A 57,671-nucleotide genomic window follows, 5' to 3' on the forward strand; every position below is an offset into this window, starting at 1 on the left:
GACCACAGCAGGTGGGCGCCGGTGTCCAGGAGCACGGTGTTGCCGCGCGATCCGAACAGCCGGTGCAGCAGCACCACGTCGTCGGCGCCGGGGCGGGCGAAGCGGAAGGCGGCGACCCGGTCGTCCGGCAGCAGGCCGCAGCCGGTCAGGCGGGCCTGGCCGAGCAGGCTGACCAGGGCATGCCGGGGCGCCAACGGCAGGGCGGCGACCACGGACTCGGGGAGGCGCCCGGCGACCTCGGTCACGAGCCGGGCGCCGGGCAGGTCGGTCAGGAGCACGCCGGCCCGGTCGTCGCCGGCGAACTGCAACCGCACCCAGCCGGGTCCGGCGGTCACGCGGAAGAGGTCACGCCCGGCGAAACGGTGGTGCCACGACCCGAGCCGGCGGGCCAGGAGGTCGGCGTCGTTCCAGGCCGCGCTCCCCACGATCAGAAGAGGGTGTAGCCGAAGGTGAGCTTGAAGCCCGGACTGTCGATGAGCCCGGCGCGGATCTCGGCCATGGCCCGATGGCCGCTGGCGAGGGTCCGTTCCAGCCCCAGCAGGGCGCTCAGCCCGATGTCGGTGGCGGTGTCGCCGGCGTCCGGCTTGAAGGTGTTGAAGCTGAGGCTGCCGCCGCCGTAGAGGTTCCAGGGCTGGGCCACGAACTCGGTGAAGTCGTAGGTCACGTCGCCGTTGACGGTGATGATCGTCACGCCGTCGCCGAGTCCGGCTTCGACCCCCGGCGTCAGGCGCACGTTGGGCAGGATCTCGCCCAGTTTCAGGTGGGCGCCGAAATGGATCTGGTTCACGTTCTCCCAGTGGGTGTAGCCGGCGCGGGCCCCGAAGGCGATGTTCGAGCTGACGGGAGCCTCCTGGGCGCCGGCCGGCAGGGCCGCGAGCAGCAGGGCGACGAGGACGAAGCGTCCGGCGGCGGGCGCGGGGAAGTGCGGGCGCATGGCGGAGTCCTTTCCGGTTCGCGGGGGTCGGTCGGTGGGGCGCATTCTAGGCTCATACGCGGACGGCCACAACCGGGATCCCGGATTTTTGGCGACGATCGCGGGATGACGGCCCGGCACGGGCGTGCTAGGGTGCCGTTGCCGCCCGGCCCGGGGCGGCGGGGAGGTCGGGTGCGATGACGACGCAGGGCAACGGCATCGCCGCGGTGCGCCGCGGCGCCGGCGACCGCCTGGCCGCGGTCTTCGATCGACTGGAGCACGGCTGGGAGAACCGGCGGACGGTGGCCGTCATCGGCAACGTCCTGATCGCGGTCTTCCTGCTCGAACTGGCGCTCATCTTCGCCGCCCGGCGGGGAATGCTGCCCGACATCCTCGCCCCGTACGTGCCTTCCCGCAATCCTTTCCATGCGGTCAACCTCGCCTTCACGATGCTGCTCGTCTTCGAGGTCATCGAGCTCGTCTTCTCCATGGCCCGTTCGGTGGCCACCTCCGTGGGCAAGCAGTTCGAGATCCTGTCGCTCATCCTGCTGCGGGCGTCGTTCAAGGAGTTCACCTACTTCGAACTGCCCATCGACTGGCACCACATCAGCAAGCCGCTCTACCACATCCTCAGCGATGCGGCGGGCGCGCTGCTCATCTTCCTGCTGCTGGTGCTGTACCGGCGCATGCTCGTCCACAAGCCCATCACCCGCGACGTGGAAAGCCAGGGTCGTTTCGTGGTGGCCAAGAAGGTGCTGGCCCTGATGATGCTGGCGGTCTACGCCGCGGCGGGCGGCTACGTGGCCTTCGCCTGGCTGACGACCGCGTCGGCCCCGGCCTTCTTCGAGACCTTCTACACGGTGCTGATCTTCGCCGACTTCCTGCTGATCTTCATCTCGCTGCGCTACGCCGCGTCCTACTTCATCCTGTTCCGCAACTCGGGCTTCGCCCTGGCCACGGTGGTCATCCGCATCGCCCTGACGGCGCCGCCCTACTGGAGCGCGGCCCTGGGCGTTTGCGCCATGATCTTCGCCCTCGGTGTGACGGTGGCCTACAACCTCCACACCGGGGCTCGTCTGCGGGGGGCTGAACCCGCCTGAGAAGCGCACTCGTTTTCAGTTGAATCGCCTGGGTCGGAATCTCATAACCAATTAATTTGATATGATTTGCGCGCATATTATGTTTCCCGGGTCAGCGTTCGTTGACTACTATGGAAACGGCCGATCCGGCTCGCCCGAGTCCGCAAGGAGGTCGACGTCCATGCATCCCATCGATCTGATTCCCGTGCCCGATGCCGTTCCCGTCGCCTGGGGTTGGTTCCAGGTCCTGTTGACGGTGACCTTCGTCCTGCACGTCATCTTCATGAACTTCATGCTCGGCGGTGCGGTCATCGCGCTCGTGGCGACCCTGCGCGGCGGCACGCGCCCGGACATCGCCGGCTGGCTCGGGGGCAAGCTCCCCTTCAGCGTCGCCTTCGCCGTCAACGCGGGGGTGGCGCCGCTGCTCTTCGTCCAGGTGCTGTACGGCCATTTCGTCTACTCGAGCAGCATCCTGATGGCGGCCGCCTGGTTCGCGATCATCCCGCTCTTGATCGTGGCCTACTACGCCCTGTACGCGTTCCGCGGCCGCACCGCGCCCGGCGCACGCACGCTGCTGATCGGGAGCGCCACGCTGATCCTGCTCTTCATCGGGTTCCTCTTCACCAACAACTGGACCCTGTCGGTGACGCCGGAGAAGTGGGGCGCCTACTTCACCCACGCGGGCGGCACCTTCTGGAACCTGGACGAGCCGACGCTCTGGCCGCGCTACCTGCACATGGTGGTGGGGGCCGTGGCGGTCGCGGGCCTGGGCATGGCCGCATTCGGTCGCGTCCGCGAAGGCCGGACCGGCGACGGCGGCGGTCTCGTGGGGCACGGCATGGCCTGGTTCAAGTGGGCCACGCTGGGGCAGTTGGCCCTCGGCCTGTGGTGGCTGCTGGTCCTTCGCAGCGACGTGATGAAGCTCTTCATGGGCGGCAACCCGGTGGCGACGGCGGCTTTCGGCGCCGGCTTCCTGCTGGCGGTGGGCGCCCTGCTGACGGGCTTCCTGCAGAAGGTCTGGCCGAGCGTGGGCCTGACCGCGGGCACGCTGCTGGCCATGGCCGTCATGCGCGAGTACGTGCGCTACGGCTACGTCCGGGCCCACTTCACGCCCGATCAGCTGCGGGTCGATCCGCAGGTCTCCTCCCTGGTGCTCTTCCTCGCGACATTCGCGGTGGGCATCGGCTGCATCTGGTACATGCTGCGCCTGGCGGCCCACGCCGGAAAGGAGGTCTGAGATGAACTACCCCGTCTGGGATCTCTTCGCGACCGGGGGCGGCTTCTGGATCGCCCTCGTCGCGACCGTGCACGTCTTCGTCTCGCACTTCGCCGTCGGCGGCGGCCTGTGGCTCGTGCTCACCGAGCGCAAGGCGCTGCGCGAGGGCGACGCCGACCTGCTCGGCTACGTCAAGGGCCACGCGAAGTTCTTCCTGCTGCTGACCATGGTCTTCGGTGGGCTGACGGGCGTCGGCATCTGGTGGACCATCGCCCTGCTGAGCCCGGCGGGCACGTCGGTGCTGATCCACAACTTCGTCTTCGGCTGGGCCACCGAGTGGGTGTGCTTCGTGGGCGAGATCGTCGCGCTCTTCATCTACCACTACACCTTCGGCAGGATGCGCGCCCGCGAGCACCAGATCATCGGCTGGTTCTACTTCGTCTTCGCGTGGCTGAGCCTGGTGCTGATCACCGGCATCATCGGCTTCATGCTCACGCCGGGCGCCTGGACCGCGACCGGCGACTTCTGGGACGGCTTCCTCAACCCGACCTTCCTGCCCGGCGTCGTCTTCCGCACCTTCCTGAGCCTGATGATCGCCGGCATGTTCGGCCTCGTCACGGCGGTGCACCGGCGCCAGGCCGCTTTCCGGGAGAAGGTGATCCGCTGGAGCGCCGGCTGGATCCTGGCCCCGTTCGCGCTGATGCTGGCCTCGGCCTGGTGGTACGTGCAGGCCCTGCCCGACGCGCAGGCCGCCATGATCCTGCACAAGGCCCACGAGATCGCGCCCTTCCTGCAGGCCTTCGCCGTGCTGACGCCGGTGCTGCTGGTCGGGGCGCTGGTGATGGTCATCAGGCTGCCGGGCGGCGTGAAGAAGCCCCTGGCCTACCTGGTCATGCTCATCGGCTTCTTCCACATGACGAGCTTCGAGTTCATCCGCGAGGCCGGGCGGCGCCCGTACGTCATCCACGGGCACATGTATTCGAACTCGGTGCTGGCGGCCGACGTCGACCGCATCGATGCCGAGGGCGTCCTCAAGGTCGCCAAGTGGACCGAGTTCGCCGCGATCACGCCGGAGAACGAGCTGGGCGCGGGCGAGGAGATCTTCCGGCTCGAGTGCACGTCGTGCCACAGCCGGGGCGGGGTGCTGAACGACATCCTGCCGCTCACGGCCGGGATGCCCCTGCTCGGCGTCGACGCCCAGCTCTCGGGTCAGGGCACGGTCGTCGAGTACATGCCGCCCTTCGTGGGCACGGCGCAGGAGCGGCACGCGGTGGCGCGCTACATCACCGAGGGGCTGCACGGGATGCGCGAGACGGCGCCCGTGTTCGAGGACAAGCCGCTGGCGACCGACATCCCGCCCTTCGACGTGGACCAGGACGCGTACGTGCTGCTGGCCTGGAACAACCTGGGCATGCACTGCCTCAGCGACAGCGACCCGTACTTCGTGATCCTGCCGCCGGCCAACGAGATCCAGGCCCAGCTGATCCGGCGCGGCGAGACGCCCGAGGTCGTCACCGAGGGCGTGAAGATCACCTACAAGCCCGAGGCCGGCTTCGAGGATCCCGCGGCCAACGTGCGGTTCTGGGAGTTCGACGAGCAGAACTTTGGCGTCGACCTCGCGCGGAACGTCGGCCTGAAGGGCTTCGGCATGTCCGGCGAGCTGCACCTCGAGGAGGCGCGCGGCATCTGGGAGGCGCCCATGGTGCCGATCGCGCCCTACGACGGCGAAGGCCACTACAACCCGTTCCCGCTGTTCACCATCGAGGCCGTCGACGCCGAGTCGGGCGACGTGCTGGCCATGACGAAGACCGTCGTGCCCACGGCCACGGAGATGGGCTGCCAGAACTGCCACGGCGGCGGCTGGCGGGTCGACGGCGTGGCGGGCTTCACCGACGCCACGAGCGCGGCGATCCTGGCCGTGCACGACAAGCACTCGGGCACCGAGCTGCTGAAGATGGCCGAGCGGGGCGAGCCGCGCCTGTGCGCGAGCTGCCACGAGGACCCGGCCACCGGGACCGGCCGCTACTCCGGCAACGAGGACTTCGCGCACGCCGACCTGCTGAACCTGCCGGCGGCGGTGCACGGCTGGCACGCCAACTACCTGCGGGGAGCGGGGGCCGAGGCCTGCGCCTACTGCCATCCGGCCAACCCGCAGGGCGCGACCCAGTGCCTGCGCGGCGGCCACAGCGTGAACCTCGACTGCACCAACTGCCACGGCCGCATCGAGGACCACGCCCTGGGCCTGCTCAAGGCCGAGCAGGAGAAGGGCAAGCCCGGCGCGGCGCGGCTCATGGCGAACCTCGTTTCGCCCGCGGTGGCGAGCCACGACGAGGTGGTCGGCCGGGTGCCCTGGTTGCAGGAGCCGGACTGCCTGGCCTGCCACGAGGACTTCACGCGGCCCGATCCGGCCACGGCCTCGGCGGTCTACAAGTGGGTCGAGGGGCCGAGCGGGCTGTACCGCTTCAGCAGCGACGAGTCGGGCCTGATCCCGTGCCTGTCGTGCCACGGTTCGCCGCACGCCACGTTCCCGACCCACAGCCACAAGTACGGCGCCGACCGGGACAACATCCTGCCGCTGCAGGTGCAGGGGAACCGGCGGCCCATCGGTGCCGGGGGGAACTGCAAGGTGTGCCACACGATCGACATGGAGGATTCGATCCACCACGAGAACATGGAGAATCCGTAGCTGCGGTCGGGCCTGCATCCCGATCGACACGCGGCCCCCCGTGCCCGACGCGGGGGGCCGTTCCTTGTGCGGCGGGTTCACCTTGCCCCACCCCTCCCTCTCCACTAAGATTCCCGCGACCACCTGCGACGTCCGGGCCCGTCCCGGCATCCCCTCCTGGAGGACTCCATGCTCAGCATGACCGGATTCGGCGTCGGCGAAGGCCAGGCCGGCCCCGCCACCATCACCGTCGAACTGCGTTCCGTGAACCACCGCTTCCTCGACGTCAGCCTGAAGCTGCCGGGCGGTCTCGGTTTCCTCGAGACCGACATCCGCAACTTCCTCAAGGACAACGTCGCGCGCGGGCGGGTCACGGTGGCCGTGCAGATGCAGATCAACCGGGACGCCGGGGCGGCCGGCCTCGACCCGGTGCGGCTGCAGCAGGGGCTGGACATGGTGCGCGCGGCGGCGCGGCGGCTGACGGAGGAGACGGGGGTCGAGCATCCGGTCACCCTCGATCACCTGCTGGCGGTGCCCGACCTCTTCCGCGCCGAGGAGCCAGAGCTCGAGCAGGACGACCTGCGCAAGGCCTTCATGGCCGCCATCGAGTGCGCCCACGCGGGACTGATGGCCATGAAGCAGGCCGAGGGCGACGCCCTGGTGAAGGAGATGCGCGACCGCCTCACCACCCTGTCGGCCCGGTTGGTCGAGGTCGAGAAGCTGGCGCCCCAGGCCGCCGTCGAGATCCAGAAGCGGCTCGACGAGCGCCTGGCCAAGATCCTCAACGACCAGGTCGATCCCCAGCGGCTGGCCCAGGAAGTGGCCCTGCTGGCGGACAAGGCCAACATCAACGAGGAGTGCGAGCGGCTGGGCATCCACATCACCCACTTCCACGCGGCCCTCGACGAGGGCGGCCAGGTGGCCAAGCGGCTGAACTTCCTGCTGCAGGAGATGCACCGCGAGGTGAACACCATGGGCAGCAAGACCAGCCTCATGGACATCACCCAGGCCGTCATCGCCATGAAGGACGAGGTCGAGTCCATGCGCGAGCAGATCCAGAACCTGGAGTAGTCGCATGATCCTGCTGATCACGGGGCCGTCGGGGGCGGGGAAGAGCAGCTTCATCCGGCTGCTGATGGACGGGAATCCGCGCCTCGCGTTCTCGATTTCCACCACCACGCGGCCCATCCGCGAGGGCGAGACCGACGGCATCGACTACGACTTCGTCGACCGCAGCGTCTTCGCCGAACTGGTGGCCGACGGGGCCTTCGTCGAGCACGCCGAGGTGCACGGCAACGGCTACGGCACGCGGCGCAGCCGGCTCGAGGAGATGACCCAGGCCGGCCACATCCCCGTGCTCGACATCGACGTGCAGGGCGGGGTGCAGGTGCTCGACCTCTTCGCCGAACGCATCGTCTCGGTCTTCCTGTTCCCGCCGTCGTGGGAGGAGCTCGAACGCCGCCTGCGCTCGCGCGGCACCGACAGCGACGAGGTGATCGCGACCCGCCTGCGCAACGCGCGCCACGAGGTGGGCTTCGCCCACCGCTACCGCTACTGGATCGTCAACGACGAACTGGATGCCGCGGTCCACCGCATGAACGCCGTGATCACGGCCGAGGAATGCCGGCGCGAGGCGTTCCGGCGCCCGCCCCTCGACTGAACCCGCGTCTCAGAACTCGAGCCGGATCGGCGTGCGGTTGAGGGCCGCCGCCATCTTCTGGTGCATCTCGCGCGCCACGATGGGCTTGCCCACGACGCCGTCGATGCCGGCCTCGCGGTACCGCTGCCGCTCGTCGGCCATGACGCTGGCCGTCACCGCCAGGATCGGCAGCTGCAGCGGACCGACGAGGTTGCGGATGGCGCGGGCGGCGTCCAGGCCGTCGAGCCCGGGCATGTGGATGTCCATGAGCACCAGATCGTAGGTTCCCGCCTGCACGGCGGTGACGGCGTCGCGGCCGTTCTCCACCACGTCGAACTCGCAACCCCACTTGGTGAGCAGGCGCGCCACGAGCCGCTGGTTCACCGGATTGTCCTCGGCGACGAGGATCGACAGGCCGGCCAGGGAGTAGCGTCGCGGGTCGGGCGGCGGGGCCAGGTCGGCCGGAATCGCCTCGCCGTTGCGGACGGGGGTGTCCGGCAGGACCACCGTGAAGCGGCTGCCGGCGCCGAGCTCGGATTGCACCGAGATCCGGCCGCCCATGAGCTCGGCGAGCTGCCGCGCGATGCCCAGCCCGAGACCGGTGCCCCCGTGCTCGCGGGTGGTGGAATCATCGGCCTGCTGGAAGGGCTCGAAGATCGCCACGAGCCGATCGGGCGGGATGCCGGGTCCGGTGTCGGCGACCGTGAACCGGACACCCCCTTCGGGGGCGGTGTCGACCTGCAGTTCGACGCGGCCCGCGGACGTGAACTTGATGGCGTTGCCCACGAGGTTCACGAGGATCTGGCGCAGGCGCAGGGGGTCGCAACGGAGCACGGGGGGCGCGTCCGGGGCGACCGCGACGTCCAGCGCGATGCCCCGTCGCGAAACCTGGACCTGGAAGAGGCGACCCACGGCCTTGGCCTCGCCGCGCAGGTCGACGTCCTCGGCCTGGAGCCGCACGCGCCCGGCCTCGATCTGGGAGTAGTCGAGGATGCCGTTGACGAGGCTGAGCAGCTGCTCGGCCGATTCCTCGACGATCTCGAGGTACTCGCGGGCCTCGGTCGGCAGCTGCGAGTCGAGCAGCAGCTGGGTGAAGCCGAGGATCGCGTTGAAGGGCGTGCGGATCTCGTGGCTCATGTTGGCCAGGAAGGCGCTCTTGGCCGCGTTGGCGGCGTCGGCCGCCTGTCGGGCGGTCACCAGTTCGTCCTGCAGCCGCTTCAGCTCCGTCACATCGTTCATCACGCCGACGATGCCGTGCCCTTCGCCGCTCGGGTCCGGGAAGGCCGCCTTGGCGAAGACGACGCGGTGGTCCTCGCCGTCGGCGAAGCGCACGTCCGTCTCGTAGTTCTGCTGTCCGCCCGCCCGCAGCAGGGCCTCGTCCTTGCCCTGGTAGATCCGGGCCCGGTCGGGTGAGGAGAAGTCGGCGGCGGTGCGCCCGACGATCTCGTCGCGATCGTGGCCGAGAGCCTCGGCGAAGGCGTCGTTGCAGCCCAGGTAGCGCCCCTGCGAGTCCTTGTAGAAGATGGGATTGGGAATCGCGTCGATCAGGCTGCGCAGGAGATCGAGACGCGAAGCCTTCTCCCGTTCGGCGAGCTTGAGGTGGGTGACGTCGGTGTCGGCGCCCCGGTAGCCGCGGAAGTCGCCGGCGGGCCCGAAGTAGGGCCGCCCGTTGGTGCGCAGGCACACCCGCCGCCCGTCCCGGGCGAGGTTCCAGTTCTCGAGGTCGCGGATGGGCGCCCGGTTCGCCGCCAGGGAGGCGAAAACGGTGCCGATCCGTTCGGCCTCGCCGGGCGCCATGAACTCGAAGGGGGTGCGACCGATGATCTCGTCCGGCTGGTAGCCGAGAATGGTCTCGACCTGCGGCCCGCAGTAGGTGTAGACGCCGTCGGCGTCGACTTCCCAGGTCCAGTCGGCAATGCTCGCGATGATGTCGTTCAGGCGCTCGAATTCACGGAGGTCCACACTGGGCTGCCAATTCCGGGCGATGGGTAGGGCGCGGCCGTCCGACTCGTGGGGCACCGCGCCGTTTGATTGATATCACGGTATCGTCTTGCGTGGCAAACTTATGTAATGATTTCTGGCGAAATTTTTAGATGTAGTTTGATATTGTCCTGTTTCGCGCATGCCGCCCGGGGCGGTGCGCCCGGGGCGGTCATCCGGACAGGCCGGCTCCCACCGCCGCCGATTCGTGCTATCATGGTGCCGAACCGATCCTTCCCGTTCCCGAGGTGCCCCTTGCGTCCGCATCGTCCGCTCCGCATCGCCTTGCTCCTGGGCGCCACCCTCGTCGCGATCACCGCGGCGGCTCCGCTGCGCGCCGAAGACGTCACCTTCCGCGTGCGCATGGCGCGCCAGGCGGCCTTCGGCCTCTTCACGCCGGGCGTCGACGCCGTCGACGTGGCGGGCAGCTTCAACGGCTGGGGCACGTCGCCCCTGACGGCGCTGGCCGGGCCCGATGCCGAGACGGCCTACGCCGTCACCGTGGGCGGCTTCACCGCCGGCGAGACCATCGAGTTCAAGTTCCGCCTCAACGGCCTGTGGGACGGCACCGAGGAATTCCCGGGCGTGGGCAACAACCGGGTGCTGACCGTGCCGGCGGGCGGCGTCGCGGTCGACGTCTGGTACAACGACCTCGCGCCCGGGGGCGAGCCCGTCGATCCGGCCGAGCTCTCGTGGTGGAACGACCGCGTCTTCTACGAGATCTTCGTGCGCAGCTTCCAGGACAGCGACGGCGACGGCGTCGGCGACTTCGCCGGCCTCACCGCCCGCCTCGACGAGCTGAACGACGGCGACCCCGCGACCGACACCGATCTGGGCATCACCGGCATCTGGCTGATGCCCATCAACACCGCGGCCAGCTACCACGGCTACGACGCCGTCGACTACCGCGGCGTCGATCCGGCCTACGGCACCCTGGCCGACTTCGAGGCCTTCCTCGCCGCGGCCCACGCGCGGGGCATCAAGGTCATCATGGACTTCGTCATGAACCACTGCTCGAACCAGCATCCCTGGTTCGTGCAGGCCGCGGCCGGCGATCCGGACTACGTGGACTGGTTCCGCTGGTCGGCCTTCGACCCGGGCGAGACCGGCCCCTGGGGCCAGCAGGTGTGGCACGGCACCGGCTGGGACTGGTACTACGGCCTGTTCTGGTCCGGCATGCCCGACCTGAACTACGACACCCCCGCGGTGAAGGCCGAGATGTTCGACACGGCGACCTTCTGGCTCGACACGGTGGGCGTCGACGGCTTCCGCCTCGACGCCGTGCTCTACATCGACGAGGATCCCGGCCAGCTCCAGAGCACGCCCGGCACCCTCCAGTTCTGGCACGACTACAACGCGCACGTGAAGAGCGTCGCGCCGGACATGCTCTCGGTGGGCGAGGCCTGGACGAGCACCGGCGCGGTGGTGCCCTACGTGTCCGACGACCGGCTCGACCTGTGCTTCGAGTTCGACACCGCCTACGCCATGCTCGACGCGGCGAACGGGAGCTGGGCGCCCGGCCTGGCGGCCAAGGTCTCCCAGGTGGTGGCCGCCTACCCCGACCTGCAGTTCGCCACCTTCCTGACCAACCACGACCAGGACCGCCTGCGCAACGCCCTCGGCTTCGACGAGGACCGCAACCGCGCGGCGGCGGCGCTGCTGCTCACCCTGCCGGGCGTGCCCTTCCTCTACTACGGGGAGGAGATCGGCATGCAGGGCAGCGGCGCCCACGAGAACATCCGCTCGCCCATGCAGTGGAACGAGGGGCCCTTCGCGGGCTTCTCGTCGACCACCCCGTGGCAGGCCCTCAACGCCGACTTCCCCGCGCACAACGTGACGAACATGCGGGCCGATCCGGGTTCGCTCTGGCAGTGGTACCGGCGGCTGATCGCCCTGCGCCACGACGCGCCGGCCCTGCGGCGGGGGTCGTTCGCCGCCCTGGCCGCCAGCGACGACGCCGTGCTCGCCTTCGTGCGGCGCGACGGGGCGCAGACCCTGCTCTGCCTGGTGAACACGGCCGACAGCGCGCGCACGGGCATCGAACTGGCCGGCCTGGCGGGGAGCCTGACGGCCGGCGACCACCCCGCCGTCGACCGGCTCGATCCGGCCGACGCGCCCACCCTGACGGTCACCGCCGACCTGCGCCTGCCGGGCCTGGCGCTGCCGGCCCACGGGGCGAAGGTGTACGAGATCCTCGCGCCGTCCGGGGCGCCGGCGTCCGCCGGGCCGCCGCGCCGGCTGGGGCGCAACCACCCGAATCCGTTCAATCCGGCCACGACGATCCGTTTCGAACTGGACGCAGACGCCGCCGTGCGCCTGACGGTGCTCGACCTGGCCGGTCGCGAGGTGCGCCGGCTGGTCGATGGGCAGCGAAACGCCGGCGACCACGCCGTGCGCTGGGACGGCCGTGACGGCCGGGGCGCCGAGGTGGCCAGCGGCACGTACCTGGTCCGGCTCGAGGGCCCGGGCTGGGACGAGACCCGGCGGCTGGTCCTGGTCCGCTGAGGGGCGGAACGCCGATCCCTTGCATTTTTCCGCGAAAACGCTATTGTTCCTCGGTTGCCAGAAACACGACGGACCGGTTTGCCCTCCGCCCGGGGCGAGCCGGACGCGAGCGTCGCTTCCGTCCCCAGCCTGTGAGGAAGGCCGCATGACCTACATTCCGCGTCAGAAAGTCACGAAGCTGATCCCGAACAAGTTCGAGGCCATCAAGGTCGCCGCCCTCGAGGCCCGGCGCCTGAACGACCGCGCCCGCACCTACAACGTCGCCCTGCCGGGCAAGATCACGACCCTCGCGGTCGAGCGCCTCATCAACGGCAAGATCGAGTTCTACGACGTGAAGGAGCGCGCCCGCCAGGTCCGGCTCGAGAGGGAGCAGGAAGGCGAGGAGTAGCCCATGGCCGCCCCGGGACAGGTTCGCGTGCTGCTGCTGGTCACGGGGGGGATCGCCGCCTACAAGAGTTGTTTCCTGACCCGCCTGCTCGTGCAGGCGGGTTTTTCCGTGAAGGTCGCCATGACTGCGGCCGCCACGCGCTTCGTGGCGCCCATGACGTTCCAGGTCCTGTCGGGCCATCCGGTGGCCACCGACCTCTGGGGTGACGGACAGAGCGACGCCCTCGACCACATCGAGTACGCCCGCTGGGCCGACCTGACGGTCGTGGCGCCGGCGACGGCGAACACCATGGCCAAGGCCGCCCACGGCATCGCCGACGAGATCGTCTCGACCCTGCTGCTGGCCCAGCCCGGTCCGGTGCTCATGGCGCCGGCCATGAACGACAACATGTGGCGGCATCACGCCACGCAGGCGAACCTGGCGATGCTGACCGGGCGCGGCGTGCGCACGGTCGGGCCGGGCGCCGGCTTCCTCGCCTGCGGCACCGTCGACGCAGGGCGCATGGCCGAGCCCGAGGAGATCCTCGCGGCGGTTCGCGACCTGGCGGCGGCCCACGCGGAGATTCCGGTGGCGCCGGCCGCGGCCGGTCCGTGGGCCGGACGGCGCGTGGTGATCACCGCCGGCCCGACCCACGAGGCCATCGATCCGGTGCGGTTCCTGGGCAATCGCTCGACCGGCGCCATGGGCTACGCCCTGGCGGCGGCCGCGGTGGCGCGGGGCGCGCGTGACGCTGATCAGCGGTCCGGTCGCACGGGTCGCGCCGCGGGGCCTGGCCGGCCTGGTGCCCGTCACCTCGGGCCGCGACATGGCCGACGCCGTGGGCAAAGCCCTCTCCGCCGGCGCCGACTGGCTCATCATGAGCGCCGCCGTGGCCGACTTCACGCCGGCCGCGCCGTCGGCCACCAAGGTGAAGAAGGAGACCCTCGGCGACGTTTGGCGGTTGGAACTGGCGCGCAATCCCGATATCCTCGCCGAGGTGGTGCCGCGGCACCGCACCGACGGCCTGCGGGTGGTCGGTTTCGCCCTCGAGACCGGGGACGTGGTGGCCCGCGCCCAGGCCAAGCTGCAGGCCAAGGGCCTCGACTTCATCGTGGCCAACGACCCGACCGCGGCCGGGGCGGGCTTCGGCGACACCGACCATCAGGTCCGGCTGCTGGGTCCGGAGGGTGTGCTCTGGGAGAGCCCGTCCTGCGCCAAGAGCGAACTGGCCGCCGCCCTGCTCGACGAGATCGCGCGCCGCGCGCGCCCCTGAGACGACGACCGGGAACCCCGGGGAAGACATGACGCATCACGCCGACGAGCAGCTCCGCCTCATCGCCGATCTCCGAACCTGGATCCGGCAGAACACCGACCTGGGCACCGCCTGGTACCTCGACGAGGGCGACCGCCCGGATGTGATCCCGACGGCCCTGGCGACGTCGTCGCCGCCGGCTCCTGTCGCGACGGCGGCCACGGTGGCGACGGACCCGGACCCGGCCCCGGACTCGGCCTCGGCGGTTGAGGTGCCGAGTCGCCCCCGGACCCCGGCCCCGGTCACGGGGGCGGCCGCGCCCGCAGCGGTCCAACCGGCGCCGGCCCCGACGCCCACGCCCGCACCCGCGGCGGCAGCGGCGCCCAAGGATGCCGCCTTCCAGGCCATGTGCGACGCCTTCGTCGCCGAGACCCTCGGCCTGATCGACCGCGCCGCCCACGCCGATCCCCTCCGCCTGCCCGACGAGCCCCTGCTCGCGGCCCACGGTGGCGATCCGGCGGCGGCCATGGCGGCCCTGCGGAGCGAGGTGCTGCCCTGCACCGCCTGCGATCTCGGCGCCACGCGCACCCACACCGTCTTCGGTTCGGGCCACCCGCGAGCCGACGTGGTCTTCGTGGGCGAGGCCCCGGGCCGGGACGAAGATCTCCAGGGCGAGCCCTTCGTCGGCGCCAGCGGCCAGTTGCTGACCAAGATCCTCGGCGCCATCGGCTTCGCCCGCGAGGACGTCTTCATCTGCAACATCCTCAAGTGCCGGCCGCCGAACAACCGCGATCCGCTGCCCGAAGAGGTGGCCCACTGCGAGCCGCACCTGCAGCGGCAGCTGGCGATCCTGCGCCCGCGCATCATCTGCTGCCTCGGCCGCGTCGCCGCCCAGACCCTGCTGAAGACCGATCTGAGCCTCGGCCGCCTGCGCCGCACGGTCCACTTCTACCGGGGGGTGCCCGTGATGGCCACCTTCCATCCGGCGGCGCTGCTGCGGAACCCCAAGTGGAAGCGCGACACCTGGGACGACGTCCGCAAGCTGCGGGCGCTGTGCGACGCGTTGCGGGCCCGGGAGGGGTGAGGTGGCGTCGGAGCGGCTGCTGATCGTCGACGACGACCGCGAGTTCTGCGAGGACCTGGCCATCGCGCTGGGCGGGCGCTACGAGGTGCGCACGGCCCACGGCGCGGACGAGGCCCGGGGCGTGGTGGCGGCCTTCGTGCCGCAGGTGGTGCTGCTCGACGTCGATCTCGACGGCGACGACAAGCGGGGCATCCTGCTGCTGGAGCAGCTGCTCGCGGCGGCCGACCCGCCGGCGGTGATCATGCTCTCGGGCGATGCGAAGATCAGCACCGTCGTGGCGGCCATGCAGCTCGGCGCCTTCCACTACGTGGGCAAGCCCGCCGAGCTGCCCGACCTGGTGAATCTCATCGACCGCGCCCTGGCCAGCGGCCGCAGCGCCCGCCACATCGAGGCCCAGCGCGGCGAGCTGGGGCGTCTCACTGGCAGCCTCATCTGCGCCGACGAGACCATGCAGACGGTGCTGCACCAGGCCGACACCGTGGCCGTGACCGAGGCCACCGTGCTGCTGACGGGCGAGTCGGGCACGGGCAAGGAGATGTTCGCGCGCCACATCCATGACCACAGCCCGCGGCGTGAAGGTCCGTTCGTGGGCATCAACTGCGCGGCGATCCCGCGCGACCTCATCGAGTCGGAAGTCTTCGGCACCAGCCCCACCGCCTACACCGGTGCCGAGAGCCGCATGGGCAAGCTCGAGCTCGCCTCGGGCGGCACCTTCTTCCTCGACGAGGTGGGCGAGGCGACCCTCGACCTGCAGGTGAAGCTGCTGCGGGCCCTGGGCGAGCGGGTGTTCGTGCGCCTGGGGGAGAATCGCGAGCGGGCCGTCGACTGCCGTCTCATCGCGGCCACCAGCCGCAACCTGGAGAAGGCCATCGCGGCCGGGACCTTCCGCGAGGACCTCTACTACCGCCTGAACATCTATCGCATCGAGCTGCCGCCGCTGCGACGCCGCCCGGGCGACGTGATGGCCCTGGCCGACCACTTCCTGGCCGAGCTCGCCGGCCGCAACAACCGCCGCATCTCCGGCTTCTCCGGCGCGGTCCTCGAACGCATCCGGCACGAACCCTGGCAGGGCAACGTGCGCGAACTGCGCAACTTCGTCGAGCGGGCGGTCATCAACTGCCGCGGCCCCGTGATCACCCTGGCCGACATGTTCGGGGCCGAGGCCGGGCCCGACCCCGACGCGGCCTGCGGGCTCGAGACCGGCAGCCTGACCGAGGCCGGCGACGAGGCCAAGCGCCGGCGCGAGCGGGTCTACTGCATCAACCGCCTGGTCGAGGCCGGCGGCAACGTGACGCGGGCCGCCGAACTGAGCGGCGTCCACCGCTCCGCATTCCAGCGCAAACTGCGGGACCTCGACATCGATCCGGGCGCCTACCGGACCGAGTGACCCGGCTGTGGCACCCCCCGGCGGGGTGCCGCGCGCGTGTTGCACCTGTCAAAACCCTGCCGCACAACGACATAGTTGAAAACCGACCCCGTACTACGGATTTCACGTGCCGCAATAATGTTGCACCTGTTGCCGCCCCGGTGCGGGTACCGGGGACCTCCGTCCGCGCAACTCCTTTTCCGGCAGCGGGTTGATCTTTATCGGGAAAAAACTGCCGGGTCGGCATGCGGATTGCCTTAGAGAGGACATGAACGCGCACCGGGGAGAGCAGGGTGTCGCATCGGGCCCGCAAGCGGGCCCAGCCGATGGAGTTGTGGAAGCCGGGGACGGGAAGAATGGCGCTGGGCGAGAGTCAGTCTTCTCCAACCGGCTTCCACACGACAACACCCCTGTTCATCCCTTTGTGCGACGGGAGGAGAATGGCATGCACGCGACGCAGCATGGGGCCGGGCGCCCCGCGATCACGATCCTGGCGGCGGGCGACCCCCTCGCCGGCGACGTGGCGGCGTGTCTCTCGGGACGCTACGAGGCCGAGCCCGTGCTCAATCCGGCCACGGCCGCAGCGAGCATCAGCGCCGGCGCGCGCGGCCTGATCGTCTTCGCGGACGCCGAACTGCCCGAAGAGATCGGGCGCCTGGTGCGGCTGGCGCTGGCGCGCCACTGCCGGGTCGTCATCCTGGGCCACGGGGGACTGGGCCCGGACGCGGATCTCGAGCGGGCCATCGTGCGGCTGCCCCGGCTGCCGAGTCCGCGCGACCTCTTCGACACCTTCGCCGACATCGGGCCCGACGCCCACACGGCCCACGCCTGATCCCACGAATCCGCCCGCTGCCGTCCCCCGGGATCACCCGGTGTGGATGGGCATGCCCATCAGCGGCCACACCTTCCACACGAACAGGGCGATCATGATCATCAGCAGCGCGCTGGCGGGGATGCCGTGCAGGAAGAAGTCCCGCGTGCGGAACATCTTGCTCTCGAAGGCGATGGCGTTGGGCGCGGCGCCGACCAGCAGCATGAAGGGCATGCCGGCGGCGGCGAGCGAGGCGAAGACGATGACCTCGGGGTGGACGCCGAGATAGCCCGCCATCACCAGCGCCACGGGCAGGGTGATGGCGATGGCGGCCACGTTCATGATGAAGTTCGTCATGATCATGACGAAGAACGCGACGCCCATGATGAAGAGGAACCACGGTGCCCCGTGCAGGCGGTTCAGCCAGCCGATGGCCATCCATTCGGCGGCGCCCGTCTGCCAGAGGCAGAAGCCGATGCTCATGGCCCCGCCGAAGAGCAGCACGATGTTCCAGGGCATCGACTCCAGGTCCTTCAGTTCGAGGATGCCGGAGAGGAAGAAGAGCAGCCCCGCGGCCAGGATGAGGGCGCTCTTGTCGAGGCCCGCGAGGGCGGGCACGAAGGAGCGCAGGCTGAGCACGGCCACCACGGCGATGACGATGCCGATGGTGGCCAGCTCCCGGCGGCTGAGGGGGCCCATGTTCGCGGCCATGCGCTGCGCCTTGGCGCGCAGGCCGGGCACCGTGTCGCGCTCGGGCCTGAAGGCCACGCAGATGTAGCCCCACAGCACGAGCACCATCGCGACGCCCAGGGGCGCCATGAAGCGCGAGAGCTCGAAGAAGCCGATCTCGTCGTGCCCGAGCTTGTGGTAGAAGCCGAGCGCCACGGCACCGCGCGCCGCGCCGAGCAGGGTGATGATGCTGCCCGCGCCGGCGGTCCAGGCCATGCCGATGAAGAGACCCTTGCCGAAACGGGTCGGCCGTCCCGAGGGCTCATAGAGGTTGTGGATCACGAGCAGCAGGGGGAAGACCGCCGCCGCCACCGCCGTGTGGGCCATGAAGAGGGTGAGGAAGGCCGTCATGGCGAACACGCCGAGGTAGATCACGTTCACGCGCTCGGGCAGGTGCGACATCATGCGGTAGGCCAGGCGGCGCGTGAGGCCGGTGCGCGAGAAGGCGGCCCCGATGAGCAGCGAGCCGAAGATGAACCACACGGTGGGGTCCATGAAGTCGGTCATGGCGGCGCGCGGATCGCGCATCACGAGCAGCGACTGGAAGACGGCGATGGCGATGGCCGTGACCCCCACCGGGACCACCTCGAACACCCACCAGATGCCGGCCAGCAGGAACAGGCCCAGGGCGGCCTGGCCCTCGCGGGTCAGGGTCACGACCTCGCCGGCCGGGTCGGACACCACCGGGAACGGCGGGGCCGCGGCGAAGACCGCGAAGAGCAGGGCGCCGAGCAGGAAGGGAACGAGCCGGCGGGGGTTGCGCCACATCATGGGCGGTCGCTCCGGGCGGGGCGGGCGGGGTGATCGGCGCTGCAGGTCAAGTCGGTCTCTTCGGTTCGGGTCGGCTCAGCCCCGCCGGCGGGTCACCACCAGCGGGAATTCGAATTCCTCGGACACGCCCGTCACGGGCGGATGGAACACGGGATCGACGAGGCCGGCGGCCGCGAGGGCGGCGACCAGATCGGCGTCGTGCCAGGCCTGATGCACCTGCTCGTACCGCTGGAGGTTACCCGATTCGCGGTCGATGATCCAGTGGACATGGACCTCGCTGGCGTCTTCCTCGTGCCAGGCGAACTCCTGCAGCCACAGGTGGGGCGTGTCGCAGAACACCGACGCGGTCTCGGCGCTCCAGGACGTGCTGTCCTCGCAGCAGAACAGGTCGCGCGGCTGGTACTCGAGTACGAAAAGGCCCCCGGGCCGCAGGCAGGCGGCCAGGCGGGGCAGGAAATCGCGGACCGCCGCCGGCGTGAACGAGTGGAATTCGCCGAACCAGAAGGTCACCGCGTCGACGGGCCCGACGGTCGCGGCCAGGTCGTCGGGCAGGTCGGTCAGGTCGGCATCCAGGAAGGTCGCGGCGAGGGACTCCTCGCGCGCCCGCCGCCGCGCCCAGGCCAGGGGCGCCGGGGCGTAGTCGAATCCCGTGCCCCGGTGACCCCGCCGCGCGAGGGCGTGCAGGTACAGCCCGGGGCCGCAGCCCACGTCGAGCACGTGGGCCGGTCCGCCGTGCCCGACGCCGGCCAACTGGGCCAGCAGCCAGTCCAGGTGCCGCTCGATGATCTCCGGTGCCCGGCTCGCCATGTGGGTCGTCGGGTCGAGGTGGACCCGCAGCATGCGCTCGCTGAAGTCCGGATCGTGCCAGGGCAATTGCCCCCGCCCGCTGCGGGGGCCCGGCGGGTGCGGGGCCGCCAGCAGGTGGTCCAGGAGGGTGCGGAGGGTGTCGGATGCGGCCATGGTGTCTCCGTAAGCGGCTGCGCGGGAAAGTTGTCCCCAGGGTTGTGGACAACCCGGCACGGCCAGGATGACCGGGGCCCGGGCCCCGGGACGTCGATCGGGTCGCGCCGTCCGCCGCAGTATGGGGGCGTCGCGGCGGGTTTTCCACCGCGAAGCCATGTTGTCCCCCACTTGTCCCCGGCCCGCCGGGACCCTGTCCCCGGGTTTGTCCCCCGGTTGTCCACAGGATTGTCCGCAGTCCGGCAGCGGGCATTGGCCCCCGACGGACCCGCGTGATACCATGGGGGACTCGCACGAATCCCCCGCCCTGCAGCTCTCCGGAGGAGCCGTCTTGGAAGGCCAGACCCAGCCCACCGGACCCGAGGATCCCACGCCGCCCGCTCCCGGCGCCGACCACGATCCCGGGCCCCAGGCCCCCCCGCCGGAGGACGCCGACTACGGCGACGCGGCGCCGCCCGCCCGGGCGCAGCGTTCGACCTTCGGCTACGACCGCCTGCCCCGCGACCGCCGCCTGCCCTTCAGCGAGGAGGCCGAGCAGGCGGTCCTCGGCGCGGCCATGGTCGACAAGGAGGCCGTCGGTCTCGCGGCCGAGAAGATCGGCGACGGCGACTTCTACCGCCGCGAGCACCAGCTCATCTTCCGCGCCATGGCCGTGCTGTACGAGAACGACCAGGCCATCGACCCGATCACCGTGGCGAACCTGCTCGAGCGCTCGGCCGACCAGTTCCTCGACAAGGGCGAGCAGAAGAAGCTGCAGGGGCGCAACCTGCTCGAGGTCGTCGGGGGCATGGACTACCTGATCGACCTGGCCGGCATGATGGGCACCGCGGCCAACGTCGTGCACCACGCGGGCATCGTGCGCGAGAAGGCGGTGCTGCGGAACCTGATCTCCGTCTCCAACACCATCGCCGCCGAGGCCATGGAGGGGGCCGACGAGGCCGGCGAGATCCTCGACCGTGCCCAGGGCCGCATCTACGACATCTCCGAGGAGACCCGCACCGGCGGCTTCCAGGCGGTCGAGAGCATCGTGCCCGGCACGTTCAAGTCGATCGAGGAGGCCTTCCAGAACAACGACGAGGTCACGGGCCTGCGCACCGGCTTCACCGAGATGGACCGCAAGACGGGCGGGCTGCAGAAGTCCGACCTGATCATCCTGGCGGCGCGCCCCTCCATGGGCAAGACGTCGTTCGCCCTGAACCTGGCCTACAACGTGGCGGTGCACGAGCGCGTGGGCGTGGGCATCTTCTCGCTCGAGATGTCCCGCGAGCAGCTCGTGATGCGCATGCTCGGCAGCAGCGGCTCGTTCAACCTGCACAACCTGCGCCGCGGCAAGCTGCGGGCCGAGGACTGGCCGCGCCTGACCCAGGCCTGCGAACAGCTCAGCAAGGCGCCCATCTACATCGACGACAACAGCGGCATCTCGGTGCTCGAGATGAAGAGCAAGGCCCGCCGCCTGAAGCAGCAGCACGGCCTCGGCCTGATCATCATCGACTACCTGCAGCTGATGTCGGGCGGCGGCCGGGCCGAGAACCGCCAGCAGGAGATCTCCAACATCAGCCGCAACCTCAAGGGCATGGCCAAGGACCTCGACGTGCCCGTGATCGCCCTGAGCCAGCTCTCGCGCCAGGTCGAGGCGCGCGGCGACCACAAGCCGATGCTGAGCGACCTGCGCGAGTCCGGCGCCATCGAGCAGGACGCCGACGTGGTGCTCTTCATCTTCCGCGAAGAGGTGTACAAGCCCGAGGACGAGACCCTGCACAACATGGGCACGATCATCATCGGCAAGCAGCGCAACGGCCCCATCGGGCAGTTCGACCTCCACTTCCATAAGGAGTTCACGCGGTTTGGCGACCTCGCCCGGTGAGACGGTGTACCACCTGATCGACCTCGATCAGGAACTGCCCGGCCAGCGCCGCTTCATCAGCTGCTGGGCGGGGCTCGGGCCCGACCTCGCCTTCATCGTCGACCCCGGCCCGCCGAGCACCGCCGGGCGCCTCGTGGCCGCCCTCGAGGAACTGGGGGTCGCGCGGCTCGACTTCATCCTCCTGACCCACGTCCACCTCGACCACGGCGGCTGCACGGCGCGCATCCTGGCGCGCTGGCCGGAGGCGCGCGTGGTGGCCCATCCGCGGGGGCGGCCCCATCTCGTCGATCCGGCGCGGCTGTGGGAAGGGTCGCGGCAGGTGCTCGGGCGCAAGGCCGAGGTCTACGGCGAACCGGTGCCGGTGCCGGCGTCGGCCCTGGCGGAGTACGGCGAGGCCGCGGCCCGGGGCATCGCGGTGATCGAGACCCCGGGCCACGCGCCGCACCACGTGGCCTTCGTCCACGGCGACGGCATCTTCCTCGGCGAGTGCGCCGGCACCTTCAGCACCCTCGGCCGGGGGCCGGAAACGTCCGAATGGTACCTGCGTCCGGCGACGCCGCCGCGCTTCCTGCTCGAGACGGCCGAGGCCTCCCTCGATCGCGTCCTGGCCCTGGATCCGCTGCCCCGGCGCCTCTTCTTCGCGCACCACGGCGAGTTCCGGGGCGACGGGCGCCGACTGCTGACCGAGGCGCGCGCCCAGCTGCGGCTGTGGGTCGACACCGTGCGCGGCGTCCGGGACGGCCTGGCGGCCCTGCCCCACACCGAGCAGCCCGCCGACGAGGAGGCGCTCATGGTCCTGCTGCGCGGGGCCCTGACGGCGGCCGATCCGGCCTACGCCCGCGGCGCGGCCCTGCCGGCGGACATCCGCGAGCGGGAGCGCGACTTCACGCGCCAGACCCTGCGCGGCATGCTGGGCTATCTGCGGGAGAGCTGAGTTCCGGCGTGTAGACTTCCGCGGGGAAGGGAATTATATTCGCCCAATCATGACAGGTGTTATCGAAAGTATCGGGCGCGGCGTCTTCCAGGGGCTGTCGAGCGCGGGCAGGGGCATGCTCCTGCTCCGCTCCATCCTGCTGGCCACCGGCCACGTGTGGAAGATGCGGCGGGAGATCCTCGAGCAGATGCACGTGGTGCTGGTGGGCTCCATGCCGCTGGTCATCGTGACCTCGGTCTTCGTCGGCGCCGTGACGGCCGTCCAGGCCGTCTACCAGATGCAGGCCTACGTGCCCATGAAGTTCCTGGGCACGGTCATCTCCAAGTCGGTCTTCATCGAGCTGGGACCCGTGCTCATGGCCCTGGTCGTGGGCAGCCGCCTGTGCGCCTACTACGCGGCCGAGCTGGGCACCATGAAGGTGACCGAGCAGCTCGACGCCATGAACATCATGGCCATCGATCCGGTGCAGTACCTGGCCATGCCGCGCTTCTGGGCCTCGGTGCTGATGATCCCCGTCGTGACGATCTTCTGCGACCTGATCGCCATCCTCGGCGGCTACATCGCTTCGGTGGCGACCCTCGACGTGTCGAGCGGCGTGTTCATCGAGGGCCTGCAGATGTTCTACAAGCACAGCGACCTGCTCGGCGGGCTGATCAAGAGCTTCTTCTTCGGCGCCATCATCTCGCTCAGCGGCATCTACTTCGGCTTCAACACGACCGGTGGCGCCGAGGGCGTCGGCCGCTCCACCATGACCGCCGTCGTGGGCAGCTGCCTGAGCGTGCTGGTGGCGGACTACCTGCTGGCGATCGTCCTGTTCCAGATCATCTTCGAGAAGGGCTGATGGAAGCGCGCTACGACATCCCGCCCTTGCCCGACCTGCGGACGCCCGACCCGGCGTCGTTCCGCGGCATCGTGGTCGAGGGGGTCAGCAAGAGCTTCGGCCCCAAGCGCGTGCTCGACGGCACCGACCTGCTCATCGACAAGGGTGAGACGCTGGTCATCATCGGCCGCAGCGGCGAGGGCAAGTCGGTGCTGCTGAAGCACATCGTGCGGCTGCTGGAGCCCGACGCGGGGCGCATCTGGGTCGAGGGCCAGGAGATCTCGGGGCTCGCGCGGCGCCCGCTGATGGAGCTGCGCAAGAAGTTCGGCTTCCTCTTCCAGGGGGCCGCCCTCTTCGACTCCATGACCATCTGCCAGAACGTGGGGCTCATGCTCGAGGAGCACACCAACTGGCCGGCGGACCGCATCCGGGCGCGGGCCTGCGAGTGCCTGGCCATGGTGGGGCTCGAGGGCGCCGAGGAGAAGCTGCCCAGCGAGCTCTCGGGCGGCATGAAGAAGCGGGCGGGACTCGCCCGGGCCATCGTCATGGAGCCGGAGTACATCCTGTACGACGAGCCCACGACCGGCCTGGATCCGATCACGAGCGACGCCATCAACGACCTGATCATCAAGCTGCAGGAGCAGCTGGGCGTGACCAGCATCGTCGTGACCCACGACATGCCCAGCGCCTTCAAGGTGGGCGACCGGGTAGCCATGCTGAGCCGGGGCAAGATCGTCTACACCGGGGCCATGTCCGCGGTGCGGGAGTCCGATCACCCCATGGTGCGGCAGTTCATCGAAGGCAGCTCGCAGGGACCGCTCGGCGCGTTCTAGGCGCCGCGTCCCGGGCTGCGACACAGCGGAGACGGCATGAAACGCAGATTCAGTGAATTCCAGGTCGGCGTGCTGACGATCATCGCCCTGGCGGTGCTCATCGGCGGCATGATGTGGCTGAAGAACATCGATCTGACCAAGGGCTCGCGCCTCTACCAGGTCGACTTCGCGCGGGTCGAGGGCATGCGCGTGGGCGACCGGGTGCAGGTGCGCGGCATCCGCATGGGCGAGGTGACCGGCATGCACATCATGCAGAGCGCGGTGCGGGTCGAGCTGTCCCTCGACGAGACGGTCGACCTGCGCGAGGACGCCGTGGTCACCCTGGGCGAGAAGGGCATCGTGGGCGAGGTCGTGATCGAGGTCGATCCCGGCACCGGGGCCGCGGTCAAGGAGGGCCACATCTTCCAGGGCCGCACCGCCGGCACCATCGCCTCGATGACCGACGCCGCCGGCGCCGCCCTGGCCGAGATGCGCGAGCTGACGCGGAAGGTCACCGAGCTGGTCGACCGCGTGCAGGCCGAGGGCAAGGTCACCGAGACCCTGATCCAGGCCAACGAGACCCTGGTCAAGGTCGACAGCATGGTCACCGAGAACCACGGCGACGTGGTGGTCATCCTCGAGAACCTGCGCGTCACCACCGATCGGCTGCGCGACCTGATGGAGTCAGGCCGGCTCGAGACGACCTTCGACACCATGGAGCGCACCATGACCAGCGCCGACAGCCTCATGGTCAACCTGATGGACTCGGGGCGGCGCCTGGACGCCATCCTGACCGAGGTCGAGTCGGGCGACGGCACCGCGGCCAAGCTGCTGCGTGACGACGCCCTGTACGTGCACGCCGACTCGACCCTGGTCTCGCTGAAGCGCCTGCTCGACGAGCTGCGGCGCAACCCGAAGAAGTACTTCCAGGTGAACGTGATGGACTTCTAGGGAAGTGGATGCCACAGGTCCGGTTTCGGCGCGAAACGCCCTTGCCAGCCGGGTCCGGGGTGACGAGGTTTAGGGGACCAGCCCAACCCAGGACGGCCCGCCAGGAGGAAGACGATGAACATGGATCCGAAGCAGCAGCAGATGATCAAGGTCATCAAGGACGCGGTGATGGTCGAGGTGAAGGGGCAGCAGCTCTACAGCCACGCCGCGAGCGAGGCGACCGATCCCGCCGCCAAGGCCATGTTCGAGATGCTGGCCCGGGACGAGGACGACCACGTGCGCATCCTCATGACCCAGTACAAGAGCCTGATGGAGGCCGGCAAGCTGAATCTCGACGACGTGCACCCGGCCGCCGTCGACCACGGTTCGGCCGACGTCATCACCGACGACTTCAAGAAGGCCGTCAAGCGGGGCAAGTTCGAGATGGCCGTGATCAGCATCGGCTGCGATCTCGAGAACAAGGCCATCGCCTACTACAAGGAGAACGCGGCGAAGACCGACGACCCCGACCTGAAGCAGCTCTTCACCTGGCTGGTCGAGTGGGAGGACGGTCACCTCGAGCAGCTGCTCGAACTCGAGAAGATCTACCAGGACGCCTACTGGGCGGACCAGGGCTTCGCGCCCATGTAGCACGCGGCTCCGGCCCGGCGACACGACCTCCCCGCTCCGGCGGGGAGGTTTTTTGCATCGGCCGGGGGCGTGCGGGCACGACCGAACGGCTGCGGCGTCGGGCCGGCGCGCTCCGGTACGTCCCGCTTTGCTCTTGCCCCCGCGGTCGCCTTTTCCCTACACTCATGCCAGCATCGATCCTCTCGATGCAAGGGGGACCCCACACGGCCAGTCCACATCCTCGCTCACTCTTGCCCGCAGTCCGGGCCGTGGCGTGTTCGTCCCGGCGTCCCGGCCGACGGGTCCCGCCGGGCCGGGCATGAACCCGCCGACCCGAACGGTGTGATCGCGCCCGTCGCGACGTCCGTCGCCCGAACCGGGGGACCATGGCGCCCCGGCGCCGCGATCGGCCCCTGGAACCTGAAAGGATGGTGGCACCATGAAACGTCCGCATCGCAACCTGTCGTGCGTCCCGGCGATCTGCGCGTTCGTCGCGCTCGTCGGGCTCGCGACGTCGCCGGCGCTGGCCCTGGTCGGGCAGGCCGATTCGGCGCCGTTCCCGCTGAACACCCAGCAGGCGGCGGCAGCCGGGGTTCCGCTGCTGCGGGACCACCTGGCCTCCTGCGCCCCCAATCCGTTCAACCCGCAGGCCCTGATCCGCTACGAGTTGGCCGGCCCCACGCCCGTCAAGCTGCGGGTGTACGACCTGCAGGGGCGTCTCGTGCGCACCCTGGTCGACGACGTCGCGGCGGCGGCGGGGCCCTTCGAAGCCGTCTGGGACGGTCGCGACGACCGCGGCCGCGCGGCGGCGGCCGGCGTCTACCTGTGCCGCCTGGAGACCTCGCGCCGCGTCATGGGGATGCGGATGACCCTCGTCAAGTGAGTTCGCCGCCCCGGAAAGGGGGACCGTCATGTTCAAATCGATCTCGACCTTCCTTCCCGCCGGGCCCGTGGCGGCTCTGGTGCTCCTGTGCGGCGCCGCCGCGTCGAGCGGTCCGTTCGGCGCCGCGCCGGCCCTGGCGGCGTCCGCGCCGGTGGTCAGCAACGTGACCGCCGCGCAGCGGGACAGCACGTTTCTCGTCGACATCGGCTACGACGTGGCCGACGCCGACGGCGATCCGCTCTTCATCACGATCCTGTTCTCGCCGGACGGCGGCGCCACCTGGCCGGTGATCTGCCGGTCCGTGTCCGGCGACGCGGGAGCGGGGGTGCTGCCCGGGGACGGCAAATCCGTCGTGTGGGACGCCCGCGCCGACTACCCGGGCATGATTCTCGGCGCCGGCATCGTGCGCGTGACGGCCAACGACGAACTGCCGATCCCCCGGTTGGCCCGGCTCTTCCGGTCGGCCCTCGACGGGTCCGGCGAACGGGCCCTGGCCCCCGGGGACACCATCGGCTTCGGCGAGCCCGTGCACATCGGCTGGGAGTTCGCGGCGCCGTCCCTCGCCGGTCTCGATCCGGCCTGGATCGCGGCGCAGGACTCGGTCGCGCCCTTCGACGACGGCATCCTGGGCGCGAAATGGTTCTCGAGCCTCGACGGCTGCATCCCGGCGCTCGAGGACTGCTGGCACCCGCGCCGGTTCAACGAGGCGACGGGCGACAGCGACTCGTACTTCGCGCCGGTCTGGGGCCTCGACCTGCGGAACGACGGCTCGGGAGCGGACCTGTCCGGAGCCCTGCTCCCTTCGGGGGCGTTGCAGCTGCACCTGAACGCCCTGGACATCGTCGGCCTCGAAGCCGGCGACATCACCATCGACCTGGTGGTGAACCACGATCCCCAGACCATCGTGCTCGACAACGAGACCGACTGGGCCCACCCGGCGGATCCCGAGGTGTACCCGTACTACATCCACCTCGACGACCCGGCGCAGGAGCACCACCCGTTCGGCGGCGGCGACCGCGTTCCCGACCGGACCTACGTGGTCTTCAAGGCGCTCGTCCGCGACGATCCGCGCGACCAGCGGCTCGATCCCGGCCAGTCGGCCCGCCTGACCGGGCACTTCGAGGGCGTCCGCACGAACACCTTCGGCGGCCTGTTCTCCTTCGCCTCGGACGCGAGCGAGATCGCCCCGCCGGCCTGGCCCGCGACCTGCGACACCTGCTGGGCCGCGGACACGCTCGGGTTCCTGGTCGGGCCCAGCACCGAGTTCACCATGAAGCTCCAGGCGGTCGACGAGCACGACCGGCGGGACGGGACCCCGGCGTCCCTCGCGTTCGAAGTCGGCTATCCGCCCTGCGTCCAGTGCGTGGAGCTCCTGCCGAAATCCTCGGCCACGTCGCAGTTCGGGCCCGGTCTCGAGTGCGTGGCGGATCCGGCGGCGAGCCCGTGCCTGGCCGGCACGACGGAGTTCCGGATCACCCAGTCGGGGACCGAGCCCGATGCCCTGCAGTTCTTCCAGAGCATCTTCATGCTCGTCGACAAGGACACCTACGCCGTGCGCCTGGCCGATTCGAGTGCGGGCCAGGAAGCCACCAACTACGTGGTGGACGCCCGCCTCTACCGGATGTCGGTGCTGCTGCACGGGCGGGACGACCCGCGCGACGCGTGGAACCAACCGCTGCGGCGCGTCGGCGGCTGGCGCTACCAGATCGATCACGAGTGCGACCCCTTCAACCAGCTGCGTGAAGGGGGCGGCCCGGACGACATCCTGGACGTCCTGTGGGGCGAGGACGCCGCCGGGCTGGTCGACATCAGCAACGTCGACGGTCTGTGGCGTCTGGAGGTCGACGTCGTCGTGCCGTCGATTCTCGTCACTACGGGAGCCGATATCTACCTGACGGTCCTGACCTTCGCCCAGGCCGGCGGCGATCCCGCGGTGGCGCAGAACATCTTCGACGCGACGACGAAGCAGTTGGGTGCGGGCGTGGTGCAGGCCGTCGCCCTCGACCAGACCCGGTGCGACGCCTCGCCCGCGCGGCCCGCGCGGTTCCACTATTTCCGGGGTGTGCGGCCGAGCGGCCCGCTGCCGGTCGGCCTGACGTGGCGGGACTGCTACCTGCCCCTGCCGGGCCTGAAGGGCAGCCTCGAATTGAGCAACGGCGCCATGCAGAGCGGCATGGGCCTGCCGGTCACCAAGGAGTTCCGGATCGTGGTGGCCACGCCGGCGGGCGACTACGTCTGCTCCGGGCCCTGACGGGACGATCCCGGAAGAACGACGAAGGCTCCGGCATGGCCGGGGCCTTCGTCCTGCTCCACGGTGACGGCCGCGGTGCTGCCGGTCTGCTTCATCAAACGCTGAGCGAGCGCCCGTTGTGCGACCGGTCCAGGCCCAGGATGAGGTCGGCGGCGCGGGGGGCCCACGCGTCGGGCCTGGGATAGGCCCCGGCCGCACCGGCCCAGCACGAGCGCAGCATGTCCGTGTCGATGACGCCGGGATTCAGGGCCACGGCCGCCAGCGGCGCCGGCAGTTCGGCGGCGAGGCTGCCGGTGAGCCCCTCGACGGCGTACTTGCTCGCGCAGTAGGGTCCCACCTCGGGCGAGGTCGAGCGCCCCCAGCCGCTGCTCAGGTTCACGACCACGCCGCGACCGGCGGTGATCATGGCCGGCACGAAGGCCCGGACCACATGCACCGTCCCGTTCACGTTCACGTCCATCAGGCGGGCGAACTCGTCGGCCGGCACCTCCCACAGGGGGGCGGGGGTGTTCATCAGGGCGGCGTTGTTGATCACCAGATCGGGTGCGGGGCCCGCCGCGGCGAGACGCGCCGCCCAGGCGGCGACGGCCTCGGCGGCGGCCACGTCCACGGCGGCGAAGTCGTGGGGCGCCCCGTGGAACGCCGCCAGTTCGGCGCAGGCCGCGGCGTCGCGCCCGCAGCCGAGCACCGTGTGGCCCCGCCGCACGAACTCCACCGCGAGGGCGCGGCCCAGGCCGCGGGTGGCTCCGGTCAGGACGATGGTGCGGTGCACGGGAACCTCCTACGCGGCTCAGCCCAGGGCCAGACCGCAGTCGGGGCACTCGGTCGCGTCATCGCCCAGACCGCAGCCGCAGGCCGGGCAGGCGGACGCATCGAACTCGCGGTACAGGCCTTCGGGGCGGTCCGGATGCAGTTCGGTGTACAGGTCGTCGACGAGGGCCGCGGCCCGCTCGTAGTCCGGCCGGCGGACGTAGAGTTCGTATTCGTAGCCGTCCAGCACCGAACCGACCGGTTCGAAGCCGGCGCCCCCCTCGGCCAGGGCGCCGAACACGCGGGAGTAGCTGGGCGTGCCGCCGCGGCCCACGAACCGCGTCCGCGGCAGCAGGGCGGCCGGAATGCCCGCCTCGTGCAGGTGGGCCAGGTAGACGCGCACGATGTCCTCGTGGTCGCCGGTGACGAGGCCGAGCAGGCCGCCGGCGGCCAGGGACTCCCACGAGGCGGTGTCCAGGGCGCCGGGTTCGGGTGTGGGCCCGGGCGCGCGGGTCCACTCCAGGGTCACGTTGCAGTCGGCGCAGTTCAGGGCCGTCGGCCGGTACTCGGCACCGCAGGCGGGGCAGGTCTTCGTCGTCTCCACTTCACCCTCCAATCCATGGGACGATCCCGTCGTGGTCCGGGGCATCATAGCCCCATCGGGAACCCGGACGCCACCCCGCCGTTCTCCCGCTTCGCGTCCGCTCCCGGCGGTTCCGGAGGTGTCGCCCGCTGGACGCCGGGTCCCGGTCTGCTAGAATCACCTGACCTGGGACCGCGGTCCACCCACCCGGAAGGAACCGATCATGCGACTGCTGCAGAGGAAACCCGTTCGCGCGCTGCTGGCTCTGCTCGCGATCGTCGTCGTCGCCGTCGTGGCGGTGAAGGTCTTCCTGCCCGCCGAGAAGATCCGCGACCTCGCCCTGGCCCAGGCGCGTCAGAAACTCGGCCGGGAGATCACGGTGGGCGAGGTTTCGGTGTCCCTGCGCGGGGGCCTGGGGGTGCGGCTGGCCGATTTCGCCGTCCACAACCCGGACGGTTTCGGCGGCGATCCGCTGCTGACCACCGCCGGCCTCGACCTGAAGCTCGCGGTGCGCCCCCTGCTGCACGGCGAGATCCAGGTGCACCGGCTCGTCCTGGACACGCCGCGGCTGAACCTCGTGCGCCGCGCCGACGGCAGCGACAACTTCACCTTCCCGGCGTCGGGCGAGAAGCCGGCCGGAGGGGCGCCGGGCGCCGCGGACGGCGGCGAGGCCCCGCCACCCCTGTCGGTGGCCAGCCTCACCGTGAGCTCCGGCCGCGTGGCCTACACCGACGAGGGCGCGGCCCCCGACGGCATGCGCGGCACCACCGTCGACGGCCTCGCCCTCGGCCTGAGCCTCGACACGACCGCGTCGGGCGCCTACCACGCCGAGGGCCGCGCCACCGCCGAACGCCTGGCCGCCGACGCGTCCCGCGACGTGGCGGTCGACAACCTCGTCCTCGACTTCAGCTTCGACACTCTCGCCGAAGGAATGTACCGCGCGGGCGGGCGCGCCACCGCGGCCCGCCTGGCCGCCGACGGCTCGCCGGGCGTGGCGGTCGACGACCTCGCCGTCGACTTCGCCGTCGACACGCCCGCGCCCGAGGCCTGGCACGCCACCGGGCGGACCTCGGCCCGCCGCATCGCCGTCACCGGCCCCGGCCAGGTGCCCGAGCTCGACGCCGGCCTCGACTTCGACCTGACCTGGGACGGCGGCCAACGGCAGCTCGACCTGGCCCGCGTGGCCGGCGAGGTGCTCGGCCTGCCCCTCGCGGCCGCCGGCACCGTGGCGGTGGCCGACGGCGGCGCGCGGGGTTCGCTCCGGGTGCAGATGGCCGACCAGCCCCTCGCGCGCCTGAAGCCCTTCCTGCCGGCCGACCTGCAGCCCCGCTTCACGGCCGACGGGAAGAGCGGCACCGTGTCCGCGACGGCCGACCTGACCCTCACCGGCAGGCAGGACGTCCCGGTCCACACCCGCGCCGAGATCCGGGCCCGCGACGTGGACCTGGCCCTGGCCCAGCCCTTCCTGCCGCCGGGCCAGAAGGGCCGGCTCGCGGGCCGCGGCGACGTGGCCGCCACCGTCGTCGACACCACCGGCAACCCCGACCGGATCGACTACCGGGGGACCGCGACCGTGCGCGAGGCGTCCTACACCGAGTCGGGCCTGGTCGACGAGCTGCAGAAGCTCGACGGCCGCGTGACCTTCACGCCGACCGCTTTCGTGGTCGAGCAGAGCCGCGCCGTCTTCGCCTCGGGCACCTTCGATCTGACCGGCCGCCTCGACGACCCGTTCCCGTACTTCCTGCCGCCGGAGCTGCAGGCGGGCAAGGCGATGAAGACGCCGCGCCTCGGCTTCGCGCTGCACGCGAAGAAGCTCGACGTCGACCGCCTGATCCCGGCGGCCAGCCCCACGGGCGCGGCCGCGCCGGGCGCCGGGCCCGGCATGACGCGCAAGTCGCCGGTGCCGGACGGCGTCGAGTTCCCGGACATCGTCTGCGACGGCACCGTCGCCGCCGACACGGTGGTGTACATGCAGGTGCCGCTGACGCAGGTGAAGGGGCAGGTGAAGGTGCGCGACCGCCGGCTCAGCGTGCAGGACGTGACGGCCGCCGTGTACCGCGGCACGGTCGCCGGCCAGGTCGACATCGACCTGAACGACCTGCAGCGTCCGGCCTACAGCGGCAACTACGCCGCGCGCAACATCGAGGTGAACGACTTCATGACCCGCTTCGCCGGCCTGTCCGGCGTGCTCTTCGGGGCCTGCAACTTCGGCGGCGACTTCGCGGCGGCCGGCTTCGATCCGGAGGCCATCCGCAACAGCCTGACCCTCGACGCCGACGCCCTCGTGGCCCAGGGCAAGGTCGTCACGCAGGGAAAGGTGTACGAGTCGCTGCACACCGTGGCGACGAAGACGGGGGGCAGCTTCGACCAGGAGCAGGCCCTGCGCGACCTGGCGACCCACGTGAAGGTGCAGGACGGCCGCGTGGGCGTGAGCGAGCTGACCACGCGCCTGGGCCGATTCGCCGACGTGACCGTCGACGGCTCCTATGCCTTCGCGGGCGACCTGGACTACCGCGGCACCCTGCTGCTGACCGAGACCCAGACCGCCGAGATCTTCGCCCGCGGGCCCATGGCGGAACTGGCGAAGCTGCTGGGCTCCCGGCAACCCGCGCGGCTGCGCCTGCCCATCTCGGTCGGCGGCACGCGCACCGATCCGAAGGTGAAGATCGAGCTCGACGGGGTGGTGGACGAACTGCAGAAGCTGGTCGTCAAGGAGCAGGGGCAGAAGCTGGAGGACGAGGCGAAGCAGAAGGTGGGCGACCTGCTGAAGAAGTGGAAGAAGTGACCTCGGCCGACCGGCCCGCAACGGGAAGGCCGGACCGCGGTGGTCCGGCCTTCCCGGCGTGACGGCTCCGCCCGGGGCAGGGCATCAGCCCCCGTCGGTCCCGTCCAGCGTCACCGTGCTCACGTCGACGGTGATCTCGTCGAGGCGGGCCTGGGTCTCGGGGGTCACGTCCTCCTGGCAGCGACCGCCGAGCTGCTTGGCCAGGAACTTCTCCATGGCCACCGCCAGGGCCTTGCGGTTGTTGGGGGCGCGGAAGCCGTGGCCCTCGTCCGGCGCCACGATGTACTCCACGTCCTTGCCCTTCTCCCGCAGCGAGACCACGATCTGGTCGGACTCGTGCTGCTTCACGCGCGGGTCGTTGGCCCCGTGCACCACCAGCAGGGGCACCTTGATCCGGTCGCTGTGGAAGAGCGGCGAACGGGCGATGAGGTCGGTCTTGTCGGCCTCGACCTCGGGGTTGCCCACCTTCTTGTACCACGAGCCCTCGAGGAAGGGCTTCCAGTACTCGGGGAAGCTCTCGATGAGCGTGATCAGGTTGCTCGGTCCCACGTAGGGGATGCCGCAGGCGTAGAGGTCGGGCGTGAAGGTGACGCCCGCGAGGGTGGCGTAGCCGCCGTAGCTGCCGCCGAAGATGGCGACCCTGGCCGGGTCGGCGTAGCCCTCGGCGATCAGCCACTGCACGGCGTCGGTGATGTCGTGCTGCATGGCGCCCGTGCCCCATTCGCGGTTGCCCGCGTTCTCGTAGTGCTTGCCGTAGCCCGTGGAGCTGCGGTAGTTCACCTGCATCACCGCATAGCCGCGGTTGGCCAGGAACTGGGCGTAGGGGTCGTAGCCCCAGAAATCGCGCGCCCAGGGGCCGCCGTGGATGTACATCACCGTCGGCAGGTTCTTCGCCTCGACGCCCTTGGGCAGGGTCAGGTAGCCGTAGATGGTCATGCCGTCGCGGGCCTGGTACTGGACCGGCTTCATGTGCGCGAGGTCCTTCGACGGCAGGTCCGGCCGCGAGCGGTACTGCAGGGTGGCCTGGCGGGTGCCCGCGTCGAAGACATAGACCGAGCCGGGGTCGACGTCGCTGCTGACGGCGACGAGCATGCGGCTCATGTCGTCGGCCATGCTGGTGACGCCGATCTCGCCGTCGGGCAGAGCCTGCTTCAGGTCGGCCCACAGCTTCTTCGCCATCTCGGTCTTGGGGTACACGCGCGTGCGGTCGCCCACGTAGAAGGTGGCGAGCAGCTCGTCGGTCTGGGGGTGGAAGACGGCCCCGCCGAAGTCGACCTGGTTCTCGGGATCCTTCTCGACGAGCTTCATCTCGCCGCTGGCGATGTCCATGAGCATGAGCTGGTCGAGGTCGGCCTCGCCGCGATTGGTCTGGATCCAGCAGTGCTTGCCGTCCGGATGGAAGGCCACGGGGAAGAGGTTCTCCTCGTAGGTGGCCGTGGCCAGCTGGGTCAGGCCCTGCAGGTCGACGCGCAGGATCTCGGCGCCGCCGCCGGGCAGCGGCCGGTAGGCCAGCCGCAGCTCGCCCTCGTTGTCGAAGACCCAGAAGCCCACGTTTTCGGTGTTCTCCCGCACGAGCACGCGCTCGCCCGAGCCGATGTTCACCTTGTAGATGTCGTGGTAGCTGGGGTCGCGGTCGTTCAGGCCCACCATGAGCACGTCGGGCGCGCTCTTGGGCACCGACAGGATCTGGGCGCGCACGCCGTCGACGGGCGTCAGGTCGCGGGCCACGGGCACGCCGGTCTCGGCCACGATGGCGCCCTTGGGGTCGACGGCCCAGACGTGGAAGTTCTCGTCGCCGTTCCGGTCCTGCACGTACAGGAGGTGGCGGCTGTCTCGGCTCCAGAAGTAGCCGGGCACGGGGCGCTCGTCGGCGGTCACGGGCTTGGCCGCGTCGAAGGGGGCGTCGGCGGCCTTGACCCAGATGTTGCGGGCGCCGTTGTAGGGCTTGATGAAGCTCATCCACCGGCCGTCGGGCGAGAGCTGCGAGCCGCTGATCTCGGGGTCGCCGAAGAAGAGTTCGCGGTCGAGGAGGGGGGCGGGACCGGTCGCCGCGGGGTCGGCGGCGGCCTGGCGCGTGTCGGCGCCGTCGCCACCGCAGCCGGCCAGGGCGGCCAGGGCGCTGCAGGCGATGAGGCCCACGAGAAGAACGCGTTTCATGAACGGGCTCCTTGGTCTGGGTGCGGGGATCGTGAAGGGGGCGGCGACACTACGCCCGCCCCCGGCGATTGTTGCAGGCGGGGCAGCGGGGTCCGGATCCGGGAGTCGACATGGGCCCCCCGCTTGTGCTAGGGTTTTCTGTAGGGCAGGGGCCGCGGCGCCGTTCGGCGGACGCGGCCTGGTCGCATGTTCCGCATCCCGAGGTGACCCTTGAGCGCTCCCCACCCGACTCCGCCGCATCTCGGCGACGACCGCAACTTCCGCACCTTCATCGAGACGATCGACGAGATCGTGCTCATCGCCAGCCGGCAGGGCCGCATCGTGTACACGAATCCGGCGACCACGCGCATTCTCGGCTTCACGCCGGCGGAACTGCTCGACATGGCGGTGCCCGACATCCACCCCGAGTGGTGCCGCGAGGAGGCGGTCGCCATCCTCGGCGAGATGCTGGACGGCAGGCGGCAGTCCTGCCCGTTGCCCCTGCGCGGCAAGGACGGCCGCATCGTGCCCGTGGAGACGCGCGTGTGGTTCGGCCGCTGGAGCGGCCAGGACTGCATCTTCGGCCTGTGCAAGAACCTGTCGGCCGAGCAGGAGGCGCTGGAGAAGTTCGAGAAGGTGTTCCGGGTCAACCCCGCTCCCATGGCCCTCTCGGACGGCGAGACGCGGCGGTTCCTGGAGATCAACGCCGCCTATTCGCGGGTGCTCGGCTGGGAACCGGACGACGTGGTCGGGCGCACGGTCTTCGACCTCGACATGGCGGTCGACCCGGAAGCCTTCCGGCAGGCCGGCGGCATGATGAGCCGCTACGGCGTGATCCGCGACGTCCCCCTGCAGGTGCGGAGCAGGGACGGCAACGTGCACGACGGGCTCTTCTCGGGCGAGGTGATCCGGGGCCAGGGCCGCACCTACCTGCTGACCGTGATGGTCGACGTGACGGCCCAGCGCAAGGCCGAGTTCGAACGCGAGCAGGTCATCCGCGAGCTTCGCAGCGCCCTCGACCAGATCGAGGCCCTGCAGCGCATCCTGCCCATCTGTGCGCACTGCAAGAAGATCCGCGACGACCAGGGCTACTGGCAGCAGGTCGAGGCCTATGTTTCCAGCCACACCGGCGCCCGATTCAGCCATGGGATCTGCCCGGACTGCAGGGAAGAGCACTTCGGGGATCTGTAGCCAGACCCCCGTGGCGAAGACATTCAGGCTTCGGGGTCGGCCTCCGGATAGAGTCCAGCCTCGCGCCTGCTCATCTCCCCGGCGATGATCGCCGCGTCTCCGCCCTGGGCGTCCAGCTTCCCCCTGATGTTCCGGAAACTCGCCGCATCCCGGTTCTGGCTCAGCTTGGTCACGTGGTCGAGCTCGGTGACCACGATCTCGAACCCCGAGATCATGGGCAGGAACTGCGCCTTGTACGCGTCCGGCAGGTTGGCGAAGTAGGTCGGCGAGGATTCGTCGCCGTTCTCGAAGTGCAGCGACAGCCGCCGCATGACCGCGGCCAGTTCGTCACCGCCGAAGAGCCGGATGGTGCCGCGGGCGTGCACGCTGAGGTAGTTCCAGGTCGAGCCCACGCCGGGCTCGGTGTACCACGACGCACTGACGTAGGTGTGGGCGCCGGTGAACACCGCCAGCACCCGGGGATTCGCCGCGAAGGCCTTGTGGTGGTCCGAGGCCTTGGCCAGGTGGCCGGTCAGGACGAGGCGGCCGTCGCGCTCGTCGGTGAAGACCGGGACCTGGGTGGCCACGGGGCGCCCGTCGGCGTCGCAGCCGGCGAGCAGCACGAAGGGGTGGGCGGTCATGAAGGCCCGCACGGCCGCGGGGTCCTCGTCCTTGAAGTAGGGGCGGTCGTACATGGAACTCCTGGGCGGTCGGGGTGGGCCGGAGATCGGGTCGGACCACCCCATTATTGCCTCGGATGCCCCGATGCGCCATATTCCCCCCTTCACCCGTCCTGAACCCGCTTTCCGAGGTGATCCGACATGGCCTACGATCCGGCGAAGATCGAGCCCAAATGGCAGCAGCACTGGGACGCCCACGAGACCTTCCGGGCGCCCAACCCCGGCGAGGGCGACGCCGCCCGCAGGCCCAAGTACTACGTGCTGGACATGTTCCCCTACCCGAGCGGCAACGGCCTGCACGTGGGGCACCCCGAGGGCTACACGGCGACCGACATCGTCGCGCGCTACAAGCGCATGACCGGGCACAACGTGCTGCACCCCATGGGCTGGGACAGCTTCGGCCTGCCGGCGGAGAACCACGCCATCAAGACGGGCACGCATCCGGCGGTGACGACGAAGCAGAACATCGCCAATTTCAAGCGACAGTTGAAGATGCTCGGTTTCAGCTACGACTGGAGCCGCGAGGTCGCCACCTCCGATCCCGACTACTTCCGCTGGACCCAGTGGATCTTCACCCGGCTGTACGATCAGGGTCTGGCCTACGAGGGCGAGATGGCCGTCAACTGGTGCCCCGCGCTGGGCACGGTGCTGGCCAACGAAGAGGTGAAGGACGGCCTGAGCGAGGTGGGCGGCCACCCGGTGATCCGCAAGCCCATGAAGCAGTGGATGCTGAGGATCACCGCCTATGCGCAAAGGCTGCTGGACGACCTCGAGGACCTGGACTGGCCCGAGTACATCAAGGACCTGCAGCGGAACTGGATCGGCCGCAGCGAGGGGGCCGAGGTCGATTTCGCGGTCGAGGGTCACGATCAAAAACTGCGCATCTTCACCACCCGCCCCGATACGCTCTTCGGCGCCACCTACATGGTGCTGAGCCCGGAGCACCCGCGGGTCGACCGGTTCACCACCGACGCCCAGCGCGGGGCCGTGGCCGCCTACAAGGCCGAGGCCGCCGCCAAGAGCGACCGCGACCGCCAGATCGCCAAGGAGAAGACGGGCTGCTTCACCGGCGCGTACGCGATCAATCCGGCCAACGGGGAGCGCATTCCCATCTGGGTGGCCGACTACGTGATGATGGGCTACGGCACGGGCGCGATCATGGCCGTGCCCGGCCAGGACGAGCGCGACTGGGAGTTCGCCGAGAAGTTCGACCTGCCCATCGTGCGCACCGTGCAGGTGCCCGCGGGGTGGGAGGGCAAGGCCTTCACCGAGGATGGTCCGGCCATCAACAGCGGCTTCCTCGACGGGATGGGCGTGGCGGAAGCCAAGGCCCGCATGACCGACTGGCTGGTGGAAAAGGGTCTGGGCGAGCGCAAGATCAACTTCAAGCTGCGCGATTGGCTGTTCTCGCGGCAGCGCTACTGGGGCGAACCCTTCCCGCTGCTGAAGCTCGCGGATGGATCGGTGCGCCTGATGGGCGAGGACGAGCTGCCCCTGACCCTGCCCGAGGTCGAGAGGTACGAGCCGTCCGGCACGGGCGAGGGCCCGCTGGCCACCATCACCGAGTGGATGGAGATCGACGATCCGGTGTCGGGGCAGAAGGCCACCCGCGAGTCGAACACCATGCCCCAGTGGGCGGGCTCGTGCTGGTACTACCTGCGCTTCATGGATCCGCGCAATTCCGAGCAGGCGTGGGATCCCGAGCTGGAGAAGTACTGGGGGCCGGTCGACCTGTACCTCGGCGGCACCGAGCACGCCGTGCTGCACCTGCTGTACGCGCGCTTCTGGCACAAGGTGCTGTTCGACCTGGGCCTGGTCTCGACCACCGAGCCGTTCCGCAAGCTGCGCAACCAGGGCATGATCCTGGGCGAGAACGGCGACAAGATGAGCAAGAGCCGCGGCAACGTCGTCAACCCCGACGACGTGATCGCCGACCAGGGCGCCGATGCGCTGCGCCTGTACCTGATGTTCCTGGGCCCGCTGGAGCGCGACAAGCCCTGGAACACCAAGGGCATCGAGGGGGTGCGCCGCTTCCTGGACCGCGTGTGGCGCCTGTACTGCGACGACGAGACCGACGCGCTGCTGCCCGCCGTGCAGGACGTCGCCCCGGCGGACGACGCCCTCAAGGTGCTGCACCGGACCATCGACGCCGTGACGACCATGACCGACGACCTGCGCTTCAACACCGCCATCAGCCAGATGATGGTCTTCGTCAACGAGATGACGGCGCTGGAGGTGCGGCCGCGGGCCGTGCTCGAGCCCTTCGTGGTGATGCTGGGCGCCTATGCGCCGCACCTGGCCGAGGAGCTGTGGCAGAAGCTGGGCCACGGCGAATCGCTGGCCTACGCGACCTGGCCGACCGCCGATCCGCGCTACCTGGTCGAGGACCTGATCACCGTCGTGGTGCAGGTCAACGGCAAGGTGCGCGACCAGTTGGACGTGCCGGCGGACATCGCCCAGGACGAGATCATCGCCCAGGCGCTGGCCGGAGAGAAGATCCGGGCGTGGACGGATGGGAAGACCGTCGTGAAGACGATCTACGTGCCGGGGAAGCTGGTGAGCGTGGTGGTGAAGTGAGAGCGGGGGGCGGGCCGAAGGGGGCGAGCGGACTGCCATCTATCCAAAACTAAAATTATCCGGTATAGTCGTCGAGCAGTCCCGGCCCACCGTCCGACCAGAGGGAGGCTCGACCATGAAACCCCGTATCACCACCTTCATCGTTCTCGGCCTGCTGGCCGCGGCGCCCGTCCGCGCCGAATGGCCCCACGACCCCTACACAGGCAACCCCATCGACGTCACCCCCGCCGGATGCGGCCTCCAGAGGACCGTCGCCGACGGTGCCGGGGGCGCGTTCGTCATCTACCAGCAGGCCCCCGACGGCGGGGACGGCGCCTACGATCTGCTGGTCCGCAGGGTGGACCATCAGGGCGAACTGGTCTGGGGAGGGGCGGTCCTGGTCCATGACGGCACCCCGACGTCGAGCCTCGCTTCGCTCGAGGCGGTTTCCGACGGCGCCGGCGGCGTCCTGGTGGTCTACAGCTACCTTGCCGGCGGGACGTTCTACCCGCAGTCGGTCCAGCGCATCAGCGGCACCGGCAGCCTGCTCTGGGGGCCCGGCGGCACGGCCGCCATCGCCGGTCCGGCCACGTTCTCCACCTCCGATCCGCAGATCGCAGCCGACGGCGCCGGCGGGGCCTTCCTGGTGTGGCAGGATTCCCGCAACTACGGTTCGTCGAACAACGACATCTGGGCCCAGCGTTTCGATGCCGGCGGCAGCCGGCAGTGGGGGGCCAGCGGCGTGGCGGTGTGCGGGGCCGTCCAGAACCAGTACCAGGCCGTCGTGTGCGCCGACGATGCGGGCGGGGCCATCGTGGCCTGGGCCGACTACCGTTCGGGCACGGACTACGACATCTACGGGCAGCGGCTGGCGGCGAACGGCTCGCCCCTGTGGTCGGTCGACGGAAAGCGCCTGTACGTCAACGGCGCCGAAACCGACATCGACCCCGTCCTGGTGCCCGCGGGAATCGGCTCGGAGTTCTTCCTGGTCAACCGCAGGTACGAGGCGCCGGCCTACAACGTCCAGTGCGCGCGGTACACCGCGCTGGGAGACGCCTACTGGTATACCTACGTATCCGGTGATCCCGGCATCTGGCAGTACGATCCTGCGGCGATCGGCGACGGCAACGGCGGCGTCTTCGTGGTCTGGCGCGACGCGCGGGACAACGGCTACGCCGGCTACCAGCTGTACGCGCAGCACCTCGGTGCGGGAGGCAATGCCCAGTTCGCCAGCAGTGGTACCCTCGTCGCACCTGCTGCCGGCAGCCAGTACGACCCGAGCCTGGCGCTCGACGGGACGGGCGGACTGCTCGTCGCCTGGGAGGACCTGCGGAACATCAACAGCGACATCTACGGGCAGCGCCTCAGCCCCACCGGTGCGAGGATGTGGGACTACTCGGGGACGCCGATCAGCCAGATCAACTCCGAAGACGACAAACCGGCCGCCGTGGCCGACGGCGCCGGCGGCATGATCGTCGGGTTCACCTCCTACCAGTTCGGCTACTACAAGAATCTCTTCGCCCAGCGGATCGGCTACCACGGCCGGCTCGGCTTCGCCAATCCGACCCTCACCGCCGTGACCGATCTGCCCCAGGACCAGGGCGGCCGCGTGCGCCTGGACTGGGACCGGAGCTATCTCGACGACTACAGCTACATGGACATCAGCGACTACACCGTCTGGCAGCGCTATGGCGGCGGGGCCAAGGGCCTGGCGCCGACCGGCGCGGACCAGGATCCGGCGCACGTGGCCGAGGTCACCGGTCTGGCCCCCGCGGCCGCCGCCGCGCGGCTGGCCGCCGGTTGGCTGCTGCTGGACCACGTCACGCCGTACCTGCGCGAGTCCTACGCCTACGACGCATCGACCTACGCCGATTCGACCGCGGCGGGCATCGTATGGACCGAGTTCCAGATCCTGGCCCACGCCAGCCAGTTCTTCTTCTGGGAGTCGAACATCGTGGCCGGCTATTCGGTCGACAATCTGGCGCCGGGTATGCCCCTGGCGCTTTCGGCCAGCTGGGTCGCGCCGGACGGGCTGCTCGCCTGGTCGCCGGGCACCGTCAGTGTGCCCGACCTGCAGGGCTATCGCCTGTATCGCTCGGCCACGCCGGGGTTCGTGCCCGGCCCGGCCACGTTCATCGGCACGACCACCGACACCACGTTCGTCGATCCGGCCCTGGCCGGCGGCGACTGGTACTACCGCGTGACCGCCCGGGACATCCACGACAACGAGAGCGAGCCGAGCAACGAGGCGCAGTTGCTGGCGGCCTCCGGGGTGGGGGACGACGCGCTGCCGGCCGCCTTCCGCCTGGCGGCGGCGGTGCCCAACCCGTTCAACCCGTCGACTCTCGTGCGGTTCAGCCTGGCCCAGGACGGACCGGCCGCAGTCGATGTCCTCGACCTGCAGGGCCGGCACGTGCGCACGCTCGTGGCCGGGGCGATGTCCGCGGGCGAGCAGACCGTCCGCTGGGATGGTCGCGACGATGCGGGCCGCGGCGTGTCCTCGGGCGCCTATTTCATCCGCCTGCGGGCGGGTGACCGGATCGCGACCCGCAAGGTGACCCTCATGAAGTAGCCGCCATCCGCGTCGGAGCAGGCAGCGGCCCGGGTCTTTCCGACCCGGGCCGCGCCCGTCCGGGCGGGGAGCCCCGGCGGGACCGAATCCGGTTCGGCGGAAACTTCCATTGGAATCCGGCGCCGAATCGCTTATTCGTTGCATCATGCGCATCAAGTCCAACACCATCATCAGCGGCATCTTCGCCGCGGCCCTGCTGTCGGCCGCCGTCCTGGCCATCCACTTCCTGCGGCTGCCGGTGGCGCCGGCCTCGGACGCGGAACGGATCGCCGACGTGCTCCCGCCTTCTCCGCCCGCGCCCTGGCTGCCCCGCCTCGCGGCGCCGCGGGCCGTGCTCGTGCTCGACGTGTCCGGCAGCATGGGCGTCGTCAACCGGCCGGCTGATCCCGGGCGCCTGCAGACGGTGGCGGCGCTGCGGTTCTTCGACAGCTACGTCCGGATGTGGCGCGAGATCGCCGGGGACGACGCTGCCGGCGCGGGGATCGCCGTGGTGCTGTTCGGCACCGTGGCCCAGACCATCGACTGGAGCGGCGACGGCGAGCTCTTCCTGCCGGTGACCGAGGCGAACCGCCGGCGCTTCACCGACGGCCTCGTCCGCTATCTCGGGCGGCCCCTCGCGTGGGGCGGCGATGCCGGCGAGGATCCGCGCCGGGCGCAGGACTCGGACTACGCCGCGGCGCTGGACGCCGTGGCCGACCTCGTGGCCGACGCGCCGAGTCCGCCGGCGGTGCTCTTCATGACCGACGGCGCCATGGATCCCCATCCCTGCTTCACGCCGCTGCTCTCGGCGGCCGTGCGCGAGCGCTACCGCAGCTGCGACCGGCGCGGCGAGGTGCCCGCCACCCTGGCGGCGGTCGGCGGCCCGCCGATCTTCGACCGGCGCGCGGGCGAGAAGCCCATCAACAAGTCCGACATGCCTCCGAACCTCGACATCGACGCCGGTGTCGCCGAACGCCTCGGGCGGCTGCTGGACGCCCGCTTCCCGGTGGCGGGGAAGGGGGGCGACGAGGCGGCGCCGCTGGCGTGGTTCCCCATCTACCTGGACACGCGACCGTGGCGCTCCGACCTGGTGGCCGTGCGCCGGATGCTGTCCGGCGACGAGGCCAACGCCCGCTTCTGGGGCACCGAGCCGGGGGTGACCCACTGCCGCAGCGCCGACGAGCTCGCCGGCCACTTCGTCGCGGCTTTCGCCCGCTGGTTCCACATGAGCGCGCTGGAGATCGCGCCGGGCGGGACGCGCTTCCGCGTGCCGGACGACACCCGCGCCCTCGTGGTGCAGGCCGCCGCCGACGCGCCGCTGAAGTCGCTGCGGCTGGTGCGCGGCGACCGCGCCGTCGATCTCGCCGGCCGGGGCCGCTTCTGGACCGGCGTGCTGGCCGACGACACCGCCGGCGACTGGGTCCTGGTGCCGGGCGGCGGCAACCTGGTGCAGGCGTCGGTCTATCTCGAACCGAGCTACGGCTGGACCCTGGCCGTGCCCACGGTGTGCCGCGAGGGCTCGGCCGGGGAACTGCCCGAGGCCCGGCTCTACATGTGCCGCTTCGCCGACGGCACGGCCGTGGCGGGCGGCGAGGTGTACGGCAACCTGCCGGCGCAGCTGCCCGGCTCCATCCGGCGCGATTCGGGTGAGGTCCTGCCGCTGGACTTCGCGTTGGCGGTGGAAAGCGGCGAGGGCCCCCGGGCGACCTACGTCGCCGCCCTGCCCGTGGCCCGGCTGAGCGAAGGCCCGGCGCTGGTCACGGTGCGGCTCGACACGCTGCTGAGCCTGGGGATCCCTGTGCGCGACCCGGCGCAGTCGCGTCCGGTCGCCGTCGAGTCCCTGACCCGCCTGGTGGTGACCGACGGCGAGGGGCGCCGCCTGCCCGGCTTCTCGCTGGAGGGCGTCCCGCACGCGCCGGGCTGGACGGCCGGCCTGAGGGGGGATGCGCCATGATGACCTCCCTCGTGCCGAACGCCGGTGCCCTGGCGCTCGCCCGACGCCGGGCGGCCGCGCGCATCGGTCTGGTCTTCGCACTGCTGGCCTTGCTGACGGCCCTGTTCTTCGCGCTGAACCTCTACGTGCTGCTGCGGATCCAGCCGCGTCCGTTCACGCTGGACCTGCAGTCGAGCCACTACGAGCTGAGCACGTCCGGCGCGGTGCTGACCTTCGTCTGGGACGGGCCGGAGAGCGGCGACGGGCCCGCCCCGGCGGAGCGGCCGCGCCTCGTGGTGGCCGGCGCACAGCTGGTTCCCGGTCGACCGGGCGTCGATACAGGGGCCGTGGGTGTACCCCTGCTCGGCCCGGTCGAGGTGGCGGTCGTCATCCCGGCCCGCGTCGCGCCGGGGCGCCACTCCGGGCACTTCGTGCTGCAGCTGCCCGCCGTGGATCCGGCCGCCTGGCCCACGGCGCCGCTCGTGGTCGCCTTCACCGACAACCCCTGGGCCGTGTGGTCCGTCCTGCGCGCCTGGCTGGTGGTGGCCGCGATCCTCGCGGTGGCGGCCTACGCCCTCTGCCGGACGCTCTTCCCGGCGCCGTCCGGTGCCGTGTTCATCAGCCGGTCGCTGTCCTCGGTCACGCCCCACGGCTCGGGCTCCACGCGCCGGGGCGTGCGCCTGCGGATGGGGCCGCTCGCGGCGCTGTTCCCGTGGCGCCGGGCCCGGCTGCAGCTGGAGGACATCCTCGACCAGGGCGGGGTCGCCCTGCTCAACTGCCCCGGCGGCACGCTGTGGTTCACGGCCGCGCAGGCGGCGCCGGTGCTGCTGATCAAGCCCAACCAGGGCACGCCGCTCTACCGCCGCGAGATCTCGCGCGAGGATCCGGACCCCAAGGGCATGGACACGGTGCTCGCCGACGAGGAGATGCTGCCCGACCGCGAGTACCTGTTCATGGATCCGCTGGCCAAGAGCTGGGTGTCGTTCAACTGGGCGCCCAAGGGCTCGGAGTCGTAACCGGCCGGCGGCGACGCCGCCGCTCGACCGGCGCGCGGCCCGGCCGGATTGACAGGGCTGCCCGGGTCGGCTAGCATCACCCCTTCGAAACGGCTCATGCAAGGGGGAAAGCCATGACCAGAACGCTCCTGCCGATCATCTTCCTGCTGCTGCCGGCCGCCGCCGGCGCGATCATCGATCCCACGCCCGACGCCATCGGCATCTACTTCGACGCGACCGCGGACACCACCTGCGCCACGGTCGGCACCGCCGGGACGGTCGATGTCTACTACCTCATCACCAACCCGACGGCGGCGGTGAGGAGGGTCATCGGGGAACGGCACGCCGAGTTCCCCACGGGCCTGGAAGGCCCGGTCCTGCCCGGTTCGCGGGGACTGCCCGACGGGTGCTTCGACTGCATCGAGACGTCGCTCTACTGCACGGGCTGGATCGACGCCCAACTCGACCAGACCTGCAGCCCGCCGCTGGCGCCCGTCGACGGGGTCGTCATCGTCCGCAAGGTCAGCCTGACGTTCCTCGTGCCGACCGAGGTGGAGTTCTACCTGAGGCCGTCCGTTTACATCGACCCCGACGGTGGGGAGCATGTGCTGTCCCCGAGCACCGGGGACTGGAACCTGCCCATGGCCACGATCAACGGCGACTGCGCGGTGGTGGGGGCGGAATCCGCCTCGTTCGGCGGGGTGAAGGCGCTGTACCGCTGAGTCCGGAGGGTTCCGGCCGCGACCCGGTCCCGCAGGGCCCGTCCACGGCCCGTTGCGGGCGAACCGGCCGCGGGACTATCTTGCCCGCCGCGACGGGGCACCACCCGCGAGGAAGGGCGAAGCGGTCATGTCGAACAGAGGCGAAGCCGGATTCCCGGCGGCGCGCGGATTCCGCCGCGCCGTCCGCCGCCGCGCCCGACTCCTGCCGTTGGGGCTCGCCCTTCTCGGCCTGAGCGCCAGCGCCGCGCCGGCTGCCGCCCCGCCCTTCACCGACATCACTGTCGCCGCCGGCCTGGCCGATCCGGGCGCCGAGCGCGGCGTGGCCTGGGGAGACTACGACGGCGACGGCCGGCCCGACATCTTCATCGCCGTGCTCGACGGTCCGGACCGCCTCTACCGCAATCTCGGCGACGGCCGCTTCGCGGAGGTCCCCGGGCCCATGAACGATCCCGCCGGCCGTTCGGCCTGCGGGGCCTGGGGCGACTGGGACGGCGACGGCGACCTCGACCTCTTCGTGGGCCGGGTGGGCCCGAACGCCCTGTACCGCCAGGATCCGGACGGCTTCACCGACGTGCGGGCCGCCGCCGGCCTGTCCGACACCCTCGTGACCTGGGGCGCGGCCTGGAGCGACTTCGACGGCGACGGCCGTCTCGACCTCGCGGTGATCAACTTCGGGCTCCTGCCCAACAGCCTGTACCGCAACCTGGGAGATGGCCGCTTCGCCGACGTCGCCGCCGCGCTCGGGGTGGACGACGAGGGGCACGGCGCCACCGGCGCCTGGGGCGACTGGGACGGCGACGGCGACCTGGACCTCTTCGTGGCCAACAAGGACGGCGCCGACCGCCTCTTCCGCAACGAGGCGGGCGCGGGCTTCACCGACGTCACCGCGGCCGCCGGGATGCTCGAGGAGGGCGACAGCACGGGAGCCGTCTGGGGCGACGCCGACGGCGACGGCGACCTGGATCTCTTCGTGGCGCGCAACCTCTCGGCCGACCGGCTCTTCCTCAACAACGGCGACGGCACCTTCGTCGAGGGTGCCGCGGCGGCAGGCCTGGCCTTCGCCGGCGCGAGCCGGGGCGGGGGCTGGGGCGACTGCGACAACGACGGCGACCTCGACCTCTTCCTCGCCGTGTCCGAGCAGCCCAGCCGCCTCTACCTGAACCTCGGCGACGGCCGCTTCGAGGAGGACGGCGCCGCGGCGGGCGTCGCCGAGGTGCCGGGCGCATCGGCGGCCTGGGCCGACCTCGACGGCGACGGCGACCTCGATCTGCTGCAGGGGAATTTCGGCGGCCACCTGCGCTGCTTCGAGAATCGCCTGGAGACCGGCGCCGGCTGGCTCGCCGTCGATCTGCGCGGAGCGGGGGCGAACACCCGCGCCGTCGGCGCCACGGTGCGCGTCTTCGCCGGCGGGCGGGTGCTGCTGCGGCAGCAGACCATGGGCGGCGGCGGCTACCAGTCCCAGGCGCCGTCCCGCCTCCACTTCGGCCTCGGCGCCGCGCCCGTCGACTCGCTGGCCGTCACCTGGCCCGACGGGTCCGTGACGAAACAGGGCCCGACCCCCGGGGGCCGGACCCTGCGCCTCGTGCAACCGCGCGACTGAGGTCGGCGGCAGCCGCCCTACTTCACCCGCTCGTAGACCAGATCCATGGCCTTCATCTCCTGGCCCTCCATGGTGTGCCACATGGCGAAGGTGACCTTGTCGTCCGAGACGAAGACCGTCTCCGAGCGCGAGGGGATGGTCATGGGTCCGAAGGTCATGTCCCCGGCGTGGCGCAGGGTCTTGCCGTCGGCGTCGAGCTGGCCGTGGGCCAGGTAGTAGCCGGTGCCGAAGTTGTCGATCCACATGCTGAAGTACTGCTGCGTGCTGTTGTCGTAGCCGTCGACGTTCATGCCGGCGAAGTCCTGGCCCATGGCCATGCCGGTGTGGTGACCCACGAAGTAGCGGCCGCCGAGGACGGCCTCGCCCCGGTAGGTGCCGGTGCTGGTGGTGGGCTCGGGGCCGTCCATGTAGGAGGTCATGGTGGTCTTCCACTCGCCGGTCAGCTTCGCCAGCAGCTGATGCTGCGGACCGGGCGTGGCGAGCTTGTACATCATCTCTTCCATGGCCTGCGGGTCCATCTGGGCGTCCTGGGCCAGCACGGGGAGCGCGCCGACCAGCAGGGCGGTCAGGGCCGCGAGAGCGAGCAACTTGCGCATGGATTTCTCCTGGGCAGGGGTGGATGGTCGTTCCAGGGCGGCGAACCCGTGGCCGCCGCATCCGGACACGATACGAGAGATCGGGGACGGCGGCATCACCCCGGGCAACAGTCGCGGCCCGTCTTCGTATGCGGGGAAATCAAGGCGGCGACCCGGTCGCCCCTCGTCGGAACCGGACACCGAAAGGACCAACATGGGATTCCTGTGGGAGATCGTGCAGTCGGGCATCGTCTACGGCCAGCACAAGAAGACCGAGACCCTCGAGGAGCGGGTCGTCGAACTGGAGCGGGGCCTGGAGGCCACCCAGGAAACGATCCGCAAGCTGGTGCGGAAACTCGAGGAGATCCACGGCCTGGACGTGGACGGCGACGGCCGCGTGGGCTGAACCCGCCCGCGCCGTGGCCGTCGCCGCAAACCCTGCCGGGGTGGTCCTGCCGAAGGGCTGCCCCGGCGCCTCCGCAGCCCCGCGCGCTGCGGGCCCCACCCTTCCGGAGGAGAACCATGAAGACCGCCGCCGCCCTCTTGCTGTGCCTGTCCTCGGCCGTGCTCGCCCGCGCCGACGACGTCCCCACCCGCATCGCCCCCGGGCCACCGAGCGGGGGCGTCGTGACCCTCGCCCTGGAGGAGCTGTGGCGCGCCGGGGGCGACGACGGCGACGTCCTCTTCGGGCGCCTGAACGACATCCTGCGTCACCCGAACGGCGAGATCATGGTGCTCGACAACCAGCTCTGCCAGGTCGAGGTCTTCGGGCCCGACGGCGCGCACCGGCGCACCCTCGGCCGCGAGGGCGACGGGCCGGGCGAGGTGCGCCAGGCCATCGGGCTGGCCTTCCTGCCGGGCGATCTGGTGGGCATCGGGTCGGGCTTCCCGGGCAAGATGGTCACCCTGACCCTCGACGGCGCCCCGGTGGCCACGCGCTATCCCATCGGCGAACCGTCCGACGGCAACATCGGCGTCATGATCAGCCTGCGCTCCGGACCGGGCCTGCTGGCCGCCACCGGCGGCCGCCTCGTCTTCGACACCCCGGAGACCAGCTACACCGAACGCTTCCTGGCCGTCTCGGACGCCGACGGCACGGGCGAGTTCACGCGCATCCTCCCGCGGCGCACGCCCATCGACCCCACCGGCCGGCTGTGGGACGAGGCGGCCGACTACTACTTCGACGGGCGCTGGACCATCGATCCGGACGGGCACATCCTCGTGCCCCTCGAGCGCGACCGGTACGTGATCTCCGTGGTCGACCGCGGCGGCCGCGAGCTGCGCCGCTTCGGGCGCGAGCTGGCCCCGCGCCGCCGCACCGCCGCCGACAAGGACCGCGCCGGCCCCATCATCAACGTCAACGGCCAGCGCAACGACGACGCCTGGGAGATCTGCGACACGGACGAGGCCGTCGGGCGCATCATGGTCGATCCGGACACGGGCGACGTCTGGGTGCTCACGCCCCACGGCGCCAACGACCAGCCCGACGGCGTGCTGCAGACGTGGGACGTGTTCGCGCCCGACGGGGAGTTCGTGCGGGAGGTCATCGTGCCCCTGGGCCACGAGATCCGCGAGGGGTTCTGCTACCTGGTGGGCGACGGCCTGCTGGTCGTGCAGCGCGGCACGGGCACGTCGCTCGTCGAGAACGACGCGGCCACCGAGCCCGCCGACGCGGAAGAGCCCGAGCCCCTCGAGGTCATCTGCTACCGGATCCGCTGAGGCCGTCGGTCGGGTCAGGCGGTCGCGCGCCCCTTCCCGAGGCTGCGCCACAACGCCACCAGGAAGATGCCCAGCGTGATGCCCATGCCCGCGTGGACGACGCCGTAGACGGCGTAGCGCAGGGCGTGGGACCCGCCGAGGAAGGCCGCGTCCACGGCGGCGAGGTCCGGCTGCCCGCCGCGCACCGCCAGCAGGATGTGGTACCCCTTGACCAGCTGCAGCGCCAGCGAGGCCACCGTGAACGGCAGGTAGCCCCACACGAGCGCCGCCAGCGGCCGCGGGCCGAGTTCCGCTCCGCCGGCCTGGCGTGCGAGCACGAGGGCGCCGCCGAGCACCAGCGGCATGATCACGGCCATGGTGAAGATGTGGCCGTGGGAGAGGGCCAGGGTGAGCAGGCTCTCCAGGTGCAGGCCGGGTCCGGCCATTTCCCAGGTCAGCTTCCTGGCCGATTCCTGGAACGAGATGCCCACCAGCAGCCCGACGATGCCGGCGGCGGCGGCGAAGCGGATCAGGGTGCGCAGGGCGCGGCGGTAGGTTTCGGGTAGCGGGGCGGTGGTCATGGGCGACGGCTCCTGTTGCGGGGAAGCGGCGGGGAAACGGGAACCGGGGCACGTTAGTCCAGGGCGGCGGCGGCGTCCAGTGGAGGTGCGGGCGGCCGGGCCGTGTCGGGAAAACCCCGCGTTCTGCGCGTTGGGGGGAAACGGCCGGCTCTGCCGCAGCCCCAACCCCCGGAGGACCGCCATGACCACCCGCACCATCCTCAGCCCTCGGCCGACAGCCCTCGCCTTCGTCCTTCTCGTCGTTCTGGCGGTCGCGTCCTGCGGCGGGAGCGACGATCCCGGCCGCCCCGGCGCCGCGCCCGTCGCCCTGACGGTCACCCCGGCCGCCGGGCCGGTGGGAACCGTCATCGAAGTGGCCGGCCTCGATCTGACCGGCGTCGCTCCCGGACGCATCGGGGCGACCATCGGCGGCCGGCCCGCAGCGGTCTCGCTCGCGGCCGACGGCACCCCATTGGCGGCGATCCCCCTCTTTGTCGCCCCCGACGGCCACCTGGCCGGACCTACGGGCGAGGCCCTGGACGTCACGATCCTGCGGGACGGCGAGCCTGCGGGCGTCGCCGCGGCCGCCTTCACCGTCACGGCCCTGCCGGCCGCGCCCGGGGCCGTCAGCCGGACCGCCACGGCCCTCGGCGCCATCGTCGACGATCTGGAGACGGTGAGCGGCGCCCTGCTGCCGGCGCCGAGCCTCGAGCACGGCTACGCGACCGCCCTGGCGGGGGCCGCCCGCGAACTGATCGCCGGGTCGGCCGACTCCTCGCTCGTCTCGCTGGTGGCGGCCCTGGCGGCCGAGGATCCGGCGGCGCTGGCGGACCTCGAGGGGATCCTGGCGGCGTCGGGCCTGGAGACGATGCTGCAGGAGGTGGCGGCGGGCTTCGCCGTCCTGGCGCAGGAGTCGCGCGCCGTCGCGCGCACCGGGTCGGCGGCGAAATCCGCCGACATGACGGACAGCGATCTGGCCGCGCGCATGCAGCTCTATGTGATGATCCGCGACGTGGGGGAGCAGGTCATCGGCCGGACCAACGCGACCTGGGGCACCTGGATGGGCACCATCGTCGGGGGAATCTCCTTCGTGGGGGTCGGCGGCACCGCGGCGGCGCCCGGTCTCGCCCTGGCCGGGACCATCGGCACCGTGCTCGGACTGATCGACACCGCGGTGAACAAGGTGGCGCTCGGCTACCTGCCGGCCCACGTGGACGCCTTCGACCTGCAGGTCGGCGAGGCGTTCGTGGCGCCCGGCGAGGTGCCGACGACGCTCATCACGCTGCGTGGGGTGAACGAACCGGTCTCGATCACGACCCTCGACCTGGTCGACCTCGTGCTCAACGCCATCGGCGTGCTGCCGGACGACCTCCCGTCCGGGCACCCGCGGCGGGTGGCCCTGATCCAGACCATCGACTACTTCCTGTCGATCTTCCGCGGGCTGCTCGCGAACTACGCGGGCATGTATCCGGACGCCGACCTGGCCTTCGACGTGGCGAGCATCCCGCCCATGAGCTGGAGCGTCGAGGTGACCGACGCGCGCTACGTTTCGCCGCGCTCCCTGACGCCGACCGTGATCGACGCCAACGGTGGCGGCATCCTGGCCTGGCGGGCCGCCACGGACGGCGCGGGTGAGGGCCGGATCTTCGCGAGCATCAACAGCGGGCCCGAGGTCACCTCCCTCGTCCAGATCCCCGGCTACACCTACAACGCGGGCGCCTTCGGCGACGACATCCCGGTCACCCCGACCCGATCGGTCGAGGTGGCGCTGCCCGTGTTCGCGGTCTCGTCCATGAATCCGTCCATCGCCCCGGGCGGTGCCAACGGACTGGAGGTGCGGGTCGGGTCGGTGACGGCGACGGGCGACACGATCTGGGTCGCCGGCGCGCAGGTGGCCTGCACGACTTCCGGCGGCACGGCCTCGCCGGCCACGGGCACGACCGGCGGCGACGGGCGATTCGACACCATCGTGACCCTCGACAGCGGCAGCACCTCCGTGACCATCGACATCGCCGTCGACGCGGGACACGGCCGGCGGGCGTCCGACGTGGCGGCCGCCTCGAGCTCGCCGGTCACCTTCACCCTCGTCAGTTCGCAGGCCCTGACCTCGCACGAAGTGCGGGGGCACATCCTCAGTCCCCAGCGGATCATCGGCCAGGTCTTCTACGACGAACTCGCCTCCGACGGCCGCACCGTCGAGGGCGACCAGGGCGCGGCCGCCGCCGTGGACTACGAGAACTCGGGCAGCTACGACTGGGGCGGCGGCAACGTCATCACCATGAACGTGACGGGCACCGGGGCGGCGGCCGTCGTCGTGGGCGGAGCCGGCACGACCCGGACGATCTCCGCGTCGGCCAGCCGTGCCATGCGGGTGGAGGTGCAGAACGCCCCGCCGGAGACCGACACCTACTGGGGCTTCGCGAACGCCATCGACGGCACGGCCTACGCCGGGTTCACCTTCCGCGTCGAGGGGGGCTCGTTCCACCTCAACGCCCAGGCCGACATGCCGGACCTCGGGGGCGTGGACATCCACCGGCGGGGCAGCTGGGATGCATCCTACTACCCCCTGTGCGCCCGGGCGGGGCATGCCTGCACCGACGTGCCCCAGGGCAACGCCTTCGACGGCATCCTGCCGGCAGGGACCTACGACGTGTACGTCCACCTCGACACGCAGCCGAACGAGACCCGCGGGCTGGAACTGGGCAATGGGACGGCCTTTTCCATGGGGCGGGAGGGCACGGCTTCCTACAGCGAGTCGGTGAGCATGACCCTGACGATCGATCTGGCGCCGGGCACGATCCCGGTGGAATAGGACCGCGGACGCCGTCGCCCCGGCGGGCCCGACCAGGGGCCGGCCGGGGCGTGGTGGCGAAAGATCACAATAACGTGAATAATTGGGTATTGTTTTGAAACCTCAATTTGCTACACTGACTTGTCCTCACGATTGATCAAGCATCATCAGCCCCGACGAGGTGACCACATTGAAGACCACGCTTGCCCGCAGCGCCGTCCTGACGGCGGTGCTCCTCTTCGCCTTCGCCCTGGCGGCCGCGGCCGCGCCCGCGCCGCAGCCCTTCGCTCCGGTCCAGGGCGGCTATGTCGCCTCCGCCGAGACGGTCCTGCCCTGGGCCCCGGACCGGATCCTCGTCAAGTTCACGCCCGAGGCCCTGGCGTCCTCGCCCCTCGCGGCCAACAAGGGGCGCAAGGACATCGTCGCCAAGTCGACCTCGCTGCCCTCCCTGGACGCCCTGCTGGCCGAAGTCGGCGCCACGGGCATCCGCGCCGCCTTCCGGCAGCCCGCGGCCAAGGCCATGGCCGACGAGCTGGGCACCGGCCGGTGGTTCATGGTCGACCTGGGCGCCGGCGCCGACGTGCCCGCGGTCGCGGCCCGGCTGGCCACCGACCCGGGTCTCGAGTTCGCCCTGCCCGACCTGCGGGCCTTCCCCGCCGTGGCGCCCAACGACCCGCTCTATCCCAACAACTGGGGCCACGACAACACGGCCCAGCTGCCGGACCTCGACTGGGGCGGCACCTACGACCACACCCTGCCGACGACCGTCGGCACGCCCGGCTTCGACACCGACGCCGACCTGGCCTGGAACGGCAGCCAGGGCTTCGGCTCGAGCTCCGTGGTCATCGCGATCCTCGACTCGGGTGTCGAGGCGGGCCACCCCGACCTGAACCAGATGGCCGGCTACGACTTCGGTGACGGCGACAGCAATCCCGACGACAACAGCGCCCAGGCCGGCCACGGCACCGCCTGTGCCGGCGTCGCGGCGGGCATCGCCGACAACGGCGTCGGCGTGGCCGGCGTCGCCGGCGGCTGCACGATCATGCCGGTGAAGGTCGCCGACAGCGGCGGCTCGCTCTTCTTCTCCTACATCGTCGACGGCGTGTACCACGCGGCCGACAACGGCGCCGACATCATCAGCATGAGCTTCGGCGCCTCGACCACCGCCTACGCGCCCATGGACGCGGCCATCACCTACGCCTGGAACGCAGGCGTGACCCTGCTCGCGGCCACCGGCAACAACAACGGCGGGACGATCCACTACCCGGCCTACAACCTGCGCGTCATCGGCGTCGGCGCCGCGTCGCCCTGCGGCGAGCGCAAGCGCTCCTCGAGCAGCAGCGGCGAGGTCAACCCGGGCGTGAGCACCGATCCCAACGGCTACACCTGCGACGGCGAGCGCTGGTGGGGCTCGAACTACGGCGTCAACATCCAGGACCACCAGGGTGCCGTCGACGTCATCGCCCCGACCATCCTGCCGACGACCGACATCCTCGGCGCCGGCGGCTACGATCCGACGAACTACTCGAAGTTCTTCAACGGCACGTCCTGCGCGACCCCGTACGCGGCCGGCGTGTGCGCCCTGATCAAGTCCAAGAACCCCGGCTTCACGCCGACCCAGGTCTGGGACCAGCTCACCGCGACGGCCATGGACGTGGTCAGCGTCGAGTCGGGCGCCGGCTGGGACCGCTACACCGGCTACGGCATGGTGAACGCGTCCGACGCCGTGGGCGGCGGCGTGTCGGCCCCGGTCGCCAACTTCAGCGCCTCGACTGCCTCGGGCTGCCTGCCCCTGCTGGTCGACTTCACCGACCTCTCCACGGGCACCGTCGACACCTGGTCCTGGACCTTCGGCGACGGCGGCACCTCGAGCGCCCCGAGCCCGTCGCACTCCTACACGGCGGCCGGCCTCTACACGGTCTCCCTCACGGTGTCCGGCCCGGGCGGCGCCGACGTCCTGACCCTGACCGACCTGATCCAGGTCGACGGCCCGCCGACCGCGGCGTTCTCGGCCGCCCCGACCACGGTCCTCGTCGGCGACCCCGTGGCCTTCACCGACCTGTCGACCGACGCCACGGCCCGGCTGTGGTCCTTCGGCGACGGGAACACCTCGACCCTCGCGAACCCCAGCCACGCCTACGCGGCGGCGGGTCTGTACACCGTCAGCCTGCTCGTCTCCAACGGCTGCGGCGACGACACCATGACCTCCGTCGACCTGATCAGCGTCGTGGCGCCGGCCATCAACGTGGCCGTCAGCCCCGTCGATCCCGGCATCGGCACCGTCTCGCTGTACTCCCGTCCGGACGGCGCCGGCGATCCGCTCAGCGCCGCCCAGGACTGGGACGGCGTCGTGGGCAACGCCCCCGCCATCGTCGATGCGACCATCAAGGTGGTCCTGACCGACGCCTTCGGGGCGCCGGTCGTGGGCTTCCCCGCGGCCGGGATCACGGTGCAGTCGTCGGCCGGCGGCTGGAACCAGTGCGAGCCCCTGGCCGCCGACGGACCCACCGACGCCAGCGGCACCACGACCATCAGCGGCGCCCTCTTCGCCGGCGGCTCCAGCGCGTCGGGCGAACTGCTGCAGGTGGTCGTCGACGACCCCGCGGTCGGCGCCATCACCTACCCGGGCGGCCTGGCCGGACTCGACTACCGCGTCAACAGCTCGGACATCAACGGCGACCTGGCGGCGAACCTGATCGACGTGCCCCTCTTCGCCACCGCCTTCCACGGCGGGACGTACGTCTACGGCGCCGACTTCTTCTGGACCGGCTCGATCAACCTGACCGACGTCACCCTCATCGCGTCGGGCCTCGGCGCGGTCTGCCCGGCCAAGGTCGCCGCCGACCAGGTCGCCGTCGGCGGCCGCATGGGCGTGCTCTTCGACGACGAGGGCCTGCGCCCGTCCCGGGACCTCGCGCCCGGCCGTCAGGTCGAGGCCTGGGTCGTCCTCGAGGGCGACGCCGCGGCGCGGGGCATCAGCGCCTGCGAGTTCACCCTGCGCGCCAGCGACAACGTGGAGATCCACGCGGTCGAGACGGTCGGCGGCGGGCTCGACCTCGGGTCCGACCGCACGGTCATCGTCGGCTGGGCCGCGCCCCGTGCGGCCACCGGCAACGCGCCGCTGAAGCTCGCCAGGGTGCAGCTCTCGGTCACCGACGAACTGCCGGCCCACCTCTGGCTCGAGGCCGGCCGCGCGGCCGGGCTGGACGAGCCCGCGGTCGTCGTCGACGGCGGGATGCTGCGGGCGGCGCCCGTCTCCGGCGATGTCGCCGACCCGGTGGCCAGCCTGAACGACAAGGACTTCAGCCTCGAGGGCGACACCCCGCTGGTGCGGAAGCTCGCCATGGCCGTCGCGCCGAACCCGTTCAACCCGCGCACCGAGATCCGCTTCGCGCTGCCGGCCGATGGCGACGTCCAGCTGCAGGTCTTCGACGCCCGGGGCACCCTGGTCGCGACCCTGATCGACGGCAGCCTGGGCGCCGGCGAGCACACCGCGGTGTGGAACGGCACCGACCGGCACGGCCGCCACGTGGCCTCCGGGGTCTACTTCTCGAGCCTGCGCACCGACTCCGGTCGCGTCATGCAGAAGATGCTGCTCATGAAGTAGGCTGATCGGGTTTCCGAACGGACGAGCCCCCTGCACTCCGGTGCGGGGGGCTCTTTCGATGGCACAACCCCTTGACCCATCCGGGCACGTCCCGCACCATGCGGCACGGAGGTCTCCGTCATGCCGCACTCCCCGCGCCCCCGCAGCCCCCTGTCCGCCCTGCGGCGCCGGAACCGGGCCACGGTCGTGCTGGCCGCGCTCCTGGCCTGTGCGGTCCCGCTCGCCGGCTGCGAGCGCACGCCGCCGCGGCCGAACATCCTGCTCGTTTCCCTCGACACGACCCGGGCCGACCACCTGTCGGCATACGGCTACGGGCAGCCGACCTCGCCCTTCCTGGCGGAGCTGGCCGCCGAGGGGGCGCTCTTCCGGCGCGCCTACGCCAGTGCTCCGGCCACGGCGCCGTCCCATGCCACCATGTTCACCGCGCTGTCGCCCCTCAGCCACCGCGTCGTGCGCAACGCCGTCACCCTGGGCGAACAGCACGTGACCCTGGCCGAGCGGCTGGCCGGTGCCGGCTACGAGACCGCGGCGGTCGTCAGCTCGTTCGTGCTCAACGCCCGCTTCGGCCTGGCACAGGGGTTCGCCAGCTACGACGACGAGTTCGACCGCGAGGGGGCGTCCGTGTCGTGGCGCCGCTGGGAAGGACTCGAGCTGACCGGTGCCTTCGACCGCCGCGCCGACGTGACCACCGACCGGGCCCTCGCCTGGCTCGCCGCCGGGCGGCGCGATGCCCCGTTCTTCCTCTTCGTCCACTACTTCGACCCCCACGACCCCTACGAGCCGCCGCCGTCGTACCGGGGACGCTTCGCGGGGCCGGCCGACGTGGCCGATGCCGACCGGCGGCGGCAGGTCGCGCTCTACGACGGGGAGATCGCCTTCGTCGACGACCAGCTGCGCCGCCTGTGCGCCGGTCTCGCCGCGATGGGCCTCGCCGACGACACCCTCGTCATCGTGGTCGGCGACCACGGTGAGGGTCTGTGGCAGCGCGGCTACCAGTTCCACGGCGCCCAGATCACCGAGGAGGCGGTGCGCGTGCCGTGGATCGTGCGCTGGCCCGCGGGGATCCGGCCGGGCCGTGAGACGGGCCTGCCGGTGACCATGGCCGACCTGCTGCCGACGGTGTGCGAACTGGTGGGCGTGTCCGCCGGCGATGGTGCCGTGCATGGTCGGAGCCTGGCGTCCTTCCTGCGCGAGGGCGAGGCGCCTCCCGATCGACCCGTGTTCCTGTACCGCATCCCGTACGAGCCCCACGAGGAGTACGGCGTGTGGGTCGACGGCGAGAAGCACGCCGTGCGCTACGGACGCTGGAAGTACCTCGCGTCGGCGACCGAGCACACCACCGAGCTCTACGACCTGAACGCCGATCCCGGCGAGACGCGCGACCTCGGCGCCGTGGAGACCGGCGTGGCGGCCGACATGGCGGGGCTGCTCGACGACTGGCTCGAAGCCGTGACCCGGCCCGACTCGCTGACCATCCGGCCCGAACTCTCGGACACCGATCGGGAGAAGCTGCGCTCC

42 protein-coding genes and 1 pseudogene (1 of these 43 running past the window's edge) are annotated in these 57,671 nt (G+C 70.9%); 32 read left to right on the forward strand and 11 right to left on the reverse strand.

All coding sequences use genetic code 11. From position 1 onward, the window contains the following. Window positions 1–425, reverse strand: a 425-nt coding sequence (locus tag KDM41_01960) for a hypothetical protein (GenBank protein ID MCB1182168.1), incomplete at its 3' end; no start/stop codon positions are given. 2 nt (window positions 426–427) lie between these two features. Further along, entirely contained in the window at window positions 428–934 is a 507-nt protein-coding gene (locus KDM41_01965) for a hypothetical protein (GenBank protein ID MCB1182169.1), read from the reverse strand. A 176-nt stretch (window positions 935–1,110) separates the two neighbouring features. Here KDM41_01965 and KDM41_01970 point away from each other — a divergent pair, with 176 nt between their 5' ends. The 5 genes from KDM41_01970 to gmk all read left to right on the forward strand — a co-directional run bounded on the left by KDM41_01970 (window position 1,111) and on the right by gmk (window position 7,533). Then, window positions 1,111–2,013, forward strand: a complete 903-nt coding sequence (locus tag KDM41_01970) for a hypothetical protein (protein MCB1182170.1) — start codon at window positions 1,111–1,113, stop codon at window positions 2,011–2,013. A 160-nt stretch (window positions 2,014–2,173) separates the two neighbouring features. Next, window positions 2,174–3,229 (forward strand): hypothetical protein, encoded by a 1,056-nt coding sequence (locus KDM41_01975; GenBank protein MCB1182171.1) that lies wholly within the window; start codon window positions 2,174–2,176, stop codon window positions 3,227–3,229. A gap of 1 nt (window position 3,230) precedes the next feature. Further along, on the forward strand, window positions 3,231–5,894 hold the full coding sequence (locus tag KDM41_01980; GenBank protein MCB1182172.1) for a cytochrome C: 2,664 nt from the start codon (window positions 3,231–3,233) through the stop codon (window positions 5,892–5,894). A gap of 168 nt (window positions 5,895–6,062) precedes the next feature. After that, window positions 6,063–6,944 (forward strand): YicC family protein, encoded by an 882-nt coding sequence (locus tag KDM41_01985; protein ID MCB1182173.1) that lies wholly within the window; start codon window positions 6,063–6,065, stop codon window positions 6,942–6,944. A 4-nt stretch (window positions 6,945–6,948) separates the two neighbouring features. Beyond that, the gene (gene gmk / locus KDM41_01990) at window positions 6,949–7,533 is read left to right on the forward strand and encodes a guanylate kinase (GenBank protein MCB1182174.1); all 585 of its coding nucleotides are present in this window, start codon (window positions 6,949–6,951) and stop codon (window positions 7,531–7,533) included. A gap of 9 nt (window positions 7,534–7,542) precedes the next feature. On the opposite strand, the gene KDM41_01995 is transcribed toward gmk, so the two are convergent. Then, window positions 7,543–9,474, reverse strand: a complete 1,932-nt coding sequence (locus KDM41_01995; protein ID MCB1182175.1) for a PAS domain S-box protein — start codon at window positions 9,472–9,474, stop codon at window positions 7,543–7,545. 273 nt (window positions 9,475–9,747) lie between these two features. On the opposite strand from KDM41_01995, the gene KDM41_02000 reads away from it, so the two are divergent. From KDM41_02000 to KDM41_02025, 6 genes and pseudogenes are all read left to right on the forward strand, one after another. After that, window positions 9,748–11,997: a DUF3459 domain-containing protein gene (locus KDM41_02000; GenBank protein ID MCB1182176.1), complete on the forward strand. Its 2,250-nt coding sequence runs from the start codon at window positions 9,748–9,750 to the stop codon at window positions 11,995–11,997. A gap of 145 nt (window positions 11,998–12,142) precedes the next feature. Next, window positions 12,143–12,385: a DNA-directed RNA polymerase subunit omega gene (locus KDM41_02005; protein ID MCB1182177.1), complete on the forward strand. Its 243-nt coding sequence runs from the start codon at window positions 12,143–12,145 to the stop codon at window positions 12,383–12,385. 3 nt (window positions 12,386–12,388) lie between these two features. Further along, a pseudogene (gene coaBC / locus KDM41_02010) lies at window positions 12,389–13,637 on the forward strand (bifunctional phosphopantothenoylcysteine decarboxylase/phosphopantothenate--cysteine ligase CoaBC). Window positions 13,638–13,665: 28 nt separating this feature from the next. After that, window positions 13,666–14,700 (forward strand): uracil-DNA glycosylase, encoded by a 1,035-nt coding sequence (locus KDM41_02015; protein ID MCB1182178.1) that lies wholly within the window; start codon window positions 13,666–13,668, stop codon window positions 14,698–14,700. Between the two features lies 1 nt (window position 14,701). After that, the gene (locus KDM41_02020) at window positions 14,702–16,087 is read left to right on the forward strand and encodes a sigma-54-dependent Fis family transcriptional regulator (GenBank protein ID MCB1182179.1); all 1,386 of its coding nucleotides are present in this window, start codon (window positions 14,702–14,704) and stop codon (window positions 16,085–16,087) included. Between the two features lie 424 nt (window positions 16,088–16,511). Continuing rightward, window positions 16,512–16,898: a hypothetical protein gene (locus KDM41_02025; protein MCB1182180.1), complete on the forward strand. Its 387-nt coding sequence runs from the start codon at window positions 16,512–16,514 to the stop codon at window positions 16,896–16,898. Between the two features lie 33 nt (window positions 16,899–16,931). On the opposite strand, the gene KDM41_02030 is transcribed toward KDM41_02025, so the two are convergent. Both KDM41_02030 and KDM41_02035 read right to left on the reverse strand, forming a co-directional pair. Next, the gene (locus KDM41_02030; GenBank protein ID MCB1182181.1) at window positions 16,932–18,377 is read right to left on the reverse strand and encodes an SLC13/DASS family transporter; all 1,446 of its coding nucleotides are present in this window, start codon (window positions 18,375–18,377) and stop codon (window positions 16,932–16,934) included. Window positions 18,378–18,452: 75 nt separating this feature from the next. Then, a complete protein-coding gene (locus tag KDM41_02035; GenBank protein MCB1182182.1) occupies window positions 18,453–19,337 on the reverse strand; it encodes a class I SAM-dependent methyltransferase in 885 nt (294 codons plus the stop codon). Window positions 19,338–19,617: 280 nt separating this feature from the next. On the opposite strand from KDM41_02035, the gene dnaB reads away from it, so the two are divergent. The 8 genes from dnaB to KDM41_02075 all read left to right on the forward strand — a co-directional run bounded on the left by dnaB (window position 19,618) and on the right by KDM41_02075 (window position 28,461). After that, window positions 19,618–21,201 (forward strand): replicative DNA helicase, encoded by a 1,584-nt coding sequence (gene dnaB, locus KDM41_02040; GenBank protein ID MCB1182183.1) that lies wholly within the window; start codon window positions 19,618–19,620, stop codon window positions 21,199–21,201. Further along, on the forward strand, window positions 21,182–22,135 hold the full coding sequence (locus KDM41_02045; protein ID MCB1182184.1) for an MBL fold metallo-hydrolase: 954 nt from the start codon (window positions 21,182–21,184) through the stop codon (window positions 22,133–22,135). Before dnaB ends, KDM41_02045 begins: the two co-directional genes overlap by 20 nt. Before the next feature lie 49 nt (window positions 22,136–22,184). After that, window positions 22,185–22,976, forward strand: coding sequence for an ABC transporter permease (locus KDM41_02050; GenBank protein MCB1182185.1), 792 nt, complete (start codon window positions 22,185–22,187; stop codon window positions 22,974–22,976). Further along, a complete protein-coding gene (locus KDM41_02055) occupies window positions 22,976–23,788 on the forward strand; it encodes an ABC transporter ATP-binding protein (protein MCB1182186.1) in 813 nt (270 codons plus the stop codon). The genes KDM41_02050 and KDM41_02055 overlap by 1 nt, the downstream gene beginning before the upstream one ends. A gap of 36 nt (window positions 23,789–23,824) precedes the next feature. After that, window positions 23,825–24,718, forward strand: coding sequence for an MCE family protein (locus tag KDM41_02060; protein ID MCB1182187.1), 894 nt, complete (start codon window positions 23,825–23,827; stop codon window positions 24,716–24,718). A 114-nt stretch (window positions 24,719–24,832) separates the two neighbouring features. Beyond that, window positions 24,833–25,348, forward strand: a complete 516-nt coding sequence (locus KDM41_02065; GenBank protein ID MCB1182188.1) for a ferritin family protein — start codon at window positions 24,833–24,835, stop codon at window positions 25,346–25,348. A gap of 418 nt (window positions 25,349–25,766) precedes the next feature. Next, window positions 25,767–26,210: a hypothetical protein gene (locus KDM41_02070; GenBank protein MCB1182189.1), complete on the forward strand. Its 444-nt coding sequence runs from the start codon at window positions 25,767–25,769 to the stop codon at window positions 26,208–26,210. Between the two features lie 28 nt (window positions 26,211–26,238). Further along, window positions 26,239–28,461, forward strand: coding sequence for a hypothetical protein (locus KDM41_02075; GenBank protein MCB1182190.1), 2,223 nt, complete (start codon window positions 26,239–26,241; stop codon window positions 28,459–28,461). 94 nt (window positions 28,462–28,555) lie between these two features. On the opposite strand, the gene KDM41_02080 is transcribed toward KDM41_02075, so the two are convergent. Both KDM41_02080 and KDM41_02085 read right to left on the reverse strand, forming a co-directional pair. Beyond that, window positions 28,556–29,233, reverse strand: coding sequence for an SDR family oxidoreductase (locus KDM41_02080; GenBank protein ID MCB1182191.1), 678 nt, complete (start codon window positions 29,231–29,233; stop codon window positions 28,556–28,558). 18 nt (window positions 29,234–29,251) lie between these two features. Further along, a complete protein-coding gene (locus KDM41_02085; protein MCB1182192.1) occupies window positions 29,252–29,815 on the reverse strand; it encodes a hypothetical protein in 564 nt (187 codons plus the stop codon). A gap of 202 nt (window positions 29,816–30,017) precedes the next feature. On the opposite strand from KDM41_02085, the gene KDM41_02090 reads away from it, so the two are divergent. Further along, the gene (locus tag KDM41_02090) at window positions 30,018–32,579 is read left to right on the forward strand and encodes an AsmA family protein (protein MCB1182193.1); all 2,562 of its coding nucleotides are present in this window, start codon (window positions 30,018–30,020) and stop codon (window positions 32,577–32,579) included. 84 nt (window positions 32,580–32,663) lie between these two features. Here the strand turns inward: KDM41_02090 and KDM41_02095 are convergent, their stop codons facing one another. Next, the gene (locus tag KDM41_02095) at window positions 32,664–34,736 is read right to left on the reverse strand and encodes a S9 family peptidase (protein MCB1182194.1); all 2,073 of its coding nucleotides are present in this window, start codon (window positions 34,734–34,736) and stop codon (window positions 32,664–32,666) included. Between the two features lie 210 nt (window positions 34,737–34,946). On the opposite strand from KDM41_02095, the gene KDM41_02100 reads away from it, so the two are divergent. Then, window positions 34,947–35,906: a PAS domain S-box protein gene (locus KDM41_02100; protein ID MCB1182195.1), complete on the forward strand. Its 960-nt coding sequence runs from the start codon at window positions 34,947–34,949 to the stop codon at window positions 35,904–35,906. Between the two features lie 23 nt (window positions 35,907–35,929). On the opposite strand, the gene KDM41_02105 is transcribed toward KDM41_02100, so the two are convergent. Beyond that, entirely contained in the window at window positions 35,930–36,580 is a 651-nt protein-coding gene (locus tag KDM41_02105) for an FMN-binding negative transcriptional regulator (GenBank protein MCB1182196.1), read from the reverse strand. Between the two features lie 126 nt (window positions 36,581–36,706). On the opposite strand from KDM41_02105, the gene KDM41_02110 reads away from it, so the two are divergent. The 6 genes from KDM41_02110 to KDM41_02135 all read left to right on the forward strand — a co-directional run bounded on the left by KDM41_02110 (window position 36,707) and on the right by KDM41_02135 (window position 46,922). Further along, on the forward strand, window positions 36,707–39,142 hold the full coding sequence (locus tag KDM41_02110; protein MCB1182197.1) for a leucine--tRNA ligase: 2,436 nt from the start codon (window positions 36,707–36,709) through the stop codon (window positions 39,140–39,142). 115 nt (window positions 39,143–39,257) lie between these two features. Beyond that, window positions 39,258–41,693 carry a T9SS type A sorting domain-containing protein gene (locus tag KDM41_02115; GenBank protein ID MCB1182198.1) on the forward strand — a complete coding sequence of 812 codons (2,436 nt, stop codon included), beginning with the start codon at window positions 39,258–39,260 and terminating at the stop codon, window positions 41,691–41,693. 145 nt (window positions 41,694–41,838) lie between these two features. Continuing rightward, window positions 41,839–43,626 (forward strand): hypothetical protein, encoded by a 1,788-nt coding sequence (locus KDM41_02120; protein ID MCB1182199.1) that lies wholly within the window; start codon window positions 41,839–41,841, stop codon window positions 43,624–43,626. After that, the gene (locus tag KDM41_02125) at window positions 43,623–44,621 is read left to right on the forward strand and encodes a hypothetical protein (protein ID MCB1182200.1); all 999 of its coding nucleotides are present in this window, start codon (window positions 43,623–43,625) and stop codon (window positions 44,619–44,621) included. The genes KDM41_02120 and KDM41_02125 overlap by 4 nt, the downstream gene beginning before the upstream one ends. 113 nt (window positions 44,622–44,734) lie before the next feature. Then, window positions 44,735–45,322, forward strand: coding sequence for a hypothetical protein (locus KDM41_02130; GenBank protein ID MCB1182201.1), 588 nt, complete (start codon window positions 44,735–44,737; stop codon window positions 45,320–45,322). Between the two features lie 127 nt (window positions 45,323–45,449). Further along, a complete protein-coding gene (locus KDM41_02135; GenBank protein ID MCB1182202.1) occupies window positions 45,450–46,922 on the forward strand; it encodes a CRTAC1 family protein in 1,473 nt (490 codons plus the stop codon). A 17-nt stretch (window positions 46,923–46,939) separates the two neighbouring features. On the opposite strand, the gene KDM41_02140 is transcribed toward KDM41_02135, so the two are convergent. Next, on the reverse strand, window positions 46,940–47,518 hold the full coding sequence (locus tag KDM41_02140) for a DUF1579 family protein (protein ID MCB1182203.1): 579 nt from the start codon (window positions 47,516–47,518) through the stop codon (window positions 46,940–46,942). Between the two features lie 193 nt (window positions 47,519–47,711). Between KDM41_02140 and KDM41_02145 the strand changes: the two genes are divergently transcribed. Both KDM41_02145 and KDM41_02150 read left to right on the forward strand, forming a co-directional pair. Further along, window positions 47,712–47,903, forward strand: a complete 192-nt coding sequence (locus KDM41_02145; protein ID MCB1182204.1) for a hypothetical protein — start codon at window positions 47,712–47,714, stop codon at window positions 47,901–47,903. Between the two features lie 116 nt (window positions 47,904–48,019). Further along, the gene (locus KDM41_02150; protein ID MCB1182205.1) at window positions 48,020–49,216 is read left to right on the forward strand and encodes a hypothetical protein; all 1,197 of its coding nucleotides are present in this window, start codon (window positions 48,020–48,022) and stop codon (window positions 49,214–49,216) included. A gap of 14 nt (window positions 49,217–49,230) precedes the next feature. On the opposite strand, the gene KDM41_02155 is transcribed toward KDM41_02150, so the two are convergent. Next, complete coding sequence (locus KDM41_02155) at window positions 49,231–49,776, reverse strand: hypothetical protein (protein ID MCB1182206.1); 546 nt, start codon at window positions 49,774–49,776, stop codon at window positions 49,231–49,233. 181 nt (window positions 49,777–49,957) lie between these two features. On the opposite strand from KDM41_02155, the gene KDM41_02160 reads away from it, so the two are divergent. The 3 genes from KDM41_02160 to KDM41_02170 all read left to right on the forward strand — a co-directional run. Next, window positions 49,958–52,567, forward strand: coding sequence for a hypothetical protein (locus tag KDM41_02160; GenBank protein MCB1182207.1), 2,610 nt, complete (start codon window positions 49,958–49,960; stop codon window positions 52,565–52,567). Between the two features lie 169 nt (window positions 52,568–52,736). Continuing rightward, window positions 52,737–56,153 carry a S8 family serine peptidase gene (locus tag KDM41_02165; GenBank protein MCB1182208.1) on the forward strand — a complete coding sequence of 1,139 codons (3,417 nt, stop codon included), beginning with the start codon at window positions 52,737–52,739 and terminating at the stop codon, window positions 56,151–56,153. A gap of 120 nt (window positions 56,154–56,273) precedes the next feature. Beyond that, on the forward strand, window positions 56,274–57,671 hold the 5' portion of the coding sequence (locus tag KDM41_02170; GenBank protein ID MCB1182209.1) for a sulfatase. Its footprint extends 18 nt past the window's final position; the window shows 1,398 of its 1,416 coding nt (coding positions 1–1,398); the start codon lies at window positions 56,274–56,276; its stop codon lies off the right edge, out of view.

Source organism: bacterium (genome assembly GCA_020440705.1).
Taxonomy (GTDB): Bacteria; Krumholzibacteriota; Krumholzibacteriia; order LZORAL124-64-63; family LZORAL124-64-63; genus JAGRNP01.

Bases quoted from the DNA above. Each gene is read 5' to 3' on its own strand.
- KDM41_02075 (MCB1182190.1), top strand. From the start codon at position 26,239: ATGTTCAAATCGATCTCGACCTTCCTTCCCGCCGGGCCCGTGGCGGCT.
- KDM41_02150 (MCB1182205.1), top strand. From the start codon at position 48,020: ATGAAGACCGCCGCCGCCCTCTTGCTGTGCCTGTCCTCGGCCGTGCTC.
- KDM41_02130 (MCB1182201.1), top strand. From the start codon at position 44,735: ATGACCAGAACGCTCCTGCCGATCATCTTCCTGCTGCTGCCGGCCGCC.
- gmk (MCB1182174.1), top strand. From the start codon at position 6,949: ATGATCCTGCTGATCACGGGGCCGTCGGGGGCGGGGAAGAGCAGCTTC.
- KDM41_02105 (MCB1182196.1), bottom strand. From the start codon at position 36,580: ATGTACGACCGCCCCTACTTCAAGGACGAGGACCCCGCGGCCGTGCGG.
- KDM41_02070 (MCB1182189.1), top strand. From the start codon at position 25,767: ATGAAACGTCCGCATCGCAACCTGTCGTGCGTCCCGGCGATCTGCGCG.
- KDM41_02030 (MCB1182181.1), bottom strand. From the start codon at position 18,377: ATGATGTGGCGCAACCCCCGCCGGCTCGTTCCCTTCCTGCTCGGCGCC.
- KDM41_02110 (MCB1182197.1), top strand. From the start codon at position 36,707: ATGGCCTACGATCCGGCGAAGATCGAGCCCAAATGGCAGCAGCACTGG.
- KDM41_01970 (MCB1182170.1), top strand. From the start codon at position 1,111: ATGACGACGCAGGGCAACGGCATCGCCGCGGTGCGCCGCGGCGCCGGC.
- KDM41_02035 (MCB1182182.1), bottom strand. From the start codon at position 19,337: ATGGCCGCATCCGACACCCTCCGCACCCTCCTGGACCACCTGCTGGCG.
- KDM41_02135 (MCB1182202.1), top strand. From the start codon at position 45,450: ATGTCGAACAGAGGCGAAGCCGGATTCCCGGCGGCGCGCGGATTCCGC.
- KDM41_02140 (MCB1182203.1), bottom strand. From the start codon at position 47,518: ATGCGCAAGTTGCTCGCTCTCGCGGCCCTGACCGCCCTGCTGGTCGGC.
- KDM41_01985 (MCB1182173.1), top strand. From the start codon at position 6,063: ATGCTCAGCATGACCGGATTCGGCGTCGGCGAAGGCCAGGCCGGCCCC.
- KDM41_02025 (MCB1182180.1), top strand. From the start codon at position 16,512: ATGCACGCGACGCAGCATGGGGCCGGGCGCCCCGCGATCACGATCCTG.
- KDM41_01975 (MCB1182171.1), top strand. From the start codon at position 2,174: ATGCATCCCATCGATCTGATTCCCGTGCCCGATGCCGTTCCCGTCGCC.
- KDM41_02005 (MCB1182177.1), top strand. From the start codon at position 12,143: ATGACCTACATTCCGCGTCAGAAAGTCACGAAGCTGATCCCGAACAAG.
- KDM41_02125 (MCB1182200.1), top strand. From the start codon at position 43,623: ATGATGACCTCCCTCGTGCCGAACGCCGGTGCCCTGGCGCTCGCCCGA.
- KDM41_02155 (MCB1182206.1), bottom strand. From the start codon at position 49,776: ATGACCACCGCCCCGCTACCCGAAACCTACCGCCGCGCCCTGCGCACC.
- KDM41_02120 (MCB1182199.1), top strand. From the start codon at position 41,839: ATGCGCATCAAGTCCAACACCATCATCAGCGGCATCTTCGCCGCGGCC.
- KDM41_02145 (MCB1182204.1), top strand. From the start codon at position 47,712: ATGGGATTCCTGTGGGAGATCGTGCAGTCGGGCATCGTCTACGGCCAG.
- KDM41_01965 (MCB1182169.1), bottom strand. From the start codon at position 934: ATGCGCCCGCACTTCCCCGCGCCCGCCGCCGGACGCTTCGTCCTCGTC.
- KDM41_02060 (MCB1182187.1), top strand. From the start codon at position 23,825: ATGAAACGCAGATTCAGTGAATTCCAGGTCGGCGTGCTGACGATCATC.
- KDM41_01980 (MCB1182172.1), top strand. From the start codon at position 3,231: ATGAACTACCCCGTCTGGGATCTCTTCGCGACCGGGGGCGGCTTCTGG.
- KDM41_02015 (MCB1182178.1), top strand. From the start codon at position 13,666: ATGACGCATCACGCCGACGAGCAGCTCCGCCTCATCGCCGATCTCCGA.
- KDM41_02090 (MCB1182193.1), top strand. From the start codon at position 30,018: ATGCGACTGCTGCAGAGGAAACCCGTTCGCGCGCTGCTGGCTCTGCTC.
- KDM41_02050 (MCB1182185.1), top strand. From the start codon at position 22,185: ATGACAGGTGTTATCGAAAGTATCGGGCGCGGCGTCTTCCAGGGGCTG.
- KDM41_02115 (MCB1182198.1), top strand. From the start codon at position 39,258: ATGAAACCCCGTATCACCACCTTCATCGTTCTCGGCCTGCTGGCCGCG.
- KDM41_02160 (MCB1182207.1), top strand. From the start codon at position 49,958: ATGACCACCCGCACCATCCTCAGCCCTCGGCCGACAGCCCTCGCCTTC.
- dnaB (MCB1182183.1), top strand. From the start codon at position 19,618: ATGGGGGACTCGCACGAATCCCCCGCCCTGCAGCTCTCCGGAGGAGCC.
- KDM41_02065 (MCB1182188.1), top strand. From the start codon at position 24,833: ATGAACATGGATCCGAAGCAGCAGCAGATGATCAAGGTCATCAAGGAC.
- KDM41_02095 (MCB1182194.1), bottom strand. From the start codon at position 34,736: ATGAAACGCGTTCTTCTCGTGGGCCTCATCGCCTGCAGCGCCCTGGCC.
- KDM41_02055 (MCB1182186.1), top strand. From the start codon at position 22,976: ATGGAAGCGCGCTACGACATCCCGCCCTTGCCCGACCTGCGGACGCCC.